This is a genomic window from Corynebacterium sp. HMSC055A01, assembly GCF_001809405.1.
Classification (GTDB): domain Bacteria; phylum Actinomycetota; class Actinomycetes; order Mycobacteriales; family Mycobacteriaceae; genus Corynebacterium; species Corynebacterium hesseae.
This window is the reverse complement of the sequence record NZ_KV797588.1, coordinates 101,269-156,488: the sequence shown is the minus strand read 5'-3', so window position 1 is coordinate 156,488 and position 55,220 is coordinate 101,269. Positions and strand designations below refer to the sequence as shown.

At 63.2% G+C, this 55,220-nt stretch carries 56 protein-coding genes and 1 pseudogene (1 of these 57 running past the window's edge); 47 read left to right on the top strand and 10 right to left on the bottom strand.

Going from position 1 to position 55,220, the window contains the following annotated elements:
* The 4 genes from rpsE to HMPREF2604_RS09095 all read left to right on the top strand — a co-directional run.
* Window positions 1-283: the 3' portion of a 30S ribosomal protein S5 gene (gene rpsE / locus HMPREF2604_RS09110; protein WP_070521694.1), read on the top strand. It extends 344 nt beyond the left edge of the window; only the last 283 of its 627 coding nucleotides appear in the window; its start codon lies off the left edge, out of view; it ends in the stop codon at window positions 281-283.
* Window positions 284-286: 3 nt separating this feature from the next.
* The gene (rpmD, locus tag HMPREF2604_RS09105; protein WP_039673747.1) at window positions 287-472 is read left to right on the top strand and encodes a 50S ribosomal protein L30; all 186 of its coding nucleotides are present in this window, start codon (window positions 287-289) and stop codon (window positions 470-472) included.
* Between the two features lie 3 nt (window positions 473-475).
* Complete coding sequence (gene rplO / locus HMPREF2604_RS09100) at window positions 476-922, top strand: 50S ribosomal protein L15 (RefSeq protein WP_070521691.1); 447 nt, start codon at window positions 476-478, stop codon at window positions 920-922.
* A 140-nt stretch (window positions 923-1,062) separates the two neighbouring features.
* A complete protein-coding gene (locus HMPREF2604_RS09095; RefSeq protein WP_070521688.1) occupies window positions 1,063-1,401 on the top strand; it encodes a hypothetical protein in 339 nt (112 codons plus the stop codon).
* Between the two features lie 12 nt (window positions 1,402-1,413).
* Here the strand turns inward: HMPREF2604_RS09095 and HMPREF2604_RS09090 are convergent, their stop codons facing one another.
* The gene (locus tag HMPREF2604_RS09090; RefSeq protein ID WP_070565055.1) at window positions 1,414-2,895 is read right to left on the bottom strand and encodes an FAD-binding oxidoreductase; all 1,482 of its coding nucleotides are present in this window, start codon (window positions 2,893-2,895) and stop codon (window positions 1,414-1,416) included.
* Window positions 2,896-2,912: 17 nt separating this feature from the next.
* Entirely contained in the window at window positions 2,913-4,220 is a 1,308-nt protein-coding gene (locus HMPREF2604_RS09085; protein WP_070565052.1) for a class I SAM-dependent methyltransferase, read from the bottom strand.
* Between the two features lie 380 nt (window positions 4,221-4,600).
* Here HMPREF2604_RS09085 and secY point away from each other — a divergent pair, with 380 nt between their 5' ends.
* The 13 genes from secY to eccB all read left to right on the top strand — a co-directional run bounded on the left by secY (window position 4,601) and on the right by eccB (window position 14,954).
* On the top strand, window positions 4,601-5,926 hold the full coding sequence (secY, locus tag HMPREF2604_RS09080) for a preprotein translocase subunit SecY (RefSeq protein WP_070521679.1): 1,326 nt from the start codon (window positions 4,601-4,603) through the stop codon (window positions 5,924-5,926).
* Window positions 5,926-6,471: an adenylate kinase gene (locus HMPREF2604_RS09075; RefSeq protein WP_070530790.1), complete on the top strand. Its 546-nt coding sequence runs from the start codon at window positions 5,926-5,928 to the stop codon at window positions 6,469-6,471. Before secY ends, HMPREF2604_RS09075 begins: the two co-directional genes overlap by 1 nt.
* 13 nt (window positions 6,472-6,484) lie before the next feature.
* The gene (gene map, locus HMPREF2604_RS09070; protein ID WP_070530789.1) at window positions 6,485-7,279 is read left to right on the top strand and encodes a type I methionyl aminopeptidase; all 795 of its coding nucleotides are present in this window, start codon (window positions 6,485-6,487) and stop codon (window positions 7,277-7,279) included.
* 51 nt (window positions 7,280-7,330) lie between these two features.
* The gene (locus HMPREF2604_RS09065) at window positions 7,331-8,122 is read left to right on the top strand and encodes a L,D-transpeptidase (RefSeq protein ID WP_070565049.1); all 792 of its coding nucleotides are present in this window, start codon (window positions 7,331-7,333) and stop codon (window positions 8,120-8,122) included.
* A gap of 221 nt (window positions 8,123-8,343) precedes the next feature.
* Window positions 8,344-8,562, top strand: a complete 219-nt coding sequence (gene infA, locus HMPREF2604_RS09060; protein WP_003854422.1) for a translation initiation factor IF-1 — start codon at window positions 8,344-8,346, stop codon at window positions 8,560-8,562.
* Between the two features lie 185 nt (window positions 8,563-8,747).
* Window positions 8,748-9,116 carry a 30S ribosomal protein S13 gene (rpsM, locus tag HMPREF2604_RS09055; protein WP_010189542.1) on the top strand — a complete coding sequence of 123 codons (369 nt, stop codon included), beginning with the start codon at window positions 8,748-8,750 and terminating at the stop codon, window positions 9,114-9,116.
* A 3-nt stretch (window positions 9,117-9,119) separates the two neighbouring features.
* Complete coding sequence (rpsK, locus tag HMPREF2604_RS09050; RefSeq protein WP_010189540.1) at window positions 9,120-9,524, top strand: 30S ribosomal protein S11; 405 nt, start codon at window positions 9,120-9,122, stop codon at window positions 9,522-9,524.
* Window positions 9,525-9,545: 21 nt separating this feature from the next.
* A complete protein-coding gene (gene rpsD, locus HMPREF2604_RS09045) occupies window positions 9,546-10,151 on the top strand; it encodes a 30S ribosomal protein S4 (protein WP_010189536.1) in 606 nt (201 codons plus the stop codon).
* 69 nt (window positions 10,152-10,220) lie between these two features.
* Window positions 10,221-11,231 carry a DNA-directed RNA polymerase subunit alpha gene (locus HMPREF2604_RS09040; protein ID WP_070521667.1) on the top strand — a complete coding sequence of 337 codons (1,011 nt, stop codon included), beginning with the start codon at window positions 10,221-10,223 and terminating at the stop codon, window positions 11,229-11,231.
* 78 nt (window positions 11,232-11,309) lie between these two features.
* Window positions 11,310-11,831, top strand: coding sequence for a 50S ribosomal protein L17 (gene rplQ, locus HMPREF2604_RS09035; protein ID WP_070565046.1), 522 nt, complete (start codon window positions 11,310-11,312; stop codon window positions 11,829-11,831).
* 101 nt (window positions 11,832-11,932) lie between these two features.
* Entirely contained in the window at window positions 11,933-12,766 is an 834-nt protein-coding gene (locus HMPREF2604_RS09030; RefSeq protein WP_070565043.1) for a trimeric intracellular cation channel family protein, read from the top strand.
* A 15-nt stretch (window positions 12,767-12,781) separates the two neighbouring features.
* Window positions 12,782-13,639: a tRNA pseudouridine(38-40) synthase TruA gene (gene truA / locus HMPREF2604_RS09025; RefSeq protein ID WP_070565039.1), complete on the top strand. Its 858-nt coding sequence runs from the start codon at window positions 12,782-12,784 to the stop codon at window positions 13,637-13,639.
* A gap of 55 nt (window positions 13,640-13,694) precedes the next feature.
* The gene (gene eccB / locus HMPREF2604_RS09020; RefSeq protein ID WP_070565036.1) at window positions 13,695-14,954 is read left to right on the top strand and encodes a type VII secretion protein EccB; all 1,260 of its coding nucleotides are present in this window, start codon (window positions 13,695-13,697) and stop codon (window positions 14,952-14,954) included.
* Here the strand turns inward: eccB and HMPREF2604_RS09015 are convergent.
* Window positions 14,845-16,089 (bottom strand): S8 family serine peptidase, encoded by a 1,245-nt coding sequence (locus HMPREF2604_RS09015; RefSeq protein ID WP_083299227.1) that lies wholly within the window; start codon window positions 16,087-16,089, stop codon window positions 14,845-14,847. The two genes, eccB and HMPREF2604_RS09015, sit on opposite strands and share 110 nt — an antisense overlap.
* A complete protein-coding gene (gene eccD, locus HMPREF2604_RS09010; protein ID WP_070565030.1) occupies window positions 16,086-17,417 on the bottom strand; it encodes a type VII secretion integral membrane protein EccD in 1,332 nt (443 codons plus the stop codon). The genes HMPREF2604_RS09015 and eccD overlap by 4 nt, the downstream gene beginning before the upstream one ends.
* A 129-nt stretch (window positions 17,418-17,546) precedes the next feature.
* Between eccD and eccCa the strand changes: the two genes are divergently transcribed.
* The 10 genes from eccCa (at window position 17,547) to HMPREF2604_RS08955 (ending at window position 28,890) form a co-directional block, all read left to right on the top strand.
* Window positions 17,547-21,275 (top strand): type VII secretion protein EccCa, encoded by a 3,729-nt coding sequence (eccCa, locus tag HMPREF2604_RS09005; RefSeq protein ID WP_246818404.1) that lies wholly within the window; start codon window positions 17,547-17,549, stop codon window positions 21,273-21,275.
* Window positions 21,272-22,402 carry a type VII secretion-associated protein gene (locus tag HMPREF2604_RS09000; RefSeq protein WP_070565024.1) on the top strand — a complete coding sequence of 377 codons (1,131 nt, stop codon included), beginning with the start codon at window positions 21,272-21,274 and terminating at the stop codon, window positions 22,400-22,402. The genes eccCa and HMPREF2604_RS09000 overlap by 4 nt, the downstream gene beginning before the upstream one ends.
* Window positions 22,403-22,581: 179 nt before the next feature.
* Window positions 22,582-22,899, top strand: a complete 318-nt coding sequence (locus tag HMPREF2604_RS08995; RefSeq protein WP_070521640.1) for a WXG100 family type VII secretion target — start codon at window positions 22,582-22,584, stop codon at window positions 22,897-22,899.
* Between the two features lie 71 nt (window positions 22,900-22,970).
* Window positions 22,971-23,258 (top strand): WXG100 family type VII secretion target, encoded by a 288-nt coding sequence (locus tag HMPREF2604_RS08990; RefSeq protein WP_070521638.1) that lies wholly within the window; start codon window positions 22,971-22,973, stop codon window positions 23,256-23,258.
* 433 nt (window positions 23,259-23,691) lie between these two features.
* Window positions 23,692-24,135: a 50S ribosomal protein L13 gene (gene rplM / locus HMPREF2604_RS08985; RefSeq protein ID WP_010189505.1), complete on the top strand. Its 444-nt coding sequence runs from the start codon at window positions 23,692-23,694 to the stop codon at window positions 24,133-24,135.
* Window positions 24,135-24,671: a 30S ribosomal protein S9 gene (gene rpsI / locus HMPREF2604_RS08980; protein ID WP_070521636.1), complete on the top strand. Its 537-nt coding sequence runs from the start codon at window positions 24,135-24,137 to the stop codon at window positions 24,669-24,671. The genes rplM and rpsI overlap by 1 nt, the downstream gene beginning before the upstream one ends.
* A gap of 162 nt (window positions 24,672-24,833) precedes the next feature.
* Complete coding sequence (gene glmM, locus HMPREF2604_RS08975; RefSeq protein ID WP_070530775.1) at window positions 24,834-26,177, top strand: phosphoglucosamine mutase; 1,344 nt, start codon at window positions 24,834-24,836, stop codon at window positions 26,175-26,177.
* A 140-nt stretch (window positions 26,178-26,317) separates the two neighbouring features.
* Window positions 26,318-26,629, top strand: a complete 312-nt coding sequence (locus HMPREF2604_RS08970; protein ID WP_070521594.1) for a hypothetical protein — start codon at window positions 26,318-26,320, stop codon at window positions 26,627-26,629.
* Window positions 26,629-28,314 carry a zinc metalloprotease gene (locus tag HMPREF2604_RS08965; protein ID WP_070565021.1) on the top strand — a complete coding sequence of 562 codons (1,686 nt, stop codon included), beginning with the start codon at window positions 26,629-26,631 and terminating at the stop codon, window positions 28,312-28,314. The genes HMPREF2604_RS08970 and HMPREF2604_RS08965 overlap by 1 nt, the downstream gene beginning before the upstream one ends.
* Before the next feature lie 357 nt (window positions 28,315-28,671).
* Window positions 28,672-28,890, top strand: coding sequence for a hypothetical protein (locus tag HMPREF2604_RS08955; RefSeq protein WP_070521584.1), 219 nt, complete (start codon window positions 28,672-28,674; stop codon window positions 28,888-28,890).
* Between the two features lie 72 nt (window positions 28,891-28,962).
* On the opposite strand, the gene HMPREF2604_RS08950 is transcribed toward HMPREF2604_RS08955, so the two are convergent.
* Window positions 28,963-29,784 carry a dienelactone hydrolase family protein gene (locus tag HMPREF2604_RS08950; RefSeq protein ID WP_070565018.1) on the bottom strand — a complete coding sequence of 274 codons (822 nt, stop codon included), beginning with the start codon at window positions 29,782-29,784 and terminating at the stop codon, window positions 28,963-28,965.
* 106 nt (window positions 29,785-29,890) lie between these two features.
* Between HMPREF2604_RS08950 and glmS the strand changes: the two genes are divergently transcribed.
* From glmS to HMPREF2604_RS08905, 9 genes are all read left to right on the top strand, one after another.
* Entirely contained in the window at window positions 29,891-31,762 is a 1,872-nt protein-coding gene (glmS, locus tag HMPREF2604_RS08945) for a glutamine--fructose-6-phosphate transaminase (isomerizing) (protein ID WP_070563751.1), read from the top strand.
* A gap of 25 nt (window positions 31,763-31,787) precedes the next feature.
* Complete coding sequence (alr, locus tag HMPREF2604_RS08940; RefSeq protein ID WP_070563967.1) at window positions 31,788-32,894, top strand: alanine racemase; 1,107 nt, start codon at window positions 31,788-31,790, stop codon at window positions 32,892-32,894.
* Window positions 32,884-33,348: a tRNA (adenosine(37)-N6)-threonylcarbamoyltransferase complex ATPase subunit type 1 TsaE gene (gene tsaE, locus HMPREF2604_RS08935; protein WP_070563754.1), complete on the top strand. Its 465-nt coding sequence runs from the start codon at window positions 32,884-32,886 to the stop codon at window positions 33,346-33,348. Before alr ends, tsaE begins: the two co-directional genes overlap by 11 nt.
* Window position 33,349: 1 nt before the next feature.
* The gene (locus HMPREF2604_RS08930) at window positions 33,350-34,942 is read left to right on the top strand and encodes an aspartate:alanine exchanger family transporter (RefSeq protein ID WP_070563757.1); all 1,593 of its coding nucleotides are present in this window, start codon (window positions 33,350-33,352) and stop codon (window positions 34,940-34,942) included.
* 70 nt (window positions 34,943-35,012) lie between these two features.
* The gene (locus tag HMPREF2604_RS08925; protein WP_070521567.1) at window positions 35,013-35,582 is read left to right on the top strand and encodes a hypothetical protein; all 570 of its coding nucleotides are present in this window, start codon (window positions 35,013-35,015) and stop codon (window positions 35,580-35,582) included.
* Window positions 35,582-36,274 (top strand): tRNA (adenosine(37)-N6)-threonylcarbamoyltransferase complex dimerization subunit type 1 TsaB, encoded by a 693-nt coding sequence (gene tsaB / locus HMPREF2604_RS08920; protein WP_070565014.1) that lies wholly within the window; start codon window positions 35,582-35,584, stop codon window positions 36,272-36,274. The genes HMPREF2604_RS08925 and tsaB overlap by 1 nt, the downstream gene beginning before the upstream one ends.
* Window positions 36,271-36,807, top strand: coding sequence for a GNAT family N-acetyltransferase (locus HMPREF2604_RS08915; RefSeq protein ID WP_070565011.1), 537 nt, complete (start codon window positions 36,271-36,273; stop codon window positions 36,805-36,807). Before tsaB ends, HMPREF2604_RS08915 begins: the two co-directional genes overlap by 4 nt.
* Window positions 36,801-37,853 (top strand): tRNA (adenosine(37)-N6)-threonylcarbamoyltransferase complex transferase subunit TsaD, encoded by a 1,053-nt coding sequence (tsaD, locus tag HMPREF2604_RS08910; protein WP_070521556.1) that lies wholly within the window; start codon window positions 36,801-36,803, stop codon window positions 37,851-37,853. Before HMPREF2604_RS08915 ends, tsaD begins: the two co-directional genes overlap by 7 nt.
* Window positions 37,854-37,931: 78 nt before the next feature.
* Window positions 37,932-38,360 (top strand): hypothetical protein, encoded by a 429-nt coding sequence (locus HMPREF2604_RS08905; protein ID WP_070563768.1) that lies wholly within the window; start codon window positions 37,932-37,934, stop codon window positions 38,358-38,360.
* 34 nt (window positions 38,361-38,394) lie between these two features.
* Here the strand turns inward: HMPREF2604_RS08905 and HMPREF2604_RS08900 are convergent, their stop codons facing one another.
* Complete coding sequence (locus HMPREF2604_RS08900; RefSeq protein WP_070521553.1) at window positions 38,395-39,030, bottom strand: response regulator; 636 nt, start codon at window positions 39,028-39,030, stop codon at window positions 38,395-38,397.
* Window positions 39,027-40,157: a sensor histidine kinase gene (locus HMPREF2604_RS08895; protein ID WP_070565007.1), complete on the bottom strand. Its 1,131-nt coding sequence runs from the start codon at window positions 40,155-40,157 to the stop codon at window positions 39,027-39,029. The genes HMPREF2604_RS08900 and HMPREF2604_RS08895 overlap by 4 nt, the downstream gene beginning before the upstream one ends.
* A 112-nt stretch (window positions 40,158-40,269) precedes the next feature.
* Here HMPREF2604_RS08895 and HMPREF2604_RS08890 point away from each other — a divergent pair, with 112 nt between their 5' ends.
* From HMPREF2604_RS08890 to HMPREF2604_RS08870, 5 genes and pseudogenes are all read left to right on the top strand, one after another.
* Window positions 40,270-40,875, top strand: a complete 606-nt coding sequence (locus HMPREF2604_RS08890) for an ABC transporter ATP-binding protein (RefSeq protein ID WP_070565004.1) — start codon at window positions 40,270-40,272, stop codon at window positions 40,873-40,875.
* A complete protein-coding gene (locus tag HMPREF2604_RS08885; RefSeq protein WP_070564996.1) occupies window positions 40,859-42,133 on the top strand; it encodes an FtsX-like permease family protein in 1,275 nt (424 codons plus the stop codon). The genes HMPREF2604_RS08890 and HMPREF2604_RS08885 overlap by 17 nt, the downstream gene beginning before the upstream one ends.
* Before the next feature lie 140 nt (window positions 42,134-42,273).
* Complete coding sequence (gene groES / locus HMPREF2604_RS08880; protein WP_167595557.1) at window positions 42,274-42,573, top strand: co-chaperone GroES; 300 nt, start codon at window positions 42,274-42,276, stop codon at window positions 42,571-42,573.
* 18 nt (window positions 42,574-42,591) lie between these two features.
* The gene (groL, locus tag HMPREF2604_RS08875) at window positions 42,592-44,202 is read left to right on the top strand and encodes a chaperonin GroEL (RefSeq protein ID WP_070564993.1); all 1,611 of its coding nucleotides are present in this window, start codon (window positions 42,592-42,594) and stop codon (window positions 44,200-44,202) included.
* Window positions 44,203-44,372: 170 nt separating this feature from the next.
* A pseudogene (locus HMPREF2604_RS08870) lies at window positions 44,373-46,646 on the top strand (excinuclease ABC subunit UvrA).
* Between the two features lie 222 nt (window positions 46,647-46,868).
* Here the strand turns inward: HMPREF2604_RS08870 and HMPREF2604_RS08865 are convergent.
* A complete protein-coding gene (locus HMPREF2604_RS08865; RefSeq protein WP_070564990.1) occupies window positions 46,869-47,168 on the bottom strand; it encodes a WhiB family transcriptional regulator in 300 nt (99 codons plus the stop codon).
* A gap of 348 nt (window positions 47,169-47,516) precedes the next feature.
* Between HMPREF2604_RS08865 and HMPREF2604_RS08860 the strand changes: the two genes are divergently transcribed.
* The gene (locus HMPREF2604_RS08860) at window positions 47,517-48,134 is read left to right on the top strand and encodes a sigma-70 family RNA polymerase sigma factor (RefSeq protein ID WP_070564987.1); all 618 of its coding nucleotides are present in this window, start codon (window positions 47,517-47,519) and stop codon (window positions 48,132-48,134) included.
* A gap of 118 nt (window positions 48,135-48,252) precedes the next feature.
* On the top strand, window positions 48,253-49,092 hold the full coding sequence (locus HMPREF2604_RS08855; protein WP_070521536.1) for a hypothetical protein: 840 nt from the start codon (window positions 48,253-48,255) through the stop codon (window positions 49,090-49,092).
* Window positions 49,093-49,177: 85 nt separating this feature from the next.
* On the opposite strand, the gene HMPREF2604_RS08850 is transcribed toward HMPREF2604_RS08855, so the two are convergent.
* Window positions 49,178-49,552, bottom strand: coding sequence for a DUF5319 domain-containing protein (locus HMPREF2604_RS08850; protein WP_070521533.1), 375 nt, complete (start codon window positions 49,550-49,552; stop codon window positions 49,178-49,180).
* A 149-nt stretch (window positions 49,553-49,701) separates the two neighbouring features.
* On the opposite strand from HMPREF2604_RS08850, the gene guaB reads away from it, so the two are divergent.
* On the top strand, window positions 49,702-51,216 hold the full coding sequence (gene guaB / locus HMPREF2604_RS08845) for an IMP dehydrogenase (protein ID WP_070564984.1): 1,515 nt from the start codon (window positions 49,702-49,704) through the stop codon (window positions 51,214-51,216).
* Window positions 51,217-51,225: 9 nt separating this feature from the next.
* Window positions 51,226-52,386: a GuaB3 family IMP dehydrogenase-related protein gene (locus HMPREF2604_RS08840; protein WP_070564981.1), complete on the top strand. Its 1,161-nt coding sequence runs from the start codon at window positions 51,226-51,228 to the stop codon at window positions 52,384-52,386.
* 47 nt (window positions 52,387-52,433) lie between these two features.
* Here HMPREF2604_RS08840 and HMPREF2604_RS08835 read toward each other — a convergent pair whose 3' ends face one another.
* Window positions 52,434-53,186 carry an EamA family transporter gene (locus HMPREF2604_RS08835; RefSeq protein ID WP_227486141.1) on the bottom strand — a complete coding sequence of 251 codons (753 nt, stop codon included), beginning with the start codon at window positions 53,184-53,186 and terminating at the stop codon, window positions 52,434-52,436.
* Window positions 53,187-53,489: 303 nt separating this feature from the next.
* Between HMPREF2604_RS08835 and HMPREF2604_RS08830 the strand changes: the two genes are divergently transcribed.
* Together HMPREF2604_RS08830 and guaA are read left to right on the top strand one after the other, a co-directional pair.
* Window positions 53,490-54,416 (top strand): LysR family transcriptional regulator, encoded by a 927-nt coding sequence (locus HMPREF2604_RS08830; protein ID WP_070564978.1) that lies wholly within the window; start codon window positions 53,490-53,492, stop codon window positions 54,414-54,416.
* A 24-nt stretch (window positions 54,417-54,440) separates the two neighbouring features.
* A partial coding sequence (guaA, locus tag HMPREF2604_RS08825; protein ID WP_141746456.1) for a glutamine-hydrolyzing GMP synthase occupies window positions 54,441-55,220 on the top strand: 780 nt, incomplete at its 3' end.

The window sequence follows — 55,220 nt, the reverse complement described above, 5'->3', positions numbered from 1 at the left end:
TGAGGGTCGCGACGCAGCTGGCATCGTCATGATGAAGCCGGCCGCTCCGGGTACCGGTGTCATCGCCGGTGGTGCTGCTCGTCCGGTGCTTGAGTGCGCCGGTGTGCAGGACATCTTGTCGAAGTCCCTGGGCTCCGACAACGCTCTCAACGTCGTCCGCGCTACCGTGGACGGCCTCAAGCAGCTGGTTCGCCCGGAGGAAGTTGCTGCACGCCGCGGCAAGTCCCTCGAGGAGGTCGCACCGGCCCAGATGCTGCGCAAGCGCGCAGGTCAGGAGGCATAAGCAATGGCTCTGAAGATTACTCAGGTAAAGGGCCTTGTGGGCACCAAGCCGAACCACCGCGCCAACATTGAGGCCCTTGGTCTCAAGCGCATCGGACACTCTGTTGTAAAGCAGGACACCCCGATTATTCGCGGCATGGTTCACAAGGTGCGTCACCTGGTCACCGTCGAAGAAGTGGCAGGGGAGTAAACCATGGCTGATATCATCAAGCTCCACGACCTGCGCCCGTCCGCAGGCTCCAATAAGCCCAAAACCCGCGTCGGCCGCGGTGAGGCATCCAAGGGTAAGACCGCTGGTCGCGGTACCAAGGGCACCGGTGCTCGCAAGCAGGTTTCCGCTGCTTTCGAGGGTGGCCAGATGCCGATCCACATGCGTCTGCCGAAGCTCAAGGGCTTCAAGAACCCGAACCACGTTGAGTACCAGGTAGTCAACGTTGCTGACCTCGCAGAGGCTTTCGCTCAGGGTGGCGACGTCACCGTAGCGGACATCGTCGCTGCTGGCCTGGTTCGCAAGAACCAGCCGGTCAAGGTTCTGGGCAACGGCGACATCAACGTTAAGTTGAACGTCACGGCTGACAAGTTCTCCAAGTCTGCTGTTGAGAAGATCGAGGCTGCTGGCGGCACCGCCACCACCAAGTAAATCTTTACTCAGTAGATTTCTTCCCCCTGTCCACCGCATTCGTGCGGGGCAGGGGGATTTTTCATGCCTATTGTGCGCGCGGAGCTAAGAAGAGTAGTATCACCCTTGGTTAAATCTTAGTAAGCGTTAAGGAGATTGTTATGTCGTCCGTATCTTCCATCGTGGCAACCGCCATCGCCGCACTTCTGCCCCTGGCTGGCGTTACTGGCCCCGTCGATGCACAGGAGATGCTCTCCCAGCCAGAGTCCGCCACCAGCACGGAAAACCTGCCCAGCGGCGAGCTGGCGGTGCAGCGCGAGCTGGCCCTTGCCACCCAGGAGCTGGGGCACGACTTCATGACCATCCGCTTTGAAGGCAATGACACCGCGCACATCGTCTTCCTGGAAACCTACAACCCCGACACCGACCAGGCCGCCGTGGACCGCGTGATGAAGGCCCTGGCCACCAACGGTTATGATCGCGTCGATGCAGTTGCCTAGGAAGGCAGCGCGCTACGCGTCGTTGACCGTCTTTTCATAGAGGCCGGGGAAGCGGCTGTCCGGGTCAGTGAGCGCTTTAATGCGCTCCGGCAGGTCACCGCCGTAGAGCTCGGCAAATTCTTCGGGGGAGTAGAAGGCTTCTGAATACAGCGACTTATGCCCGCCGAGCTCGCTGACTTTAGCTTCGATGACGCGGTTGAAGGCGCCGTTGCCCGGGGCGGAGGGGTCGACGTGATTGCCCTCCACGCCTGACCAGAACCCCACGTTGACCCAGGTTTGGTCCGGGCGCAGCGGGTACAGCGGCCACGGGGCGGGGGAATCAGCCGCGAGAGAGCCGGTGCCGACGAGGTCTTCGACGCCCTCGCGAAGTCGAATCGGGCACAGCCACACCGGTTGAATATCGGAGGCCGCAAAGAACCAGTCCAAGAACTCCGGCAAGTTCTCCGGGGTGACCTCGATGTCCTGCACCACGCGCTCACCCCGCGGCAGGCCCTTTGGCTTCTTGATGAAGTTGTACTCCAGCTCGTATTTCCGGTCCAGGCGCACGAGCTTCCAGTAGAAGGAACTGCGCCGCAGCTGCCGCGGCCACACCTTGCGCACCCGCGGGTTCTGCGCGCCAAAGGCTCGCGAGCACCAGAACCAGTCAGTATCCCAGCGCCAGATGTAATCGCGCACCGTGAGGCGGTCGCGGCGAATACCCCGGGCGTGCTGGAGGCTGCGGTAGAAAATCTCCTCCCTCGTGTAGTCGGAGGTTGGGCCCTCCTCCTCCGTGAAACGGGCCATGACCAGGTAGGATTCCTCCGGAGAGAAGACCACGCCATCGAGGCCGTGGACATCGAGGCCGTCGTAGGAGTGGGTGCGGGAGACGTCGTCAAGCGTGCGTGCCAAGGACTCAAAGTCGTGGAAGCGCACCTCCCTCAGTTCCACGTAAGGCTTCACCGCGCGCAGCTCAATCTTGAGGCGCACCGCATAGCCCAAGGAGCCATAGGAGTTGGGGAAGAGACGGAAGAGATCGACATTCTCCTCGCGCGAGCACGTGAGAATCTCGCCAGTACCGGTGAGGATGTCCATCTCCAGCACGGATTCGTGCGGCAATCCATCGCGGAAGCTCGTGGACTCCACGCCCATGCCCGTTACCGCGCCGCCGAGCGTAATGGTCTTGAGCTGCGGCACCACGAAGGGCATAAGGCCGTGCGGCAAGGTGGCGTCGACAAGGTCCTCGTAGGTGCACATGCCTTGAACCTCGGCGGTCTGCGCAATTGGATCGACCTCAATGACCCCACCCAGACCGGACACGTCGAGCCCCACCTGCTCGCCGCTGCGCCCGCGGAAAAGGTTCGAGGTTTTCTTTGCCAGACGTACGCGCTTATCCTTCGGCACCGCGCGGAAGCTACGCAGGAGCTTATCGACGCCTTGCCTGTGCGCCCGCCAGCCCACCGGCGGGATTTCCACGGCGTCGACGCTGCGGTGATTGCGAATGAGATCAGTCAACATAGAATTCCTTTAAGTCTTTAGAAGCGCGAATCTTCCCACCAGCGGCGCTCGGGCACGCCGGAACGAGAACCGGCCTCACCCAGCTTGACGCCCAAGAAGTGGTACAAGTTGATGATGTTGTGCTCGAAGCCCCACTCGGAGCCGGCCATATAGATGGCCCACAGGCGCGCGGTGGGAAGGCCCACCAGAGAGCAGGCCTCCACCCACGTCTCCTTGAGGTTCTCGCACCAATCGTGCAGAGTGCGCATGTAGTCGAAGCGCAGGGATTCCGTGTGGACAACCTCGAAGCCGGCATCCTGCATGCACTTCGTAATGGTGCCGGAGCCGGAGAGCTCACCGTCGGGGAAGATATAGCGGTCAATGAAGCCGCCCTTCGGAGTCTTGTGATTATCCGGGTAGGTAATGCAGTGGTTGAGCATCAATCCACCCGGCTTGAGCTTGCCGTTGAGGAAGCTAAAGAAGTCCGGGTAGTTCTTGACGCCAATGTGCTCGAGTAGCCCGATGGCGGAGATAGCGTCGAAGCCTTCCTCGGTGACATCGCGATAGTCCATGAAGCGGATTTCCGCGAGGTCCTCGAGACCCTCCTCCTTGATCTTGGCCTGGCCCCACTCAGCCTGCTCCTTGGAGAGGGTTACTCCGAGGGACTTCACACCGCGCTTGGCGGCGTAGCGCACCATGCCGCCCCAGCCGCAGCCGACGTCCAGGTGGCGGTCACCCTCCTTGAGCCGCAACTTGTCGAAGATGAGGCGATACTTGTTTTCCTGGGCCTCATCCAGCGTGGCGTCGGGGGAGGGGTAGTAGGCGCAGGTATACGTCATCGAGTCACCGAGGAAAAGCTCGTAGAAGTCATTACCCACGTCGTAGTGATCGGAGATGACGTCCGCGTCGCGTTCCTTGGAGTGCTTGGACAATCCTTCGTGCAGCTTGCGGCGCAGCCACGAGGCTCGCTCGACTTCCGGGACCGGCTGGATCTGGAAAGCTCCCATCGAGGCCAGGGAGCGTGCCACCCTGGCCAAGGTCTTCGCGTCCGGGCGGGTGAACTTGTCATACATGGCGTGCAGCGCATCGAAGATGCCGTAGGGGTGCGCCGGGTGTTCGCCCTCGACAGTGATGCCGTCGGTGACATAAGCGCGGGCAAATCCTACATCCCCTGGGTGAGTCGCGATATAGGCCAAGCCCTGGAGGTTGTTGATCTTGACGGTAAACTGCGCATCGGCTGGGCCGGTGGCGGAACCATCGAAAGCCTCCCAGCGGAAGGGGTTGGGGCTGGGGACGAAGGTATCGATAATCTCGGCCACGGTCATTGGAGAGAATCGCTTACTCATAAAACTACATACTTCTTTCGGTTCATTGGCTGGCAGAAAAAGAACGGCCATACTCCGAGACGCCCCGGGCGTCTCGGGGGAGGTCGAAAAGACGTAGAAATCTTGTAAGGACATTGCCTTCAGACAACACAGGCAATGGTAGGCCCAATCCGGGGATAGCGCTAAGGGAGAAACTAAAAAGGGGACCTCCGGGCGGCCATGTGCGGGGTTAATGTGGCGAAAGTGGCCAAGGCTGGTAGGGTAATGGGGTCAAAAGTGTTCAACCGTTCCTATGAGATGCCTTAAGAGGGCTCTTAGCTTTTGGGAACAGATGAGATCCACCCCCGTGCGCGGCGAATTCGAACCGCACAACAAGCGCGGTAGGCCAGGAGGATTAAGTAGTGTCCGCCATTTTGCAGGCTTTTAAAGATGCCGACCTGCGTAAGAAGATCATCTTCACGCTCGTGTTGATTATCCTCTACCGCGTTGGCGCGCAGATCCCGTCGCCGGGCGTTGATTACGCCACCATCGCCGGCCGCCTTCGTGACCTCACGGAGGAATCCGGCAACCTCTACTCGGTGATCAACCTGTTCTCCGGTGGCGCGCTGCTGCAGCTGTCGATCTTCGCCATCGGCATCATGCCGTACATTACGGCGTCGATTATCGTGCAGCTGCTCACCGTGGTGATTCCTCACTTCGAGCAGTTGAAGAAGGAGGGGCAGTCCGGTCAGGCCAAGATGACGCAGTACACGCGCTACCTCACCCTGGCGCTGGCGCTTCTGCAGTCTTCGGGCATTGTGGCCCTGGCGGACCGCGAGCAACTCTTGGGGCAAGGCGTACGCGTCCTGGCGGAGGACCGTAACTTCTTCACCCTCGTCGTGCTCGTTATCACCATGACCTCCGGCGCCATCCTCGTGATGTGGATGGGTGAGCTGATTACGGAGAAGGGCATTGGTAACGGTATGTCGCTGATGATTTTCGCCGGTATTGCTACCCGCCTTCCCACCGATGGTGTCAGCATCATGCAGAACAACGGTGGCCTCGTCTTCGCCATGGTGGTTGCCGGCCTCATCGTCCTCGTCGTGGGCATCACCTTCATCGAGCAGGGCCAGCGCCGCATTCCGGTGCAGTACGCAAAGCGTATGGTTGGCCGTCGCCAGTACGGTGGTTCGTCGACCTACCTGCCGCTCAAGGTCAACCAGGCCGGCGTTATCCCGGTTATCTTCGCTTCCTCGCTGATCTACATGCCAGTGCTTATCACCCAGATCGTCAACTCCGGCTCTCCGGGCGTGTCCGATAACTGGTGGCAGCGCAACGTGATTGCGCACCTGCAGGCACCGAGCTCCTGGCAGTACATCGTCCTCTACTTCGTCCTCACCATCTTCTTCTCCTACTTCTATGTCTCGGTTCAGTATGACCCTGCTGAACAGGCGGAGAACATGAAGAAGTATGGTGGATTTATCCCGGGTATCCGCCCGGGTCGGCCGACCGCCGAATACCTGGGATTCGTCATGAACCGCCTTCTGTTCGTCGGTTCGATCTACCTGGCGCTCATCGCTGTTCTGCCGAATATACTTCTGGACCTCGGCGTGGGCCGCGCAGGTGCCAGCGGCACTTCCGCCTTCGGCGGTACTGCCATCCTCATTATGGTCTCGGTGGCCCTGACCACGGTCAAGCAAATCGAGTCCCAGCTCCTACAATCCAACTACGAAGGACTGCTTAAGTAATGCGTTACGTACTCCTTGGCCCTCCCGGTGCCGGCAAGGGCACCCAAGCCGCCCTCCTCAGCGAAAAGCTCGGCGTTCCGCACATCTCCACCGGTGACCTCTTCCGCGCCAACATTGGTGAGGGCACCCCGCTCGGCGTCGAGGCTAAGTCCTACATCGACGCCGGCAAGCTGGTGCCGACTGATGTCACCGCCCGCATGGTGGAGGACCGCCTCAACCAGGATGACGCCAAGGATGGCTTCCTTCTCGACGGCTTCCCCCGCACTGTGGAGCAGGCCGACATTCTTGAGAAGCTCCTCTCCGACAAGGGCCTGAAGCTCGACGGCGTGCTGAACTTTGAGGTATCCGAGGACGTCGTGGTCGAGCGCATGCTCGCCCGCGGCCGCGCGGACGACACCGAGGAGACCATCCGTACACGCCTGGGCGTCTACCGCGAGGAGACCTTCCCGCTCATCGAGCACTATGGCGATGCCATCATCTCCATTAAGGCTGAAGGAACCGTTGAGGAAATCAACGAGCGTACCCTGAAGGCAATGGGCAAGTAGCCCGTCTTTTGTCATGGCTTTTCGTCGACGCACTAAAACGATTCCGGCCCGCACCCCGGGCGAGCTTGATGCCATGCAGGCGGCTGGCGAAATCGTCGGCCGCGCCCTGCAGGCGGTGCGTGCCGCCGCTGCAGTTGGCGTGAGTACGCTCGAGCTCGACCACGTAGCCGAGCAGACCATTCGAGATGCCGGTGCCGTGCCCACCTTCAAGGGCTACGGCGGTTTTCCGGGGTCCATCTGTGCGTCAGTCAACGACGTCATTGTCCATGGCATACCCAGCAAGGAGATTGTCCTCGCTGAAGGGGACCTTGTCTCTATCGACTGTGGCGCCACGCTCGACGGCTGGGTGGGGGATAGCGCGTGGACGTTTGGCGTCGGCAAGCTCAGCTCTGAGGCGCAGGCGCTGTCTGATGCCACCGAATGGGTCCTGCACGAAGGGCTTAAGGCCATGGTCCCCGGCAACCGGCTTACCGACGTCTCCGCAGCCCTCGAACAGGCCACCTACCGCGCCGAGGATAAGTTCGGCGTGGACCTGTTTATTGTTGACGGCTACGGCGGCCACGGTATCGGCCACGAAATGCACGAAGACCCATACCTGGCCAATGAAGGCAAGGCAGGGCGCGGTCCCATCATCCAGGAGGGCTCCGTCCTGGCCATTGAACCGATGCTGGCGCTGGGCACTGAGGACAACGCCGTGCTTGACGACGACTGGACCGTTGTCACCCTCGACGGATCGCTGGCTGCCCACTGGGAACACACCGTGGCGGCAACGGAGAATGGTCCTCGAATTCTGACACAGCGTTACTAAAACGCAACATTCAGGTAGGAAAACCGTGGAGGAAGGTTTATACTTCTCCACATGTCTAAGATTCGCTCCTTTGTTGGCGCTCGTTCCCTACGCCGTGCCACCGCAATTGGCCTGGTAGCCGCCACTCTCTCGGTTGCCCCCGCCGCAAACGCACAGACGGTCCCTTCGATTGATTCCCTGTCCTCCGACGTCCAATCTCAGATTGATGAGTTCGCCGGCCAGACCCGTGAGAACGCGTGGAACAGCCGCAACCAGATGCTGGAGACGCTGCACAACGTTAACCCGCAGGCTGCTGATGCCCTGCGCCCCGTCATCGACGGTGCCATTGAACTGGTCTTCCCGGGCCTCATTGAGCAGAAGAACGCCGAGATTCGTGCGGCTCGCGAAGCTGCAGAGCGCGCTCACGCTGAGCAGGTCGCACGCGAGAAAGCCGCCGCTGAGGAGGCTGCCCGCAAGGCCGAGGCTGAGCGCCAGGCTCAGCGCTTTGATGTCGGCCCGTGCCCCGCGGATGCGCGCATCTGCGTAGACCGCGACGGCCGCCGCTCGTGGCTGCAGGACGGCAACGGCAACGTGACCTATGTTGCTCAGGGCATGTCCACCGGTATGCCGGGCCAGGAGACCCCGGCCGGTACGTTCTACATCAACCGCAAGATCAAAGACGAGATTTCTTGGGAGTTTGGCAACGCTCCGATGCCCTACGCCATGTACTTCACCAATAACGGCCATGCTTTCCATGAGGGCTCCCCGGCATACCAGTCCAATGGCTGCGTACGCCTGACCCACCAGGATGCTGTGCGCTACTGGAATGATGTGCCGATGGGTTCCAAGGTCTTCATCTACTAGAACCGCAGCGGCTAGTAGCCGACTCTCTCGCATACCTCCCGCGCCTTTGGGCGATGGGAGGTTTTATATTTGGAAAACGCGTATCCGCAGCGTATGCTTTAGAGCTGGTGTCTGTACGCAGCCAAAGTGGTTGTGGAGGACACCAGGCAGTAGACACCAAACATGCAGGTGGGGGCGTCGTCAAGCGCGGCGCGAAGAACCCCACCAGAAAAGTAGAGGTTATGGCTAAGGAAGGCGCAATCGAGGTTGAGGGTCGCATCGTCGAACCCCTGCCCAACGCAATGTTCCGCGTCGAGCTCGACAACGGGCATAAGGTACTTGCCCACATTTCGGGCAAGATGCGTCAGCACTACATCCGCATCCTCCCGGAGGATCGCGTTGTCGTGGAGCTGTCTCCTTATGACCTAACCCGCGGACGCATCGTCTACCGCTACAAGTAAAGACAGTAAGCCTCCTCACCCACGGGACGCACTTGGTGCGTCCCTTTCTACCTCAGGCTGCGATGGCCTGAGCCCACGCTGCTAAGCATGCCCACAGTTCCCCGGCACGGCCCGGGGCGAAGCGTATGCGTGGCGGGGGACGGATGAGGAGAAAACCATCGTAACAACCCGAAAGGACTAGCCATATGGCACGTCTAGCTGGTGTTGACCTCCCGCGCAACAAGCGCATGGAGGTTGCTCTCACCTACATCTACGGCATCGGGCCTGCCCGTGCCAAGGAGCTGCTGGAAAAGACCGGCATTTCTCCTGACCTGCGCACCGACAACCTCGACGATGATCAGCTGTCGGCGCTGCGTGACGTCATCGAAGCTACCTGGAAGGTCGAGGGTGACCTCCGCCGCCAGGTTCAGGCTGACATCCGTCGCAAGATTGAAATCGGTTGCTACCAGGGCATCCGCCACCGTCGTGGCCTGCCCGTTCGTGGTCAGCGCACCAAGACCAACGCTCGTACGCGCAAGGGTCCGAAGAAGACGATCGCAGGAAAGAAGAAGTAACACATGCCACCTAAGACTCGTTCCGGCGCGCGCCGTGGTGGTCGTCGCGTCGTAAAGAAGAACGTGGCCGCTGGCCACGCATACATCAAGTCCACCTTCAACAACACCATCGTGTCCATCACGGACCCGCACGGTGCTGTCATCTCCTGGGCATCCTCCGGCCACGTTGGCTTCAAGGGTTCCCGTAAGTCCACCCCGTTCGCAGCGCAGATGGCTGCTGAGAACGCGGCCCGCAAGGCCATGGACCACGGTATGAAGAAGGTTGACGTTTTCGTCAAGGGTCCGGGCTCCGGCCGCGAGACCGCCATCCGTTCCCTGCAGGCTGCAGGCCTCGAGGTTTCCTCGATCACGGATGCCACCCCACAGCCGCACAACGGCTGCCGTCCGACCAAGCGCCGCAAGGTTTAAGGGAAAGGAAGAGGTAAGAAAATGGCTCGTTATACTGGCCCCGCTACCCGCGTATCCCGCCGTCTGCGCGTCGACCTGGTCGGCGGCGACATGGCATTTGAGCGCCGCCCGTACCCACCGGGACAGGCTGGCCGCAACCGCATCAAGGAATCTGAGTACCTGCTGCAGCTCCAGGAGAAGCAGAAGGCAAAGTACACCTACGGCGTGCTGGAGCGTCAGTTCCGCCGCTACTACGCCGAGGCTAACCGTCTCCCGGGCAAGACCGGTGACAACCTCGTCGTTCTGCTCGAGTCCCGTCTCGACAACGTGATCTACCGCGCTGGTCTGGCCAACACCCGCCGCCAGGCTCGCCAGCTTGTCTCCCACGGTCACTTCACCGTGAACGGCAAGAAGATCAACGTTCCGTCCTTCCGCGTTACGCAGTATGACATCATCGATGTTCGTGAGCGTTCCCAGAAGATGGAATGGTTCGAAGAGGCTCAGGACCGCCTGGTAGACGCCAACGTTCCGGCGTGGCTGCAGGTCGTTCCGGACACCCTGCGCATCCTCGTGCACCAGCTGCCCGAGCGCGCTCAGATCGACGTTCCGCTGCAGGAGCAGCTCATCGTCGAGCTTTACTCGAAGTAATCCTTCGACACTTTCATCTTTACCCCTTCTACCGGCGTCATATAGCGGGCGCCGACAAGGAGAAACTCCATGCTTATTTCCCAGCGTCCTCAGCTCACCGAGGAATTCATCGACTCGTCTCGCTCCAAGTTCGTCATCGAACCGCTCGAGCCGGGTTTTGGTTACACCCTCGGTAACTCGCTTCGTCGCACGCTGCTCTCGTCCATCCCGGGCGCGGCAGTAACCTCCATCAAGATTGATGGTGTGCTCCACGAGTTCACCACCATCAACGGCGTGAAGGAAGACGTTTCCGAAATCATCCTGAACATCAAGGGTCTGGTTCTGTCCTCCGACTCTGACGAGCCGGTGGTTATGTACCTGAGCAAGGAAGGCCCGGGTGAGGTAACTGCAGGCGATATCCAGCCGCCGGCTGGCGTGGAGATCCACAACTCGGATCTGCACATCGCATCGCTGAATGATTCCGCCAAGCTGGAGATGGAACTCGTCGTCGAGCGCGGCCGTGGCTACGTCCCGGCTGCCTCCACTTCCGGGGAAATCGGCCGCATTCCGGTCGACCAGATCTACTCCCCGGTGCTGAAGGTCTCCTACAAGGTCGAAGCTACTCGTGTTGAGCAGCGCACCGACTTTGACAAGCTGATCATCGACGTCGAGACCAAGAACTCGATTTCCGCACGCGACGCCCTGGCTTCCGCCGGTGGCACCCTGGTCGAGCTCTTCGGCCTGGCCCGCGAGCTGAACACCGCTGCTGAGGGCATTGAGATTGGCCCGTCCCCGCAGGAGACGGAGTACATCGCCGCCTACAGCATGCCGATCGAGGATCTGAACTTCTCCGTCCGCTCCTACAACTGCCTGAAGCGCCAGGAAATCCACACCGTTGGTGAGCTCGCAGAGTGCACCGAATCGGACCTGCTGGATATCCGCAACTTCGGTCAGAAGTCGATCAATGAGGTAAAGATCAAGCTGGCTAACCTGGGCCTGGCTCTCAAGGACACCCCTGAGGACTTCGACCCGACCCAGCTCGAAGGCTACGACGCAGAAACCGGCGACTTCAAAGACCCGGCTTCCGACGATTCCGAGTAAAGAATTCCACTGAATCGTGACGGCGCGACTTGTGCGCCCCGTCGCGCGCTCACTTAATCCGCACACGAGGAGTACACAATGCCTACCCCCAAGAAGGGTCCGCGTCTCGGCGGCTCCGCCAGCCAGCAGAAGCACCTGCTGAGCAACCTGGCAGCGAGCCTGTTCGAGCACGGCGCAATCAAGACCACCGACGCTAAGGCGAAGCTGCTTCGTCCTTACGCCGAGAAGATCATCACCAAGGCGAAGGCCGGCACCGTTGCTGACCGTCGCGCAGTTCTCAAGCTCATCCCGCAGAAGGATGTCGTTGCCTACCTCTTCGACGAGCTGGCACCGAAGTTCGAGAACCGTGAGGGTGGCTACACCCGCATCATCAAGCTGGACAACCGCTCCGGCGACAACGCCCCGATGTCCCAGATCTCCCTCGTTCTCGAGGAGACCGTGACCTCCGAGGCTAACCGCGCTACCCGCGCTGCTGCCTCCAAGCAGGCTGAGGAAGCTAAGGCTGAAGAGGCTGAGGCTGAATCCGCTGAGGAAGCAAAGGCAGAGGCAACCGAGGCAGAGGTCGAGGAGACCGCTGCTGAGGAGTCCGAGGAGAAGTAAACTTCTCTCGCCTTAACTAGGCCGCAGTACCACCTTAGGTGGGGCTGCGGCCTTTTGTTATGCTTTCTGGGCTATATAACCCCGACCAGAACGTATACTCTATGACCCCGCTGTTTACTGTGCTGTACGTAATCGGCATCGTCTCCGAGGCGATGACCGCTGCGCTGTCCGCTGGCCGGCAAAAGATGGATCTGTTTGGCGTCATCATGTTGGGCGCAGTCACCGCATTGGGCGGCGGCACGATCCGCGACATGGTGCTGGGCGCCTACCCGTTGACGTGGGTGGCGGAACCGCGCTTCCTCTTGGCCGTGGTGGCCGCCGCCGTCGCCACGGTTTATATGTCCTTCCTAATGCACTATTTCCGGCATGTATTCTTGCTTCTCGACGCCCTGGGCCTTGCGGTATTCAGTGTCCTTGGTGCTCAGAAGGCCTTGGAACATGGCCATGGGTTGATTATCGCTGCCGTGGCTGCGGTGCTGACCGGTGTCTTTGGCGGTATTTTGCGTGACTTGTTGTCCGACCGTATCCCGCTGGTCTTGTCCGCCGAGCTGTACGCCTCCATTTCTGTTCTTGCAGCCTTTTCTTATGCGGGATTGATGGAGCTGGGGCTCAGCGATGAGGTCGCTGGCGTCGTGACGGTATGCCTAGCGCTGGCGCTGCGCGTGGCTGCGATCTACTTTGGATGGTCGCTGCCGGTGTTTGAATACCGGGGAGCCGAACAACCCATGGACCCGCGCCTGCGCTTGTCTGCCCGCATTGTTCGGGATGGCGCCCGCAAGGCCAAGCGCAAAGCCGGCCAGGCCAAGAAGAATCTAAAGCACCCCAAGCGGGCTGGCTATGCCGCTTTGAGCAAGCTGGGCGTGAGCAAGAGCGCGAAGCGCCAGCACGCGGCCCAGGATTGGGAACTCAATCGCGAGTGGAATGCCAACGACTAGGTAGAATCAGCATCCATGACTAACGTTCGCCTTCGCCTAGACTTGGCCTACGACGGCACCGACTTCCACGGGTGGGCCAAGCAGAAGGGCGGCCTGCGCACTGTTCAGCAGACCGTTGAGGAGAAGCTGAGCATGGTGCTGCGCCACCCAGTGGAGCTCACCGTGGCTGGGCGCACCGATGCCGGAGTGCATGCCAGCGGTCAGGTGGCGCACTTAGATACCACACGGGCGGCGCTGGGACAGCGCAGCATTGACGGCGATCCCACCAAGCTGGTGAAGCGCTTGGCCAAGTTGCTGCCTGCCGACGTCCGCGTCCACGCCTGCACCGAAGTTCCCGCAGATTTCGACGCGCGCTTTTCTGCCTTACGCCGCCGCTACGTCTACCGCATCACCACCCATCCGCGCGGTGCACTTCCGACTCGCGCACGCGATACCGCGACGTGGTTCAAGCCAGTGGACCTGGAGCTAATGCAGGCCGCGGCCGATCAGCTGGTGGGGCTCAATGACTTCGTGGCTTTCTGCAAGGCGAAGCCGCACGCCACGACCATTCGCGAGCTCCTTGCCTTTGAGTGGAAGGACGTGTCGACGCCCGCGGAGCCGCAGCTCTACGAGGCGCACGTAACCGCGGATGCCTTTTGCTGGTCCATGGTGCGCTCGTTGGTGGGCTGCTGCTTGCGGGTGGGGGAGGGCTCGCGCGGAGTTGACTTCGCCGCCCGGATGCTGCGGGAAGAAAGCCGGTCCTCCGAGATCCCGCTTGCCGACGCCCAAGGTTTGAGCCTTGTGGGCGTCGACTACCCCGATGCGGACCAGCTGGCCGCGCGGGCGGAGATGACCCGTGGTCGTCGCGCTGCGGAGGACACCGAGTTGGGTTAATCTAGAACCCACTGCGCCGTGGGAGGGTGGCGCTGCGATTCGGGGGAGGATTCTCATGGCACGCGCGTTGCCAACTACCAAGGCCCAGGTGTCGGGCCACAAGTTCCTATTGCGCCGCCTCGAGCACGGACTCGTGTTCGGGGATATCCGCATGATTCATGATCCATTGAAAAGGCGCCAACGCGCCCTGCTGGGCGGGGCAGCCGCAGTAGCCTTCTTGAGTCTTGGCTCGGGGCTCATCGCCTGGATGCAGCCGGACCCGCAACCCGGCGATGCGCCCGTCGTGCGTTCCTCCGAAGGGCAGCTCTTAGCGCTGGTCAACGGCACTTATCATCCAGTGGCTAACTTGGCTTCGGCCAGACTCATTGCCAACGAGCCGGTCGAACCGCATGTGGCAGGGGACAGCTTCTTAGAAGAGATGAGCCTGGGCACCCCGCTGGGGATTGCAGACGCCCCCAACCTTCTTGCAAGCGCAACTGGGCAGGAACCTGGTTGGTCGGCCTGCTTGGAAGAATCAACACAGGGCGCGAACTGGCAATCCAGCAGCCGCGTTGGCACCGTGACCGTGGTGGCGCACCGCGCTGTTCCCGGATTCGATGAAGAGCACGCCGCCGTAGTGGAAACCGAGGGCACGCAGTGGCTGCTCACCGGCCAGGGGCGCGTCGTGCTGCCCGAGGCTACGAGCACACAAGGCCGGGTTCTGCGGCGCGCGCTGGGGATGACCGCGGAGACCGCCGTGTGGGCCATGCCCGCGGAGCTGCTCAACGCATTTGCCGAACTGGAGCCGCTGAGCTTTCCGGCCGCCCCGCCGGAGATTCTGGATACTGGTGAGCAGCTCTGGGCGCGCACGGAGCAGGGTGTTTTCTCCATCACCCCCACACAGGCGGAAATGCTGGTCGGCCTGGGCGCACAGCGTTTGCCTGCGCAGGCGCAGGAGGTGGCCGCGCTGGGGGACGTCCCACCGTCCTTCAACCTCCCCACCACCCGTGTGGACTTCCTGTCCCCTGAGCAAGGCTGGTTGTGCGCAACTCACGAACAAGGCGCCGGAACCATGCGGCCGGTGGCGGCCACGGTGGACTTGCCGGGGGACTCGGCCGCGCAGCGTTTCGCCGGCCTCCAGGCCGGCGTGGGCGTGGACAGCGGGCACGGCTACCACGTGGTTTCCGCCACCGGCAGGCGCCACGAGCTGGCTAGCGCGGCAGAGCTTAAAGCACTGGGTGTGGGGGAACCGGAGCGGGTGCCGTGGGAGATCCTGCGGCTGCTGCCGGAAGGCTCTGCTTTGAGCCGCGCGGAGGCCTTAGAGTCTGAGCACTGAGGGTGGCTACGAGGGCGAGGATGGCCACGGCGCCGAGGAGAAGGCGAACAATCGGCCAGCCCTTGGCTGGTGGCGCCGCCTGCGGCCTCACCGCGACGGCACGCTCCTCACGGGATTCGCTCGCGGGCCGATAGGTCACTGCTGTGAGAGGATCAACCACCCCATGCCCGGGCTCTGCTGAGTCAATGATGCGCTGGCGCAGCTGTGCTGGGGAGTCCCCGGGGTAGCGCTGCGCCAACAATGCGATCGTGCCACTGACCAGGGGAGCTGCAAAGGACGTTCCCTGAAAGACGGTGTCCTCCTTTCCCGTGGCCCATCCGCCGCCGGGCTCCAGCGCGAGGGGAACGCTGCCTTCCGCGCTGAGCGGTGCCGCGATGGAATACTCTGCGAGGTCGTGCGGCGTGGCCAGAGCGCCAACCGCGAGGACGGTGTCGGCTCCCGCGGGAAAGACCACGTCATCCTTTTCACAGCCGCCGGCCGTCGCGTTTCCCGACGCCGCCACAACCACCGCCCCGGCCTCCTCCGCGCGCTGCAGTGCCGCGTCCAAGGCGGATCGATCGACCCGCGTGGCGGCCTCCGGTGGAACGCACGACACCACGGAGACATTGATGACCTGAGCCCCCGCTCTGACGGCGTCTTCGATGGCGGCAGCCAGGCTGGCCAGCGTGCCGGCCCCGGCGCGGTCCGCCTCACCGTTGTCCGGCGTTGGGGTCCGGTAGTGCGAGCTGGTCTGCCGGATGGAGTAGATTTCCGCATCCGGGGCCACTCCAAGTTCCTTGCCAGCGATGACGCCAGCCACCACCGTCCCGTGCAGGTCGCAGTCCCGCAGCGGGTCAGGCTCCTCCGGGGTCACGAAGTCTGCTCCTGGCGTCACCCGTAGTTGTGGGTGGGCGGCCACCCCGGTATCGATGACCGCGACCTTCACCCCAGCACCCGTGGCAAAAGAATGCAGCCGTGCCCGGTACTCCGCGTACTGCGCGGAAGGCTGTGGCCCTGCCGTGGCGAGCGTGGCCTTCGCGCAGGCGGTATCCGGTTCGCGGGCGACGGCTACGGGCGCACACAGAGCACTGGTACCCCAAGCCAGGCAAACACCAAGCGCAGCGCCGACAGCGCCTATTTGGGTCAGCGTATTCATGATCCCAACCCCCGAATGAGCTCGAAGAGCCCCGCCACGTGCGCGGCCAGCGGCAGGCACGCGGCCAGGGCGAGAGCCTCGGCGCGCTCGAACCACACGATAGTGGTCGGCTCAATCTGCCGTAGCTTGCCTGCCCACACCGGCACGGACAGCATGGCCGCGATGACCAGACCCGCAACGATGCTAAGAACCCACGTTCCCGTCGTTGGGGCGGAAAGCAGCTGCCACTCGCGTAGAGGTACGGCCACCGCGGCACACGCAGCAGCAAGGCCATAGATTCCCAGCGCCCACGCAGCGACGGGCCGGGCGTGGCGTGCCGCATGCACGATGACACCGCCCGCGACACTCAGGCACAGGGCTTGGGAAACAATGACGGTTGCGCCCTCGTGAGCGTTGAGCGCGACGAGGAGAAGGGAAGGAACGCCCGCCAGCGCGCAGCCCACTGCGATTCCCTCGTAGGCCTGCCCGGCGCGCCGGGCTTTGAGCGAGTTATCCGTAGGGTCCTCATCGGAGATGCTCAGGTCTTGTCCGGCGGTGGGAAGTTGTGGCACCCGGAGGCCAGCGAGCCGCGTGGTGAACAGGGGAGCGCCTGCGAGTAGGGCCACGGTGGCGGCAAGCAGCGGGGCGGGGCCAAGCAGGCCGATGAGCACGAGCAGGCACCACGTCGCGGCACTTGCCCGAGCACGTATTCCGCCGATGCGCACCAGATAGGAGAGCACCGCCACGGTACCCACGGCCGCCGCCGCAGCCACGAGTGGCGCGGCCGGAATCGCGGTTCCGGATGGGCCAGCAAAGAAGGGCACCCCAGTGGCCAGCGCCCCCGCCAGCCCGGCAGCCACGTGGGAGGCCGCGAGCAGGGAGCCGCGCCGGGTCCACGCCGCGAGCACGAGGCCGATTATCGCAGCGGCGGTGCAGCCAACCGCGGGAGACAGCGCAGCGGCGAGCAACGCGCCGACGGCGATGAGCCCCGCTGCGCCCCAGAACCCGGCCAGGCCGGAAAACTGCGCTGCAGAGACGTCGGCAGCGAGCGCCTCCGCGGCATCGCGCACAATCGGCGCCGGCGATGGCTCATCGGGGCTGAGCACGAGGACGGAACCGTCTTCCACGCTGGTGCGATCCAGCGGCGTGGTCATCGATATGGTCTTGCCCGCCGCGGTAGTAGCGCGCCACAGGATGGGGGCCGGTGGGACGTCGACAAGCACGAGCAGTTCCCCCAGCACCTCCCCGAGGCTGGAAGAAAGCGGCAAGGATATGTCCGCCTCTTTGCGGGTATGACCTGCGTGGATACGGACGGTGACGTGGACAGAATGCGCGAGTGCGCGAGTCATGGAATGTACCTCCCCCGAGAAAAATTTCTGGGCAACCCCTTGCCCATTGCCTCACATTGTGGCTTACTGGTGGCACGCTGTCCACCGCTTCAGGAGGCGGTGGAGTACTTCGGGGGGAAGGACTTTGACATGCGCGTACCCACACGCGTCGTGGACACTGGGCAGCCGGCCTATCGGGAGCCGGCACCGCCGTTGCCGCAGGGCAGCATTAACGCCGAGGCCGTGCCGGAGGCGGCTCGCGCTCAACCCGTGCCACTGGTTCGCCTACTTATGCCGCTGGTCATGATCGCGGCCATGCTGGGCATGGTGGCGCTCATGGTTCTCGGGGCGGGGGACGCCCGCCGGATGAGCCCCATGAGCCTCATGTTTCCGCTCATGATGCTGGCCAGTATGGCAATGATGTTTAACCCGCAGGGAGGCGGGCAGGATCCGGATGAGACCCGCCGGACCTACCTGCGCCACCTCAAGGCGCTGCGGGAGGAAGCGCTGGAGCGCGGGGCGGCGCAACGCGCGCATGAAGAACACCGCAACCCTGACCCTGAGCAGCTTGGCGCATTGATTCCGACAACGCGCCTGTGGGAACGGGACGCGGATGCCCCGGACGCCTTGGAGGTGCGGGTGGGGACGGGGCCGATGGCCCTGTGCACGCCCATTAACGTGCCGGATTCGGGCGCGGCGGAGGACCTCGATCCGGTGTGCGCGGTGAGCTTGCGCCAGACCGTGCGCGCGGTGGGAACGCTGGCGGACATGCCGGTGGTTATCCAGTTGCAAGCCTTTCCCATCGTTGGCCTGGCCGGCGAGGATGCGGCCGGGGTTGCCCGCGCGCTGCTGCTACACCTGGCCGTGCTGCACGGTCCGGAAACCGTGGGCATTGAGTACCACGGTGAGGAGTGGGAGTGGCTGAAGTGGCTGCCACACGTCAAGGATCCGGCCCAAGCCCAGTTCCGCATCCGCGTAGTTGAGGAGGACCAGGCAAGCGGCGTTGCCATGCCGCGCGGTGACGAGCTGGAGGATACCCCCACAACCACCATCGCCGTGGGCGTTACATCCCATTCGCCGCTCGGGCGCCGCGCTGAGGAAGAAGGCATCTACCTGCGGGCGGAGGGCGCGCTCTCCGTGGTTACTGCCGCGGGGGAGGAGGAGCTGGGACGCTGTGCGCTTGTCGACGATTCCACGGCCCTCCTGCGCGCCCGTACGCTTGCGCCCTATCACCGCCCCTTTGGCAGTGATGCTGCGGCAGCGCCCCGGCACGGTCGCGATGCAGACCTGCCGACTTTGTTGGGCTTCCGGGACGTGGATGCGCTCGAGGCCTCCGGCATGTGGACAGGGCGCAGCCCAGCTGAGCGGCTGCGCGTGCCCATCGGCGTGGACGAGTCCGGGCACGCGCTGATGCTTGATGTGAAGGAGTCCGCGCAGGGCGGGATGGGGCCGCATGGTTTGTGCATTGGTGCTACTGGCAGCGGAAAGTCGGAATTACTTCGAACGCTTGTCGTAGCGCTGGCCGCCACCCATAGCCCGGAGGAGCTCAACCTCGTGCTCGTTGATTTCAAGGGTGGCGCAACCTTCCTAGGGTGTGAGGAGCTGCCGCATACCTCCGCCGTGATTACCAACCTGGAGGAAGAATCGACCCTGGTGGAGCGCATGTATGATGCCATCTCCGGCGAGATGAACCGCCGCCAGGAGCTGCTGCGTAAGGCGGGCAATTTTGCGAACGTGGGCGAATTCAACGCCTCGGCTGCTGCGGTGGCCCAGCACGGACCGCTGCCGGCGTTGGTCATCGTGGTGGATGAGTTCTCGGAGCTTTTAGGCCAGCACCCGGACTTCGCCGAGCTCTTCGTCGCGGTGGGAAGGCTTGGCCGCTCGCTCCATGTGCACCTGCTGCTGGCCTCCCAGCGCTTGGAGGAAGGGCGCTTGCGGGGATTGGATTCGCACCTGTCCTACCGCATCGGGTTGAAGACCTTCTCCGCGGGGGAGTCCCGCCAAGTTCTCGGCGTGGTCGATGCCTATCACCTCCCCGCCCAGCCGGGAGCCGGCTACCTCAAGACGGATGCCGATGCCCCTACTCGTTTCCACGCCTCCTATGTGTCTGGCCCGGTCACGCGCCGGGTAGCGCCTGATGATTCTGAAATGAATGCGCGGCACGCCGCGCGCGTGGAGCTTTTCACAGGGCAGCGCGCGGTGGAAGAAGAGCTCGGCTTTGCAGAGCTCGTAGATTCCTCGAGCACGCTCCTGGACACCGTGGTGGCCGCCGCCCGGGATGAGGCTGCTCGGCGTGGCCAGTCGGCGCGAAGAATCTGGCTGCCTCCCCTGCCGCCCGTGGTGGAGCTGTCCAGCGTTGCCTCCTTGCGGGAAGATTCTCCCGGCGCGGGCGGAGAGTTGCGCGCCGAGGTGGGGCTTATTGACCGCCCCTACCACCAGCGCCAAGACCCGCTCACCGTGGATTTTAAAGCGGGAGGCGGGCACTTGGCGCTGTGCGGTGGACCGCAGTCGGGTAAGTCGATGGCGCTGCGCAGTATCGCCTCCGGTCTGGCACTGCGGCATTTGCCGGACCAGGTGCGTTTCTATGTCATTGACCTGGGCGGCGGGCAGCTGCGGGTGCTGGACCGGCTGCCCCACGTGGCCGGGGTGGCCGGCCGTGAGGAGCCGGAGAAAATCCGTCGCATCGTTGATGAAGTCGCCGGTCTCGTGCGCCGCCCGGAGCCCCGCCACACCTTCCTCATCGTGGACGGCTGGCACCACATCGGCACCTCCGGCGCGGATTTTGAGGACCTTGCTGAGCCGATCACCCAGCTGGTGGCCGACGGCGCCTCCGCCCGCGTCCACGTCGTGATCGCTGCAGCGCGGTGGACGAGCCTGCGGCCGTCTATTCGGGATCTCATCGCGGCCCGTATCGAGCTGCGGCTGGGCGAAGCAATGGACTCACTCATCGACCGCAAGGCGCAGCAGAAGCTCCCGGCAACGCCCGGACGGGGAATCACACTGGCAGGGGAAAACCTGCTTTTTGCCGCAACGTCCCCGCAAGACATCGCCCACATCTGCGGTGTGCATGCTGGTGCCGAGCCGGTTCCACCGCTGAAGATGCTGCCCGCCCTTCTCACCGAGTTGCCCGAGCCAGAAGACGGCTCGCCACCGGACGGGGTGGCCTGGGGAATCGGCGGGCCGGACCTCGAAGTCCTTAGTTGGGATCCAGTCACACAGCCGCACCTGGTGTGCATTGGCTCCCAAGGCTCCGGCAAATCGAACTTCCTCAGCGTAATCCTGGCCGGAATTAGCCACCTGGGCAGGGAAGCCGCCCGCTTGGTGGTCATCGATGAGCGCCGTGCACATTTGGGGACGTTGGATGAGGAGATGGTGGCGGCGTATGGGGCGTCGGCAAGCGCGGCCACCCAAGCCATCCTCGATACCGTGCGCACCTTGGAACAGCGCCTTCCCGGCCCCGAGGTCACCCCCGCCCAGCTCGCAGCGCGCAGCTGGTGGGAGGGGCCGGAAATCTACCTGGTTATCGACGACCTCGACCTGGTCAGCGACATTGCCCTGGCGCCCCTGCTCGAGCTCCTCCCGCACGCCCGCGATGTGGGGCTGCACCTGGTGCTCGCGCGCAAAGCCGGCGGCATCGGGCGCGCGATGTTTGGGCAGTTCCTCTCTGTGGTGCGGGACCTGCAGCCGGCGCTGCTGCTTCTCGACGCCGACCGCGACGAAGGCACCATCTTCGGCATCAAGCCAACAGCGCTGCCGCCAGGCCGCGGCCAATGGGTCCTGCGCGGCATATCTCAGGGCTTGGCGCAGGTGTACGTGCCCAGCGCCGATAGTTCACACAACCCACCACAGACCACAGGCAACAAAGGAGACAACCAATGACCGCGACGCACGCACTGCGAACCCCGACAACCGCGCCAGAGACCACGCTGATCGTCACGGTGCTCGATGCCGCCACGATTTATGAAGGCCCGGAAACGATCTATCGCTATGACCTGCCCGGCACGGGAATCGCCGAGGGGTGGGCGCTGGAGGCCGTCCTTGACCAGGCAGAAAAAGTCTGTGGGGCGGAATGGCCGGACGTCACCGTTGAGGTGGTAGCGGATCCATCCGGAACGGATGTCAGTGTCGAAGCTGTGAGTATCCTGCGCCGGCAACTCGCTGGTGCCGGTGCGACGGTCCTAGAGCCAGAACCATCGCCGCCGCCGGCACCGGTTGTAACCGGCACATCACAGGCTGCTTCCCGCTCGGCGGTGGGGGAGCAACAGTACGACTATGACGGTGCGAAGGAGATAACTGCTGAGCGGCCTCGGGCAGCTCGCCGTTTGCGCTCCCATCGCGCGGCGCAATCCCGTTGGACGGCGCTTTTGGGAGGCGTCGATCCCTTCTACATCGCGATAGCGGTCATGGTGGTTGTCGTCGCCGGGGTGTCCTGGTGGGCGGTGGGGCGCAAGGATGCGGCCGTGGCGGCGTCGACTTCCGAACAGGTGGATGAGAGCGCGTCTGTGGCTGCCGGCGCGCCGGGTACGGCCGCAGCACCCGATGGGGATGAGCGCCCTGGGGGTGCTGCAGCGGAGGTGGAGTCCGGGGGAGCCGGTAGCACGCAGCTGCGCCCTGGCCAGCAGGCCATCGAGGTGGAAGGGATGTCCCTGGTACTCCCGCAGGGATTCCGCACCAGCGTGGAGGATGGACTTGTCACTGCGGCCGGCGAAGACCCCAATTTGCGCATCCTTTTGGCAGCTGATCCGCTCTTCAATGTCCCCGTCGACGTCCTCTTCGCCGAGATTAAAGGACAGATCGACTCCGATCCCGCCCTCCGTGATCCGGTCGAGGAATCTGGGCGGCTGACGTATACCGAGGACCCTGGAGACGGTTCGCAGGTGACGTGGATGATGTGGGAAGACAAGGGCCATCAGATGTCCGTGGGGTGCCACACCAAGTTTGAACCCAACGTGGTGCAGAAAGCCGCCTGCCGGATGGCTGCGGAATCTCTGGTCAAAAAGGAGTAGGAGGGAGCACGCCTCGAAGCTAAAAGATTTTTGAACGCGGCGGGAACCGATGAGCCACTAGCTCAGTCCAATAAGGGTGAGAAGGACACAGGGTGCTTCTCGGGGGGGAAAGAAACACACACCAAGCCCTTGGAAAAGGGATATACCCCAGGTAGGGAACAAGACAGAAAGAGAAGAACATGACTCAAACGTTCCGCACAGAAGCCGACGTAATGGTGGCCACCGCCGGCCGCGTCGACTCCACCAATGACGAGGTACAGGGTGAGCTCACCCGTCTGCAGGGTGTTGTGGATTCCGTTCGCGGCAGCTGGGCAGGCCGCGCGCAGGTTTCCTTTGACAACCTGATGCAGCGCTACAACTCCTCCGCGCAGCAGCTGCGTGAAGCGCTGACCGCCATCAGCGAAAACATCAGGGATAATGCCCGCAACTTCGACACGGTTGAGGCGGATAACGCCCAGTCCTTCGAGAACGTCGGCGGTGCGGGACTGGCCTTGTAGCGCTAGCTGCGTTCACTGACTACAGCACACGTTGAATTACACACGAGCACACAGAAGATAAGGAACACGCAATGTCTGGAATCAAGTATCAGTTCGGTGCCATCGCCGGCGCCGCAGCCGACATCAACTCCACCTCCGGTCGCATCAATGGACTCCTCGGTGACCTGAAGGCCACCCTGCAGCCGATGGTATCGACCTGGGAGGGAGATTCCGCTGCGGCATATAACGCGGCGCAAGCTAAGTGGGATAAGGCGGCCGCCGAGCTCAACACGGTGCTGGCGACCATCTCCACCACGGTCTCCCAGGGCAACGACAACATGAGTGACGTCAACCGTCGCGCTGCCGCCAGCTGGGGATAAACCGACCCGGCTGTGAGTCTTGAACTGGGTGGGTGAGCTTTTTCTTTAACACCATTCACCACCATGAGTGATGAGCGGTAGGTAGGAAGGCGCGGAGGCTAGGAAAGGAAGGCGCAGGGAATGGAAGGGCTGGACGCGCCGCCTTGACTCAGCTTCCACCGCCCGCCCAGTGAAGGCGCCGGTATCGCTTCTCATCAACGTTTCTGTCTCTACCCCCACCCCGAATGAATTGAGGTGGAGGCGTTGGTGAGGGGCGATATCGGCGTTTTGGGTTTTCAAACTGCTGCGTACTAAAGTGAAACACCTATGTGTCCGCACCCCGTCGTTAGTGGGTGCGCGCGGGCTGCAGGTCTCCACCGGCCGCTGTATGTACCGCGTCAAGGCTTACATAGCGATGGCCGGCAGTTCCGAGACAGACTTTCAAGGAGTCATTTTGTCTACTTTCCACCCGAAGAGCGGTGACATCACCCGCAAGTGGTACGTCATCGACGCTACCGACGTGGTTCTGGGCAAGCTCGCTTCCACCGTGGCTGACATGCTGCGCGGCAAGCACAAGCCCCAGTACGCACCGAACGTTGATTGCGGCGACCACATCATCATCCTGAATGCGGACAAGATCCACATTTCTTCCAACAAGCGCGAGCGCGAGATGCGCTACCGCCACTCCGGTTACCCGGGCGGCCTGAAGTCCATGACCCTTGGTCAGTCCCTGGACGCCAACCCGGTCCGCGTTATCGAGGAAGCTGTGAAGGGCATGATGCCGCACAACAAGCTTTCCAACGCCTCCATCAAGAAGCTGCACGTTTTCGTGGGCGAGGAGCACCCGTACGCCGGCCAGAAGCCGGAAACCTTTGAGTTTAAGCAGGTGGCACAGTAATGACCGAGCAGAACATCGACAACAATGTAGCCGACGCTGCCGACATCGCTGCAGCAACCGCCGCTACCGAGGAGTTCACCAACACCATCGGTGATTCCCTGGCAACCGATACCGAGGCTGAGGTTGAGACCGCTGCCCCGGCTATCCACGAGGGCCCGATCCAGACCGTTGGTCGCCGTAAGCGCGCCATCGCTCGTGTTCGCCTCGTTGCTGGTTCCGGAAACATCTCCGTCAACGGCCGTGCCTTTGACGAGTACTTCCCGAACAAGCTGCACCAGCAGGACATCCTGCAGCCGCTGACCATCCTTGAGCGCGATGGCCAGTTCGACATTAAGGTCACCGTCAACGGTGGTGGCCCGACCGGCCAGGCCGGCGCTCTGCGTCTGGCTATCGCCCGCGCACTGAACGTCTACAACCCGGCTGACCGCCCGGCCCTCAAGAAGGCCGGCCTGCTCACCCGTGACGCTCGTGCCGTGGAGCGCAAGAAGGCTGGTCTGCACAAGGCACGTCGTGCCCCGCAGTACTCCAAGCGTTAATCTTCGCGCATTGCATTTTCGAAAGCCGCTGCTTCCCTTGTATGGAGGCGGCGGCTTTCGCTATGCGTAGGGCCTGCACAACGTGAAGCCGCGAGTCATAGACAGACATCGTTGGTGGCCCGATCTGCGGAAGCTATGGGGTAGCAGGCATAATGAACAACTATGACTCGACTTTTTGGAACCGATGGAGTTCGCGGCTTAGCGAACAAGAAGCTCACTCCGATCCTGGCCTTGCGCTTGGGACAGGCGGCGGCGGAGGTATTGACCTCGGACCGCGAGTCCTATGAGCGTCGACCGCTCGCGATTATCGGGCGCGATCCGCGCGTGTCGGGTGAGATGCTGGATGCGGCGATCGCATCGGGCTTAGCATCGCGTGGCGTCGACGTCGTACGCGTCGGCGTGCTGCCTACCCCGGCTATCGCGTTCCTCACCGATGACTTTGGGGCAGATCTCGGCGTGATGATCTCCGCCTCCCATAACCCGATGCCGGACAATGGCATCAAGTTCTTCTCCGCGGGCGGTAAGAAGCTGCCTGATGAGGTGGAGGATCGCATCCAGGCTGCCATGGGAAGCCTCACCGAAGACGGACCTACTGCGACCAAGATTGGTCGCATCATTTCGGAGGCCCCCGATGGCCGCGAGCGCTACCTCAAGCACTTGGCCGAGGTTGTCACCACGGATCTGAGCGGCATCAAGGTTGTCGTCGATACCGCTAATGGTGCTGCCTCCAAGGTGGCACCGCAGGCCTACGAGGCTGCGGGTGCTGAGGTCATTGCCATTCACAACAAGCCCAATGCTTTCAACATCAACGAGGACTGCGGTTCGACGCACATCGAGAAGACCCAGGAGGCCGTCGTCGAGCACGGCGCCGATCTGGGCTTGGCTCACGACGGCGACGCTGACCGTTGCTTGGCCGTGGATGCCGAGGGCAACGTTGTTGACGGCGACCAGATCATGGCGATCCTCGCCGTGGGCATGAAGGAAGACAACGATCTCCGCTTCAACACCTTGGTGGCTACCGTCATGTCGAACCTGGGCCTGAAGCTGGCCATGCAGGAGCAGGGCATCGAGGTCAAGGAAACCGCCGTGGGTGACCGCTACGTGCTGGAGGAGCTCAACCGTGGCGATTACTCCCTGGGCGGCGAGCAGTCCGGCCACGTGGTGTTGCCGGATGACTGCACCACTGGTGATGGCACTCTGACTGGCCTGTCCATCATGGCGCGCATGGCGAAGTCCGGGAAGTCCATCAAGGAGCTGGCCTCCGTGATGACGGTATTGCCGCAGGTGCTCATTAACGTTCCGGTGTCCGATAAAGCCGTCATTCTTAAGGCTCCTGAGGTCAAGGAAGCTATCGCTGCCGCCGAGTCGGAGCTTGGAAACACAGGCCGCGTTCTGTTGCGCCCGTCCGGCACGGAGGAGCTCTTCCGCGTCATGGTGGAGGCTGCTGAAGAGGAGCAGGCGCGCAAGGTGGCGGGCAAGCTCGCTGCGGTTGTTGCTGCAGTCTAGTTCTACGCACCCACGCTAAACCCCGGGCCATGTGGCCTGGGGTTTCGTGTTTTGTGGGTGATGGGGGAACCGGAGGGGAGGTTTCTCAGTCCAATAAGGGCAGGAATCACTGTTTGTTGTGGACGAGAAGGAGGGCGCTCATGCCCGACGTATTTTTTGATGAGGACGAAGCCACGCGGCTTCTCGACGCCGTCGTGGACCAAACCCGCGCCCAAAGTGACGCGCATCGTGGGGACAGACCGAACTTTCCCGCGTCATCCGCGGGCAGGGACTTCGGCGGGCATGGGGCGCAGATTCAGGCGTTGCTGAGCCAGCTGCATGAGCGCGGAGCGTGGCGGTTGGACAACATATCGGCCACAGCGGATGCTGCACGCGCACAGCTGCGTGCCTTCGGGGAGATCGACCGTGGTCTTTCTAGCCAGCTTGGTGAGCAGGAAGTGGGGATGAACTGATGTCCACGATGGTCAAGTCACTTTTGGGTGATTATTCACAGGCGGTGTCCCAGTTCCAGGCCGCTAGCTTAGGCGGCTACTCCGGACCCAGCACACCTATTGGTTTGTTGGGAGACATGGTGGGCTCGGTCGATGGGATAAAACCGGATGACCTGGTGAGCAGTACCGCATCGGCGATGGGCGCTCGGCGCCCGCGGCGTGGCGGCAATGGTTTGCGAGATTTCCTTTTAGGAACGGTCCTATCGCTGGCCGGGGGAGCGCTCATGGATCACCTGCGCGGCGTGCAGGATGACTTTGAGAAGGAGAGAGACGAAGCCGATGACCTGGTGGAATCCGCGCAGCAGTGCTCCGAGGCCATCGAGGATGTGGTCGATGTTTCCGATTCTGCGGTGGCAGAGCTCATTTCCGCGGTAATTCCACTGCTCAACATCCTGACGATGCTATTGCAGCGGCATCCTCTGGGAAAGGTCATCGTCCCTGAGATAGCGCGCATTGGTGGGGGCCTGATCGATCAGACGAATGACACTATTACGCAGACCTGCCGGGACCGCGATACTGCCATCGAGAATTGCTATGGCGAGTTTGAGAGGCGTTGTTCTGAGGTGTGTGAGCGCGAGCTTCCGGAGACCCCGCCGGAACCCGAATGTGGCTGCGAGGACAAACCGAAGCAGTGTGCGCAACCTGCGCCTGAGCCTTGTGCGCCGACGAAGCCAGCCCAGTCCACTGAACCTGTTGCGCCAGCGCAGCCTTCTCCCGCACCGGCTTCTTCCACACCTGCCCCGCCACAGCAACCGGTTGAGCAGGGGGTTGAAAAACCGGTAGCGCCACCGGAGGAACCGGCGCCGACTCGTCCCGCTGCGGCGCAGGAAAAAGAGTGCCCACCGGATGAAGAGAAGCCACAGCCGGCGAAACCGAGCCAGCCTCCAAGCACACCAACTGAACCCGTAGCGCAGCCCAAGCCGGAATCCACTGCGCCAGAAGCGCAGCACACACCGTGCGGCTGCCATGCGGAGAAAGAAGCGCAGTCCTGCAGTTGCAGTGAGCAGCAACGTGAAATAGAAACCACGAAGCCAGCCGATGCAGGGGTGGAGAGTCCCACCGAACCCGTGCAACAGAAGGTGATTGACTGCCCGGAGGATGTGGAGCCGGTGGCTGAGGAGAAGGAGTGCCCTGAGGAACCGGTAGAAGGTGAAGACTGTGAGGCGCCAGAGCAGCCACCAGTTGCGGAGCCGGGTGAGTGCAAGCCTGAAGAATCCTGCTGCGGAAGCTTGGGAATCCTCGGCGTAGGGGTTGCCATCCTGGGGCTGGGCCTCTTGGCCGAGGCGGCTGTGGACTTCATCGAAAACCTGCCGGAGCCAGAACCTGTACCGGAGCCGGTGCCTGAGCCAGAGCCCGAACCCCAGCCAGAACCAGAGCCCTGTCCGCCGCCTGCGCCGGAACCTGCTCCTGACAATGGTGTTACGCCGCCACCGCCGGAGCTGAACAATGTCCCGGAGCCAGAAGCACCGCCGGAGAAGCTTGCACACATGCAAGCAGCGGAAGCACCGGTGCCAGCACCGGATCCTGCGCCAGCACCCGCATCCGAGCCAGCGCCAGCTCCCGCAACTGAGGCCGCACCAGACATAGCGCCGCAAGAAAGCTCCGAGACATCGTCTGTACACGCACGAAAGGCAGGGCAGTGGTAATGCCGCACAATGATTTTGATGAGTTCGCCCGCGGATTCCGCGAGCGCACAGCCGCACGGCTACTGGAATTTGAGAAAGCCATGGCTAAGGCACAGGATGAGCTGGAAAAATCTGCGCAGCGTGCTGCCCAAACCCAAACGCACCCGGACCCACAGAGGCGAAGCCCAGCCGCCAGGGGCGTAGCGCACAGCCAAAGCCAGGGGCAGGGGCGAGGCCGCCCGCGCGGTCAAGTGCAATCGGTGCTCAGGCGCGGGTGACACGGAAACCGGGAAACTCCTCTGTGCGCCAGCAGCCCCAGGTGCTACCGTGGCGTGAGTAGTCGCTGTACGTATCAACCAGGGTTTGGGGGAAGACCGCATGACAGTTCCTTGGCTTTATGACGTCTTGTGGGGCGTTCTTCCCATGCTGTACCTCTTGGTGGCTTTTGTTGTGCTTGGCATTGAGATTAAATACGACAGAGAAATGGCCCACATAAAACTGTGGACGGCCGCTCAGTTGCTTCTGCCGGGCATTGCACTTATCGCCTGGCTTTTCATTGAGGTTCCTCGGTTAAAACGACTAAAGCAGGACGAATAAACGATCGTCCTGCTTTAGTCGGAGCACATGTGCGCCTTGCGGTGCTAGCTCGTCGAAACCTCTCCTGTCGTGCTAGAAACCGGCGCGCTTGGTGAGGTCTTCGCCGACGAAGCTCTCGACGCCTTTGGCGGAGGCGTCGGCAGCCGCAAAGTCGTCGTACTTGGATTCGCCAGCAAGGGTGGACAGGAAGAAGCCAGTGACAAGGCCGCGGGCAGTTTCGACTGCGGAACCTTGGAAGAAGCCGGAGCCAAGCGCCAACTTGAAGAGCTTGTCCTCGCTGAAGCCGGACTGCGTGCCCTTAGCAATTTCGCGGTAAGCCACCGGACCGCCCCAGGCGTTGGCCAGCTTCGCGGGGTTTCCCGCGCGGAAGATATCATCTTGGCCCGCGCCAATAACGAGGCCGCGTGCCTTCACTGCGTGTGCGGCCTGAACCGCGGACGGGGAAGTATCGGCAGGGTAGAGGGCCGCGACGGCGCGGACCTTCGGGTTATCCACGGCAGCCAGGGTGGCCACGCCACCGCCCATACCGTGGCCAAAGACACCCAGCTTGGAAGCGGAGACCGAAATCTTGCCGGCGCCCAGCCTAACGCCGGCGGCAATCTGCAGGGCCGATTCGAGGTCGGCAGCCAAGTCGCGGTGCTTGGCAAAGACGCCCGTCTCCGTATCCGGAGCAACCACCACGATGCCCCAGCTGGCCAAGTGGCGCAGGGTGGCGTGGTAGTCCTTGATGCTCTTCGTCCAGTCGTGGGCAAACGCCACGGCGGGCAGGCCCTTGCCCTCAACCGGGGTGTACACCTTGCCCTCAAGCCCTGCATAAGACAGGTCTCCGACGAGGACGCGGTGCGGGCCGCGTTTAGACAACGTACCGAGATGCTTCTTCAAATTCGCAGACACGCTTTACAGAATAGAGGAAAGAATAAGCAAAGCGGTGAACAGTGCGGGAGATTAAGTAGGATCCTTGCGATTCGGCATGTTAAATCATGCTGTAAAATTTCGACCTATGTGTGGAATCGTTGGATACATTGGCCATAACACCGATGGCCGTGAGTACTTTGCCTTAGACGTTGTGCTGGAGGGCCTGCGTCGACTGGAGTATCGCGGCTATGACTCAGCAGGCGTCGCAATGTACGCCGATGGCAAGATCGGCTGGCGCAAGAAGGCCGGAAAGGTCGCTGCGCTGGAAGCCGAAATCGCTGCGCGTCCGCTGAAGGATTCCGTCCTAGGCATCGGGCACACCCGCTGGGCTACCCACGGTGGCCCGACCGATCTAAACGCCCACCCGCACGTGGTGGATGGCGGCAAGCTCGCCGTCGTTCACAACGGCATCATCGAGAACTTCGCCGAGCTCAAGACCGAGCTAGAGGCCAAGGGCCACAACTTCGTGTCCGAGACCGACACCGAAGTCGCCGCCACCCTCCTGGCGGATGTGTTCCACAACGAGGCCGGCGGTGACCTCACCAAGGCCATGCAGCTGACCGGCAAGCGCCTGGAAGGCGCGTTTACCCTTTTGGCTATCCACGCCGAGCAGGCAGACCGCATCGTGGCTGCGCGCCGCGATTCGCCGCTAGTTATCGGCCTGGGTGACGGGGAGAACTTCCTGGGTTCGGATGTCTCTGGCTTCATCGACTACACCAAGTCCGCCGTCGAGATGGACAACGATCAGGTCGTCACCATCACCGCGGATGATGTCGAGATCACCGACTATGAGGGCAACCCCGCCCAGGGCAAGCCCTTCGAGATTAAGTGGGATGCCGCCGCGGCCGAAAAGGGCGGCTTCAACTCCTTCATGGAGAAGGAAATCCACGACCAGCCGGCAGCCGTGCGCGATACGCTGCTGGGCCGCCTCGATGAGACCGGCAACCTGATCCTCGATGAGATTCGCATCGAGGAGTCGGTGCTCAAGTCCATCGACAAGATCATCGTCATCGCCTGCGGCACCGCCGCCTACGCAGGACATGTCGCGCGCTACGCCATCGAGCACTGGTGCCGCATCCCGTGCGAGGTGGAGCTGGCACACGAGTTCCGCTACCGCGATCCGATCGTCAACGAAAAGACCTTGGTTGTGGCCCTGTCCCAGTCGGGCGAGACCATGGATACCCTCATGGCCGTGCGCCACGCCCGCCAGCAGGGTGCCAAGGTAATCGCCATCTGCAACACCCAGGGTTCCTCCATCCCGCGCGAGTCCGACGCTGCCCTCTACACCCACGCCGGCCCGGAGATCGCTGTGGCCTCCACCAAGGCCTTCCTGGCGCAGATCACCGCGACCTACCTGCTGGGCCTCTACCTGGCTCGCCTGCGCGGCAACATGTTCTCCGATGAGGTCAACTCCGTCCTCGAGGATCTGCGTGATATGCCGGATAAGGTTCAGGCAATCATCGACAACGAGCAGCAGGTCTACGACCTGTCCAACGCCATGGAGAACGCCAAGTCGGTGCTCTTCCTGGGCCGTCACGTCGGCTTCCCCGTCGCGCTGGAGGGCGCGCTCAAGCTCAAGGAGATCGCCTACCTGCACGCTGAGGGCTTCGCCGCCGGCGAGCTCAAGCACGGCCCCATCGCGCTCATCGAAGAGGGCCAGCCGGTCTTCGTCATCGTGCCTTCCCCGCGCGGCCGGGATTCCCTGCATTCCAAGGTCGTCTCCAACATCCAGGAGATCCGCGCCCGCGGCGCCATCACCATCGTCATCGCGGAAGAGGGCGACGAGGCCGTCGAGGCCTACGCCAACCACATCATCCGCATCCCGAAGGCGCCGACGCTTATGCAGCCTCTGCTTGCCACCGTGCCGCTGCAGATTTTCGCCTGCGGTGTAGCCACCGCCAAGGGCTACGACGTGGACCAGCCGCGCAACCTGGCGAAGTCGGTGACCGTCGAATAGCGCCGCACCCTTAAGTGGCACAATGGTGGGCATGTTGAAAACCACCGTTGACCTCAACGCTATTGCCCACAATGTCGCTCGCGTGAAGGAGGCGGTGGCCCCGGCCCGCCTCATGTGCGTGGTCAAGGCGGATGCCTATGGCCACGGCATCGAGCGTTGCGCCCCGGTCATGGCGAAGGCGGGAGCGGACGCCTTCGGGGTGGCCACGCTGGCCGAGGCCGTGGCGCTGCGGAAGGTCATTGACACCCTTCCCATTGCCGCCTGGCTGTGGGAGCCGACGGAGGACCTCGCCCCGGCCCTAGCCGCCGGAATCCAGATCGGCATCCCTTCTTTGGCGCACGCGCAGGCGCTCATCGCCGCCACTGATGCGCCCACCGAGGTCTTCGTGATGGTGGAGACGGGGATGCACCGCTCGGGCGTCGACAAGCACGCGTGGGAGGAGACCTTCCGCCTGCTTGCCGACGCCCCCCACATCACCGTCCTGGGCCTCATGTCCCACTTTGCTTGTGCGGACGAGCCGGAGCACCCGCACAATGATCATCAGGAATCGGAGTTCCGCCAGGCCCTAGCGCTTGCCCGTGAGGTCGGGCTTGAGTGCCCGCTGAACCACCTAGCCAACTCGCCCGCGGCCTTGACCCGCCCCTCGGCGCGCTTCGAGCAGGTGCGCGTCGGGCTGGTCCTGTATGGGCTCGAACCGGTGGCCGGGCGCGACCATGAGCTGAAGCCCGCCATGACGTGGGAAGCGTCCGTCGTCGCGGTGAAGCCGATTTCGGCGGGGGAGTCCACCTGCTACGGCCTGACCTGGACCGCAGATAGCGACCGTCAACTCGCCACCGTCAGCGTGGGCTATGCCGATGGCCTGCCGCGAGCCTTTCAAGGGGCGCTGCAGGTAGGGATCGGCGGCGAGCTCTACCCGCAGGTGGGCAGGGTCTGTATGGACCAAATTGTCGTCGACCTTGGGGCCAATCCCCACGGTGTGCGCGCCGGGGAGACAGCCGTTATCTTTGGCCGTGGCGGCATGAGCGCTACCGAACTGGCCGAGGCAGCCGGGACCATCAACTACGAAATACTGTGCCGCCCCACCGGGCGCACCCAGCGCACATACCGCGAAGGAGCTAGCGATGCGCAGTGATTTTCCACACGAAGGACGCCGCGAGGCCGAAACGCCGGAGGATGCTCAGGCCTTCGGCGAGGAGCTGGGCGCGGCTTTAGAGGCCGGGGACCTGGTTATTCTTGATGGTCCCCTGGGCGCCGGGAAAACCACCTTCACGCAGGGTATTGCCCGCGGAATGCAGGTGAAGGGGCGGGTGACGTCGCCGACCTTCGTCATTGCACGCGAGCACCCCTCGCGCGTGGGCGGGCCGACGTTGGTGCACGTGGATGCCTACCGCCTCTTGGATCATTCAGAGGATCCGTTGGGGGAGCTGGACAGTCTAGACTTAGACACCGAAATAGAGGACGCCGTCGTCGTCGCCGAATGGGGCGGGGGCTTCATGGAGCGGCTATCTGACTCGTACCTCGCCGTTACAATCAACCGGGATTCGGACGATGACGTCCGCGTATTCACATGGAAATGGGTGAATTAACGTGCTGGCTTTCCTTGCTGAACAGCCCCTGCTCACGCTTTTTCTCATCATGGCGGTGGGATTAGCCGTCGGCAAGATCAATGTCTTCGGCATCTCGCTCGGCGCCGCCGCTGCGATGTTCGTGGCCTTAGGCTTGTCCGCGGCCAACCCGGACATCGTGGTCCCGGCGTTCGTGTATCAATTTGGTTTGGCCATCTTCGTGTATGTCATCGGCCTGAACTTCGGCCGTAGCTTCTTCCAAGATTTCCGCCGGCGTGGATGGAAGATGTCCATGGTGGTCATCGTCTTCTTCTTCGTGTTGGCGGGGCTGACCACCCTGGCGATGCGCATGTTTGATCTCGACCCGGCGATCAGCGTGGGCACGCTGGCGGGGTCGGTGAGCTCGACGCCTGGTATGGCCGCGGTCGTCGAAGCCTTGGGTGGCGATAGCACCCCGGTGGTGGGCTATTCCCTGGCCTACCCGGGCTGCATCATCGGAACCATTCTGGTTGCCGCGATTGGCGCCAAGGTGCTGCGCGTGAACCACATTGAGGACGCACGCGCCGAGGGCATGATCGCAGAACCGCTCGAGTGGCGGGCAGTGCGCCTGAACCGTGACTTCGACGCAACGGTGGGGGACCTCCAAGAGGTGACCGGCGAGCGCGTCATCGCCACCCGCCATGTCAACAACCCGCACGAGCACGACCTGGCCTACCCGGAGCTCCCGCTGCGCGCCGGCATGGAATTCCTACTCAACGGCACCGCGCCCGCGTTGGATAGCGCGATTTCCCAGTTGGGTGAGGAGATCCATATCAACCTCCACGAGGAGGATGGCCTGGTCTACCGGCGCCTGACCGTGTCCAGCCCACGTGTTGCGGGCTATCAGCTCAAGGATTTGGACACCGTGAAGGAAGGCTTCCTCATCGCGCGCGTGCGCCGCGGCGACTCCGACGTCGTGCCGAACGAAGAGACCGTCCTGAACTACTCGGATCGCGTGCGCGTCATCACCGCGCCGGGCAGGCTTGACGACGTCCGCCGTTTCCTCGGCGACTCCGAAGCCAAACTCGGCAACGTCGATTTGTTGCCCTTTGCCCTAGGCCTCTTCATCGGTCTGCTCTTCGGCGCTATCCCGATTCCGCTTCCGGGCGGCACCACGTTGTCCTTCGGTTTTGGTGGCGGCCCCATCGTCGTCGGCCTCATCTTGGGCGCGCTGGGCCGCTCGGGCCCAATTAACTGGCAGCTTCCATTCCACGCGAAGCAGACGATTTCCACGCTGGGTTTGACCTTGTTCTTGGCGGGCGTGGGTACGTCGGCAGGCGGCCAATTCCGGGATGCCTTGTCGGATCCGACCTCCCTGAAGTACATGGGCGTGGGCATTGTGCTGACGCTGGTGTCTGCCATCGGCATCGTTGCGGTGTCCATGCTGGCGCTGCGCCTCAAGTTTGATGAGTCGGTGGGCATCGCCGCCGGCATGACCACGAACCCGGCGATCATGGCCTACCTCAACCCGCAAACCGGTACTCAGCTGGCAGAGCGCGGCTATGCCACCGTGTACCCCACGGCGATGATCGGAAAGATTCTCATGTGCCAGGTCTTGGCCTTGATTATTGTTTGATGGTTGTCGCGTAGGATATCCCCGTACTGTTTATTCCCGCTACCCCCGCGTGAGGAGCTAAAACAACTTTATGAACAAGCTTGGTCAATTCATCACCACTGTCGTTATCGGCGGCTTCGCCGTATTCCTTGCCGCGCTCATCGTGCTGCCGATGGTCCGGCCAGCGCAGGCGGAGACGAAGGAGCCGTCGACCGTTGCCCAGTCCCTGAGCGCGTACCCGAAGAACCTGGACTTCGCCATGTTCATTCCGCAGGATGTGTACGGCCAGGAGTGGGGTGCGGTCGCCGCCGTCTGCCCGGGTGCCACCGAGGACCAGCTCAAGAAGGGCGGCGTGGAGACGAAGAACCTGAACATTGACTTCGCCGACGGGGCCGTGCCTGATGACGTGAACTACATCCTGCTGGCTTCGCAGACCGGTGAATTCAAGGCGGAGAAGCTCCCGCGCGCACAGGTGGACCTGTGTGATGGTCTGCTGCAGCAGCTGAAGTCGCCGGAAGCAGCCAAGCAGGACATCCCGCCGCTGCTGCCGTTCCAGCAGGGCCAGCCGCTGCAGTTTATTCGCGATACCCAGGATTACGTGGAGCAGATGGGTAAGAACAATCCCGACTACGTCGATACCGACTGGCACCTCGCAGGCTAATGAAGGTTCTTGCACTCGATACCGCCACCACGGACCTGGTGACGGGCATCGTTGATACCGACACCGGGGAGAGCATCGACTGCGTCATTAGCGGCACGCGCGCTCACAACGAGCAGCTCATCCCCGCTATCGAGGAGCTGCTTGCCGACGCCTCCCTGACCTACTCCGACTTCTCCGCCATCGTCGTCGGCACGGGGCCCGGACCGTTTACCGGCCTGCGCGTGGGCATGGCTACCGCTTCCGCTCTGGGGGTGGCTCTTCACCTGCCGGTGCATGGCGTGTGCACATTGGATGCCATTGCGCACGGGCGCACGGGGGAGTGGCTGGTGGCTATCGACGCCCGCCGCAAAGAGGTCTACTGGGCCACCTACGCCGACGGTAAGCGTCTCAGCGGCCCGAACGTGTCGAAGCCGGAGGCCCTGGAACTGGGCGCCGCTGGGGTGTCGGGCGCGGATACCACGCGCCTGGTTTTCCCCGAGTCTATTGCCCCGCGCCTTCCGGAAGGTATCGCCGGCCTTCCCCGCGAGTGGGCTACCCCGCGCGCGGCGGGACTGGTTGCGTGCGCTGATCTTTCTGCCGAGCCCGCGCCGCTCGTCCCGCTGTACCTGCGGCGTCCCGATGCCGTGGAGCCGAAGGCGAAGCCGCGCTCGGCCGCTTTGGTCGGCGGCATCGGGGAAACACCGGCATCATGAGGCTGCGTCCGCTCGTGCTTGAGGACGCACCCCGCTGCGCCGAACTAGAAAAAGTACTCTTCCCCGGTGAAACTCCCTGGCCGGCGCGTGCCTTCGAGCAGGAAATCGCGGCGGGGCACACAACCTACTGGGCGGTTGACGCAAGCGTCAACCGCGATGACCACAACGACAACCGCGTGGGCCATAACGTCAACCGCGTGGGCCATAACGTCAACCGCGGCGAAGCTCTCGGCTACGCCGGCGTGGGGCGGATGGGGCCCGCGGCGTGGCCGGAATACGAAATCCGCACCATCGGCGTCGACCCTGCGGCCCAACGGCAGGGCATCGCGCGGCTGATGATGGACGCCATCGTCGAGCTTGCAGATTCCCACGATGCACCCATCTTCCTTGAGGTTCGCGTGGGCAACGATCCGGCCATTCGCCTCTATGAGGCTTATGATTTTGTCATCAACGGCCTGCGCCGCAACTACTACCAGCCCTCCGGCGCGGACGCCCACACCATGTACCGACCACGAAAGAGTGAGAGATGTTAATCCTCGGCATCGAGTCCTCCTGCGACGAAACCGGCGTGGGAATCATCGAGCTGTCTGACAACGGCCACATGGAGATCCGCGCCGACGTCGTCGCCTCCTCCATGGAGCAGCACGCGCGCTTCGGCGGCGTGGTGCCGGAGATTGCCTCCCGCGCCCACCTTGAAGCGATGCCGCAGGTGATGAAGGCGGCGCTGGAGGAGGCGGGCGTCGAGAAGCCAGATGCAGTGGCCGCCACCGTGGGGCCGGGACTGGCCGGCGCGCTCCTCGTCGGGGCGTCGGCAGCCAAGGCCTTCGCCTCCGCGTGGGGCGTGCCCTTCTACGGCGTCAACCACCTCGGCGGGCACGTCGCGGTGGCCAACCTGGAGGGCGATGAGCTTCCGCACTCGGTGGCGCTGCTCGTCTCCGGCGGCCACACCCAGCTGCTCGAGGTCGAAGCCGTGGGCAAACCCATGAAGGAACTGGGCACCACGCTTGACGACGCCGCCGGCGAAGCCTACGACAAAGTCTCCCGCCTGTTGGGGTTGGGGTATCCGGGAGGGCCGGTCATCGATAAGCTGGCCGCCCAAGGCGAGCCCACCATCGATTTGCCGCGTGGTTTGTCCAAGGCCGAGGACCTGCGCGGGCCCAACCGCCACAACTTCTCCTTTTCCGGCCTCAAAACGGCAGTAGCGCGCCACGTGGAAAAAGCCGAGCGCGAGGGCGCGACGGTCCAGGTTGAGGACCTGTGTGCCTCCTTCCAGGAGGCGGTGGCAGATGTGCTGACCGCCAAGGCCGTGCGCGCCTGCCAGGACACTGGCGCCAAGGTACTGCTGCTCGGCGGTGGCGTGGCGGCGAATTCGCGGCTGCGCGCACTGGCGGCGAAGCGCTGCGAATCCGCGGACATCGAGCTGCGTGTGCCGCGCTTCAAGCTGTGCACCGATAATGGCGTGATGATCGCGGCGGTGGCCGCCCAGCTCATCCACGAAGGCGCAGAACCCTCCGGCCTGGCATGCGGGACCGATACACAGCTTGAGGTGGAAGTGCCGCTCGTGGCTGCTGCGCGCTAGCGGATGCGCAACCCCCAGGGTGCAGGTAGTGTGATGACCGATAATTGCCTCGCTCGCACATAAGGAGCTCACACCGCTATGACCACTGGATTCCTCGTTAACCCCGATCTGTCCCGCCGCACCATCGAGTTTGAGATCGAGCACGCAAATCAATTCCTCGGCGGCACCACCGAGGATCGCGTCTCTGTGGCCTTCCAGGATGATGGCCAGACCTACGCGGCGCTGTTTAACCCGAACGCCAAGGCTGAAGGCGCCGACCCGAACCCGGTAGCTTCCCTGGCGCGCAATGCAGCTGCGACCGGCAATTCCGCCTTCTTGCAGGACCCAATCCGTTCCATCTGCGGTCCGGTTATCTTCGTTGCTGCCGACGGTGACGACAAGAACATCGACGAGGTCGCCGAGGCCGTGGAGCACGGTATCCGCGCGGTGAAGAACTACCGCGAGGACAACCCGGAGGAGTACCAGCTGTGGCGCGCGGCTGTGCTGAACTCCCACCGGCAGGTCTAATTCCAGCCCTTGTTTGTAGGGCCTCAGCGCTTTTCTAGCGCTCGGTGTGGCGCAGCCATGCCAATACGGCCTTCACCCGCCGGTTGGAGTCCTCGGGTCGAAACCCGAGCTTTATAAATACATTGGAGACATGCTTGCTTACTGCTCCGGAGGTAAGGACGAGCGTGTCTTCAATGTCTTTATTGCTCAATCCTTGGGCCATAAGCCCCAGTACTTCCCGCTCGCGAGCGGTGAGCCGGGCTAGACCAGTGTGCCTTGCAGAAAGCAGCGCCGTGACCACCTCTGGGTCCACCACGGTGCCGCCGCGGGCGACATCGTCAAGCGTGCGCACGAATTCTTCAACATCAGAAACGCGCTCCTTGAGTAGGTACCCGAATCCGCCGTGCTCCAGGAGGCGGTCGAGATAGCTTGCCGCTACGTATTGGCTCAGCACCACCACGGGTTGGGTGGGGTCGGCTGCCCGCAGATCGTGCACGGCTTGAAGCCCGTCATCGGTCATCGTGGGCGGCATGCGCACATCGCTGATAATGAGGTCGAAGTCTTCCTGCACTGCGATGGCGCGCAGTGCTTCGGCATCTGTGACCGCCGTGACGCTATGACCGAGAGCACCGAGTAGTTGCTCCAGACCCGCGCGCAGGAGCGCGGAATCTTCTGCGAGTAGTAACTTCATTCCGCCTCCTTCAGCGGTAGTTTGACCAGCAGCTGGCCGCCGCCTTTACCCGTAGCATTGGTGCTATCAGCACCAAAGGTTACTGTGCCGCCGAGTGCAGCAGCACGCTCACGCAGCCCGGCGAGGCCCGTGCCCGAACCCACAGCTGCACTCTCACCGTCCGGCTCTTTGGCCGTGGGGCCCATGCCATTATCTACGATTTCTAGGCGCAGCATATCCCTAAAAGCGACCGTTACCACGGCTTCGGTGGCTGCGCCGTGTTTAGAGGCGTTTGTGAGCGCCTCGGCGACTGCATGATAGGCCAGCAGTGCTGTGGTCTCGTCTATCGAGCTCTCGGCGCCCTCTACGCGAAGTGTGGTCTCAAGCCCGGAATGGGCGAGTAACTCGTCGAGGGCGGGGATAAGCCCGTCATCGAAAAGCACCTGCGGCGCAATGCCACGCACTGTCGCCCGCAATGAAGCCAGAGCCAAAGAGGCATTATGTTCTGCGTCAGTCAAGGCCTGTTGTGCCTGGGGCGGGGCTTGTAGTTTTGCCGCGGCCAAGTTGAGCTTGAGCGCGGTGAGGTACTGCTGCGGGCCATCGTGCAGTTCGCGTTCGATGCGGCGGCGCTCGCCGGAGAAGGCATCGATAAGCGTGGCACGCGAGGCCGCCATTTCCTCGGCCGAAGGACTCAATGCCAGTCGGGTCAGCGAGACCGACACTAAGACCAAGAGGCGGTTGAGACCTACCAGTAACACCACAAGCAACAGGGCAGCCAGCCAGCAGGTTAAGAAAATGAGCGGTCGGTTGGAGGTGGACCACTCGCCAACGGAGAACTCGGCCTTAGGTACGAATGGCGTTATCGCTAGCACACCCGCTGTGAAACCCAGGGCCGTCCACGCGGTAAAGCATGCAGCCGAAATCAATAACTGCAACACAAGGTGATAGAACTGCTGCCAATCAAACCATCGATCTGCGCGCCGGGGTGGAATTTCCACGCCCATCCACTGCGCGCCCAACCGGCCGACAAGTTCCGCGGCGCGACCCACCAACGGGATCCACGGCAGCATCAGCACCGAAATCACCAAGGTTGGGATACACAGCATGCCGAGGAGGAGGCTCCACACACAAGCTTTGAAGGTTCGCATAGTTTTCGACCCTATCCGCCATGCCGGTGGAAGGGCAGTGGAGCTAGCTCCACCATTTTCCGGGCAGCCCGCCCCATGTCATTGTCGTGCGTGGCCGAGTGGAATCAAAGGCATGTTAAAAGCAGAAAATCTTAGTAAGCGCTACGGCCGCCGCACCGTGCTTAATCGCGTCAATGTGTCTATCGCCCCAGGCGAATTCGTTGCCATCATGGGGCCATCGGGAAGCGGCAAAACCACGTTCCTGAACCTGTTATCCGGGCTCGATAAGCCCACTTCCGGCCGAGTCAACGCGCCGGGGCGCAAGCAGCGTGCATTTGTATTCCAAGACTACAACCTGCTGGAATCCCTCAACGCGCAACGCAATGCCACCTTGACGGCGCGCTTTTCCGGCCGGCGCCCTGCACGCGGCCGGGTGGAAGAGGTCTTCGACTCGCTCGGTCTCGCTGGATTGGAGAGCCGCCTGCCCGCACAGCTTTCTGGTGGGCAGCAGCAACGCGTGGCTGTCGCCCGGGCATTGCTGGCCCAAGCGCCCTATATCTTCGCTGACGAGCCCACGGGCGCGCTTGACGACGCCACCGCTTCCACCGTCCTTTCCCACCTTCGCGCCGTTGCCCGCGATGGAGCCAGCGTGATCATGGTGACTCACTCGCACCTTGCCGCCGAGGCGGCCGACCGGGTCATTTCCTTGGAGGAGGTGGCCCATGCTGGTGTGGCTTAAGGACTTACAGTCCAATTGGCTATCGTGGCTGGCCGTAGCGCTGACCCTGGTGGTGTCTTCCAGCTCGTGCACCCTAGCGCTAGCCATGCTGGTCGCTTCCCCCGGAGCCGAAGAAAACCCCGCCGGCCAACTGGGCGGCACGGTGCTGGGTATGTCACTGTGCGTGGTGGTGCTAGTGACGCTGTCACAGATGCGCCTTATTATCGCCGAGCGCGAACCGGTCTACCGTTCCTGGCGCATGGTGGGCATGCCTGGGTGGGTGATCCTGTTTTTCATTCTGGGCCAAGTCGCGGTGGTCAGCGCGGGCGCCGGGCTGCTCGGCGTGCTGCCGGCCCTCCCTCTGCTTGCCCCGTGCGTGCGCGCCCTGCGCAGCGACGGCATCCCCTTGCCAGACATTGCTATTACTGGCCAGGTCGTAGTCATTGCAGTAGTTGTTTGTATGTCCGCGGCCCTGGTTGGCGCGCTTCCTCCACTGCGCCGCGTGTTCCGGCCGCGGGCCGCCACGCACCCAGCATGGCTCATAGTGAAATTCCTGCTTGCGGTCGCGGCCATCGGCGGTACGGTCTATGGATGCCTACACATCGATGATCCCGGCGACCTCCTCTCGGCCGAGATGGGTTTGGTCATCCTTGTCGCACTCTTTTTGCCCTGGCTTATGCCCGTCCTGGATCAATGGACCCGCGCGGCCGGCATCGCTGGGGCTAATGTGCGCGTGCGCCGAAGCTTTTCCACCCCGCACATCGTGCCGTGGGTGCTCGTCGGCGGCTTTATCGTCGCCGTCGGCTCGGGCCTGCGCTTTGGGAACGACGCAGGCGCCGGAGGCACCCTGTCCTCGTGGCAGGCCTTCCTCGCCCTTTTGGGTCCAGTCTTCGCACCTAGCATCGTGGGCGCCGTGCTTACCTCGCTGCTTATGCACGGGCGCATCGCGGCCGATATTCGTGGCCTCACCTTGGCGGGCGCCGCCCCCTCGGCCTGGGCGCGCGTGCAAGTGGGGGAGGCGGCGTGCCTCACCCTGACTGCGGCCGGCGTGGTCTGGGCGCTGTGTTTGGCGACGCTCCTGCCCCTCCAGCACCTGCTCACCCCACAGGCTTCCTTCGGTCGAACGCTGGTAGAGGAGTTGTGGTGGCCGTCCTTCGCCGTAATATTCGGCGCAATGTTTATTGCCCTGGGCGTCGTCAAGCTGGCGTTGGCCGGCTTTGTACACACCCGAGCCGCGTCGTTCGCGGAGGGCGAACGGGTTAGCGGCCCACAACGTTGAGGGCTAGCAGTCGCGAGGGTAGAGTGCTAGGCAGGTTGTTTTGACCCACAGTTGTTCACCCGCGACGACGGCTGTGCTGGACACCCACAACCGGCACGCGCGCGTCCATGTGGACGCGCACTAGGAACACTTTGGAGGAAATCATCATGGCAAACATTAAGCCGCTGGAGGACAAGGTCCTCGTCCAGATCGTTGAAGCTGAGACCACCACTGCATCCGGCCTGGTTATCCCGGACTCCGCGAAGGAGAAGCCGCAGGAGGCCACCGTCGTCGCTGTCGGCCCGGGCCGCACCAACGACAAGGGCGAGGTCGTCCCGGTTGGCGTCAACGAGGGCGACACCGTCATCTTCTCCAAGTACGGCGGCACCGAGCTGAAGTACGACGGCCAGGAGTACCTCCTGCTGTCCGCCCGTGACCTGCTCGCTGTCATCGAGAAGTAAAAGTAGGCGATTAACCCTATGCCAAAGCTGATTGCATTTGACCAGGAGGCCCGCGAGGGCATCCAGCGCGGCGTAGACACGCTGGCCGACGCCGTCAAGGTCACCCTCGGCCCGCGCGGCCGCAACGTTGTGCTGTCCAAGGCTTTTGGTGGCCCGACCGTCACCAACGACGGTGTCACCATCGCCCGCGACATTGACCTCGACGATCCTTTTGAGAACCTCGGCGCCCAGCTGGTGAAGTCCGTGGCCGTCAAGACCAACGACATCGCCGGTGACGGTACGACTACCGCCACCTTGCTGGCCCAGGCTCTCGTCTTCGAAGGCCTGCGCAACGTTGCTGCCGGCGCTAACCCCATCGAGCTGAACAAGGGCATCGAAGCGGCGGCTGAGAAGGTCGTCGAGGAGCTCAAGAAGCGCGCTACCCCGGTGAACTCCTCCGCGGAGGTCTCCCAGGTTGCCACCGTTTCCTCCCGCGATGCGGAGGTCGGCGAGATGGTTGCTGGCGCGATGGACAAGGTGGGCAAGGACGGCGTCGTGACCGTCGAGGAGTCCCAGACCATCGAGTCCACCGTGGACGTTACCGAGGGCATTTCCTTCGACAAGGGCTACCTCTCCCCGTACTTCGCTACGGAAGAGGAGACCTACAACGCCGTGCTTGACGACGCCGCCATTCTCCTCGTCCGCAACAAGATCTCCTCCCTGCCGGACTTCTTGCCGCTGCTGGAGAAGATCGCGGAGTCCTCGCGCCCGACCCTCATCATCGCTGAGGACATCGAGGGCGAGCCGCTGCAGGCGCTCGTGGTGAACTCCATCCGCAAGGTCCTCAAGGTCGCCGCCGTGAAGTCCCCGTACTTCGGCGAGCGCCGCAAGGGCTTCATGGATGACCTGGCTGTTGTTACCGGCGCTACCGTCGTCGACCCTGAGGTTGGCATCAACCTCAAGGAGGTCGGCCCGGAGGTTCTCGGTTCTGCCCGCCGCGTTACCGTGTCCAAGGAGGACACCGTGATTGTGGATGGTGCCGGTACCGCCGAGGCCGTCGAGGAGCGCCGCGAGCAGCTGCGCCGCGAAATCGAGCGCACCGATTCCACCTGGGATAAGGAGAAGCTCGAGGAGCGTCTGGCCAAGCTGTCCGGTGGCGTTGCCGTCATCCGCGTTGGTGCCGCTACCGAGACCGAGGTCAACGAGCGCAAGCTCCGCGTCGAGGACGCCATCAACGCCGCGCGCGCGGCCGTTGAAGAGGGCGTTATTGCTGGCGGCGGCTCTGCGCTGGTCCAGATCTCCCAGGAGCTCGGGGCTTTCGCCGAGGGCTTCGAGGGTGAGGCCAAGATTGGTGTGCTGGCCGTGGCCCGTGCGCTGACCCGCCCGGCCTACTGGATCGCTGAGAACGCAGGCCTGGACGGATCCGTTGTGGTCGCCCACGTTGCCGAGAAGGCCAACGGCGAGGGCTTCAACGCCGCCACCCTGGAGTACGGCAACCTGCTGGAGCAGGGCATCATCGACCCGGTGAAGGTCACCCACTCCGCCGTGGTCAACGCCGCCTCCGTGGCCCGCATGGTGCTCACCACCGAGGCTTCCGTTGTAGAGAAGCCCGCCGAGGAAGAGCCGGCACAGGCTGCGCACGCGCACTAAACCGTGCGTGCGGGAAACATTCGTTTCCCGCACAACCACAAGGGTTCCCGCGTAGCCACAAGGGTTCCCACATTGCCGTAAGGAAGGCCCGCTAACCCGCATTTTTGCGGGGCGGCGGGCCTTCGCCGTGTCCGGGGCAGGACCCCGCCCCGTTAGTAGACTGCTGAGCCGTGGAACAAGAATTCATCACCGTCACCGGCGCCCGCGAAAACAACCTCAAGAACGTGGACGTGCGCATCCCTAAGCGCAAGCTCACTGTTTCACCGGTGTGTCCGGATCCGGCAAGACCTCGCTGGTCTTCGATACCGTTGCGGCTGAATCGCAGCGTCTCATCAACGAAACCTATCCCGGCTTCGTGCAGGGCTTCATGCAAGCCCCACCCCGCCCCGACGTGGACCGCTTGGAAGGGCTCACTGCAGCCATCGTCGTGGGTCAGGAGCCCATGGCGGCTTCCGCGCGCTCGACGTTCGGTACCGCCACCGACATCACCGGGCACCTCCGCGTGCTCTTCTCCCGCCTAGCCGAGCCCCGCGCCGGCGGCCCCGCGGCCTATTCCTTCAACGTGCCCTCCGCCTCCGGGCAGGGCGCCATCGAGGTCAATGGCGTCAAAGAGGTGCGTCGCTTCGAGCGCACCGGCGGCATGTGCCCGAGGTGTGAGGGAAGGGGGGGAAGTGGGGGACGTCGACAAGCGCCAGCTCGTTGATGAGACTCTGACACTGAACGATGGCGCCATCATGTACCCCGGCATGAAGGTGGGCTCGTGGATGTGGCGCGCCTACGCCGAGTCCGGGCTGTACCCAGCCGACGTGCCGGTCAAGGAGTTCACCGAGGAACAGAAGCGGGACCTCTATGAGACCGAGACTAAGGTCAAGGTCGGCGGCATCAACATGAGCTACATGGGGCTGGTCACGCGTCTGAAAACCAACGTGCTGAGCAAGCCCGTGGAGTCCCTGCAAAAGCACATGCGGGCCTTTGTCGAGCGCGCGGTGGTCTTCATCGACTGCCCGGAGTGCCACGGCACGCGCTTGGCGCAGCACGCGCGCGAGTCCTACCTCAACGGCGTCTCCATCGCGGATGTCTGCGCCATGGAGCTTGCCGACGCCTCCGCATGGCTCCGCACCATCAACTCACCGCTTGCCGTGGCCCCGCTGCGTGGGTTGGAGGCCGCCCTGGATTTGGGGCTGGGCTACCTGACGCTGGCGCGCCCGACGGGAACGCTGAGCGGTGGCGAGGCACAGCGCACGCGCATGGTGCGGCACATCGGCTCGGCGCTGACAGACGTCACCTACGTCTTTGATGAGCCGACCGCTGGCCTACACCCGCATGACGTCACGCGGATGAATGAGCTTCTCCTGCAGCTGCGCGATAAGGGCAACACGGTGCTCGTGGTGGAGCACAACCCGGCGACGATGGCGATTGCGGATTGCGTCGTCGAGCTTGGCCCCGGCGCCGGAGTGGCGGGCGGCGAAATCCTTTCCGTCGGTGCCGCACCGTCCGTCAGCGGGAAGGTGGCGTTGAAGGATGAGGTGCGCGAGCCCACCGGCGCGCTGGAGATCCGCGGGGCGCGCCATAACAATCTCAAGGACGTCGACGTGGATATTCCACTGGGCGTGCTCACGGTCATTTCGGGCGTTGCGGGATCCGGAAAGTCATCGCTGATGGAATGCCTGCCGGACGACGACCGCATCCTCGTTGTCGACCAGTCTTCGTTGTCTGGCTCGCGGCGCTCAAACCCGGCCACCTACACCGGTGCGATGGACGCGCTGCGCAAGGCCTTCGCCAAGGCCAACGATGGGGCCACGCCGGGAATGTTCTCTTTCAACTCGGAGGGCGCGTGCCCGGCCTGTTCCGGCGCTGGCGTGGTGACCGTGGAGTTCGGGGCGATGGACAGCGCGGATGTGCCCTGTGAGGTCTGTGAGGGCCGCCGCTTTGCTGCCGACGTTTTGGGCTACGAGCTGGCGGGCAAGAACATCGCGGAGGTACTCGCACTTCCCGCGGTTGAGGCCGTGGAGTTTTGCCGCGAGACCAAAGTTACTGCTGCGAAGCGCGTGTGCGAGCAGCTCGTTGCCGTGGGGCTGGGCTATCTGACGCTGGGGCAGCCGCTCTCGACGCTCTCCGGCGGCGAGCGCCAGCGGCTGAAGCTGGCGGTGCGCTTGTGTGACCGTAAGGCGACTGCGGACATCATCGTGCTCGATGAGCCGACGGTGAGCCTGCATCAGAAAGATATCGACACCTTGCTGCGCCTCTTTGACACGCTTGTCGACGACCACCTCACCCTCATCTGCGTCGAACACCATCGTGCCGTCCTGGCGCACGCCGATCACATCATTGATCTCGGTCCCGGCGCGGGCTCAGCCGGCGGCGAGGTTGTGGCGGCCTGCTCGCCGCGCGAGTTCCTCGACAAGGACACGGTGACCGCCCGCTACCTGGCGCAGGCGCTGTAAAAACTGACGTCTTTCACCCGCTGCCCCTTGCCCGTGCTGGCTGTTGGATATCAGTGCAGGTGGGGGAGGGGCGTGATGCTACTTAAAGAAACTTCGCAAAAGGCCCGCTGCGCGACGGCCCACGGTGGGCTCATCCAGTGGGGAGAGCAGCCTTGTCGCGTCCAGCCAATAGAGGTGGTGGTTTGCCGTCCGACCCCAAGGCTGGGAGCTGGCAGAAGCGGACTAGGCGCCGACGGTCGCGTGGGTGCGACGAGAACGCAGGGCGACGACGCGCTCCGACTCGCTCATGCCGCCCCACACGCCGTAGGGCTCGCCGGAGGCGAGAGCGTGTTCGCGGCACATCTCGATGACCGGGCAGGTGCTGCAAATAGCCTTGGCGCGGTTCTCGCGCTGGGCGCGGGCGCGTCCGCGCTCGCCGTCCGGGTGATAGAACACGTCAGAGTTTTCCCCACGGCATGCGCCATGAAGCTGCCAATCCCAAAAGTCCGTATTCGGCCCGGGGAGCAGGAAGGACTGAGACACGTTCGATTCTCCTTTGCCAAAGATAGAGTGCCCAGGCGCGGGGCGCGTTGCGGGCACGCCCCCGTGAACGCCGAGGCGAAGTGAGACGAGATTGAAGTGTGTCCCCCTTGGGTAAACAGCGCGTTACGCAATGCTGACATGCAGGTATAACTGGCTAAGACTCCTCAACTGGAGCCCCTGTGACCTGCGCTTAAGGCTAAGATGAACGGTGTATGAATTTTTTTGAGTGGGGTCAAAGCTGGGGATGAGACCCGTCGTTTTGGGGTTTCGTCAAAAGGTTATGCCATGATGTTCATACAGAATATGAAGTAATGCATTAAGCAGAAGAGCAAAAGCAGAACGGCAAGGATGGCAGTGGCTACTCAGGCTACAGACGCGGGCGGCTCCTCAACGGCGGCGAAGCGCGACAGCGATAAGGAATTAGCGGACCTCGTTCCGCTGGCCGTCGACGGTAGCCGCCGCGCCCTCCAGCGCATCATGCGGATCATTCACCCGCAGGTCCTGCGCTATTGCCGCGCGCGCATCGGCGGTCACCGCCAGCCCACGGCGGAGGACGTGGCGCAGGAGATCTGTTTGGCGGTGGCGACGTCTATTGGCACGTACAAAGATAAGGGCCGCCCGTTTATGGCCTACGTCTATGGCATTGCTGCTCACAAGGTGACCGATGCCCACCGCGCCCTGAGTCGCGACCACACTCACCCCACGGAAGACCTTCCGGAGGATGCTGCTCAGGACGCTACCCCCGAAGAATCCGCCCTTGCCGTGGACGGTAGTAACAGAGTGCGGGCCATGCTCGATACGTTAAGTGACAAGGCCCGGGACATTATCATCTTGCGTGTGTTCGTGGGGCTGTCGGCAGAGGAGACCGCGGAAATTGTGGAGTCCACCCCTGGCGCAGTCCGCGTGGCGCAGCATCGTGCACTCGCGCAATTGCGCAAATCCCTCGATTCGCACGAGACGCAGTGAACCAACAATGTGAACCAGCAGAGTGAACCAGTAATTGGGCTAGCCCAGAGCTAGCAGTGAGCCATCGGCACTTGGCACCGACAAACTAATAATTCTCTAGTAAGGAAGGGAGGTCATCATGGCAAAGAAGGACGAGCCTCAGCAGGGTGTCGCTGAGCAGCTGCAGCCCTTGGTTGATGATGATGCATTCCTCACCACTCTCTCCGAAGGAACAGATCCCTCCGATGGCGGTGATGAACTGGCGGGGCTTCTGCTGGAGCTGCGCGGGGACGTCGAAAAGCAGATGCCTCCGGCCCCTCTCATTGAGGGAGCGGAGGAAGAACCGGAGATCATTTCCCTCGGCGCGGCACGTCGCCGTCGAAGCAAGCCTTTCATGCACGGACTCATCGGGGCGGCCGCAGCTACGCTGCTTATCGCAGGTACCGGCGCTGTGGTCGTCAACGCCGGCCCGGGATCTCCGCTTTACGGAGTGAACCAGTCGCTCTTCGGCGCGGACGAGCACGATGTGTCCGTAGTGGAGCTTGCCGGAACGCTCGATGAGATGGAGAAGCGTTCCGCCCAAGGCGACATGGATGGCACCCGCCAGTTGCTTGAAGAAGCCCGGAAGATGGTGGACCAGGCCAAGCGGGAACGTGAGGCAGAGGCCCCTCGTACCACGAAGCAGCAGCCCAGCGCCACGGTGACGCAGACGCAGACCGTGGAGAAGCCTGCCCCGGTGGAGGAGCAGCAGCCGCCGGAGCCGGAAACCGTAACGCAGACAGAGACTGCGGTTTCCACCGTCGTGGTGACCCGCACGGTTTCGGCGGGCAACCCGCTGAGCCCGCCGGAGCAGAACCAGCCGGAGCCAGGCCAGCAGGGCGGCGATCAGGCAACGCCTCCGCAAGGCGACAACTCCGACGGAGCTTCGGATGGCGCCACGGATAACGGCCAGCTCCCGCCGGCGCAATTCCAGCAATAAAACCACAAAGAACCTCTTCCCCCGTAACAGGAGGGAAGAGGTTCTTTCCGTTTAACGCGCGGTAGTTCTACCGCGCTGACCGCAGCTAGTAGCGCGAATCCATGCCGTCGAGATAACCCACCGCATAATCCCAAGGGACGTAGCGCATCGGGTCCGGCTCCGCGCCCGGCTCGTGGACGGGGGCCAGCTGGCCTGCCAGCGTGGCCTGCATGTTGGAGGCCATGATGTCCCACTCGTAGAAGTGGTTCTCCTCGCAGTCCTCGCAGAAAAAGAAGATGCCATCGATGCCGCGCGGGCTTAAAACGCGCGCAAACTCTTGGACCATGGCCAGATCATGGATGACGGCGAGACGGTCCTCCTCGGACAGCGGCTCGACGTGATCATCCTCCTCGAGGAAGGAGGCTGGGTCGTTGGGGTCGTCCGCGAAAGGATCGCGGGGCATGTTGGCGAAAAAGTTCACGCCTGCGAGCCTATTGACTCCGTGCGCGCATGGCAATTCCCTATAGATACCTATTCCTCTACCCACGGCTACCACTACGGGGCGTCCACGCACTACAGTGAGGGCTACCGCATAAAACTATCTGGTCAGTTTAGGAGAGCCCCACCCTCATGAGCCACGTCCACACCGGCGGAGACAACCCCGACAAGATTGCACTCTACGGCCTTACCTTTGATGATGTCCTGCTGCTTCCGGCAGAATCCAACGTCGTTCCCTCCGAGGTGGATACCTCGGCGCAGTTTACCCGCAACATTCGCCTCGGCGTGCCCCTGGCTTCCGCCGCGATGGACACCGTGACCGAGGCCCGCATGGCCATCGGCATGGCGCGCCAGGGCGGCATCGGCGTCCTGCACCGCAACCTGTCAGTTGAGGATCAGGCCCAGCAGGTAGAGATTGTCAAGCGCTCCGAGTCCGGCATGGTGACCGACCCGGTCACGGCTTCCCCGGACATGACCATCGATGAAGTCGATACGCTGTGCGCGCGGTTCCGGATTTCGGGCCTGCCGGTCGTCGATAAGCAGGGCACCCTCGTGGGTATCTGCACCAACCGTGACATGCGCTTCGAGCCGGATTTCTCCCGCAAGGTCTCCGAGATTATGACGCCGATGCCGCTCGTCGTGGCCAAGGAGGGCGTCAGCAAGGAGGAGGCGCTGGAGCTGCTGTCCGCCAACAAGGTGGAGAAGCTGCCCATCGTCAACGATGAGAACAAGCTCGTCGGCCTCATCACCGTTAAGGACTTTGTCAAGACTGAGCAGTTCCCCAACGCCTCCAAGGATGCTTCCGGGCGCTTGCTTGTGGCCGCCGGTATTGGTACCGGTGAGGAGTCCTACCAGCGCGCAGGCCAGCTTGTCGACGCCGGCGTGGACGTCCTCGTCGTCGACTCCGCCCACGCCCACAACAACCGCGTGCTGGAGATGGTTTCCCGTGTGCAGAAGGACTTCGGCGACCGCGTTGACGTCGTCGGCGGCAACCTGGCCACTCGTGCTGCGGCCCGCGACATGATTGAGGCCGGTGCCGACGCCATCAAGGTTGGCATTGGCCCGGGTTCCATCTGCACCACGCGTGTGGTGGCGGGCGTGGGTGCCCCGCAGATCACCGCCATCATGGAGGCCGCCGCGGTGGCCGGCCCGGCGGGCGTTCCGGTTATTGGTGACGGCGGTATGCAGTACTCCGGTGATATTGCCAAGGCGCTGGCTGCCGGCGCCGATACCGTCATGCTCGGCTCCATGCTGGCAGGCACCACGGAATCGCCGGGCGACATCGTGGTGGTCCAGGGCAAGCAGTACAAGCGCTACCGCGGCATGGGCTCCATGGGCGCCATGCAGGGCCGCGGCCTGTCAGGGGAGAAGCGTTCCTACTCCAAGGACCGCTACTTCCAGGCCGACGTCAAGAGTGAGGACAAGCTGGTGCCGGAAGGTGTGGAGGGACGCGTGCCTTTCCGCGGTGATATCGATGCCATCGTTCACCAGATTGTGGGCGGCCTGCGCGCCTCCATGGGCTATACCGGCTCCGCCACCCTGGCCGAGCTCAAGACCAAGCAGTTTGTCCAGATCACCGCTGCGGGCCTCAAGGAGTCTCACCCGCACCACCTTCAGCAGATCGTCGAAGCTCCGAACTACCGCTAAGGACTAATCATGCGCGATTACGTAGAAATCGGCGTGGGCCGCGAGGCTCGCCGCACCTATGACCTGAACCAGATCTCCCTGGTGCCGACTCGCCGCACCCGTTCCTCCAAGGACGTGGACACCTCGTGGCACATCGATGCCTATACCTTCGAGGTCCCGTTTGTCTCGGCGCCGACCGATGCGCTGGCCACCCCCGAGTTTGTTATCGAGATGGGCAAGCAGGGCGGCCTGGGCGTTATTAACGCGGAAGGCCTGTGGGGCCGCCACGAGGATTTGGAGGGCGCAATTGCCCGCGTGACGGAGAACTTCGGTGACCTGTCGACGCTGCAGGAGCTGCATGCAGCGCCCCTGAACGAGGAGCTGCTGGCCGAGCGCATCGCGCAGGTGCGCGATTCCGGCGTGACCGTGGCCGTGCGTGTCTCCCCGCAGCGTGCCCGTGAGCTGGCACCCGTGGTTATTAAGGCCGGCGCGGAGTTGCTGTTCATCCACGGCACCCTGATTTCCGCCGAGCACGTGCAGACTGGTGGCGAGCCGCTCAACTTGAAGGAGTTCATCGGTTCGCTGGATACCCCGGTGATTGCCGGCGGCGTGGCGGATTACACCACGGCCCTGCACCTCATGCGCGCGGGCGCGGCTGGCATCATCGTCGGCTCCGGTGTGAACACCAACCCGGAGACCGTCGGCATTGATATCCCCATGGCGACGACCATCGCGGATGTTGCGGCCGCACGCCGCGATTACCTGGATGAGACTGGGGGCCGCTACGTGCACGTGCTTGCCGACGGCGACATCTTCACCTCTGCAGACATCGCCAAGGCCATTGCTTGTGGTGCCGATGGTGTCGTTCTGGGTCCGGTCCTGGCCCGCGCGGCGGAGGCCGGCGGCAAGGGCTGGTACTGGCCGTCCACGGCCGGCCACCCGCGTTTCCCGCGCGGCATCATCGAGCCGGTTGGCGTGGCTGGCGCCCTCCTCGGTACCGACGCTTCCGGCGCTGACGCTTCTGGCACCGCCGAGGACGCTTCAGTGACCTCCCTTGAAGTCGTGCTCCACGGCCCGTCCAACGAGCCGCTGGGTGAGTTGAACTTGGTCGGTGGGCTCAAGCGCGCTATGGCCAAGTGCGGCTACACGGACCTGAAGTCCTTCCAGAAGGTGGGCTTGGCCGTTCGCTAGCCCGCCCGTTGTAACGCTGCTCCGCTCAACAAAGCTCGGGGCGGAGTTTATGTCACCGCTCCAGTGGCCGTGGCGCTGGCCTCAGTGGCCGTAGCGTTAGAGTCGCTGGCGCGCGATTTCGGGCGCCACGGCAGCTGGGGCTTCTTTAGGCGGCGTGGGCGCAGCGCTACCTTGCGGAAAACCACGCGCCCGCGCGCCGGCACCATGGTTTGCAACACCGAGGCCACCACGACCAGCCCGATGGCCGCGAGCTTGAGCTGAGATACGTTCTGGGAGAGCAAGAGCCAGCCAAAGAGCGCGGCGAAGACGGGCTCCAGGGCGATCAGGATGGAAAAGACGTTGGGGGCGAGCCTGCGCAGCGCAATGAACTCCAACGAATAGGGGATGAGCGAGGCCAGCACGCCCGTGCCTAGGGCGAGCATTAGGAGGTTTGGGTCGCTGGCCAAAGCCACCGCGCCGCGCCCGCCGACGGGCAGGAGCACGAGGCCACCGATGAGGAAAGCCACGGCCAAACCGTCTTGTCCGCTAAAGAGCGCACCGGCCTTCTTGCTAGCCAGGATATAGGCGGCCCACATCGCACCCGCGCACAGCAAGAAGAACACGCCTCGCAGGTCGAGAGGGTCTCCGTTGAAGGAGTCCAACCCCAGCAGGCCCATGCCGATGAGAGCGAGGACGACGCAGGTGGCGTCGCGAAGCGAGCGGGAGAGACACGCCGCCAGCAGCAGCGGGCCGAGGAACTCGATGGTGACCGCCGGGCCCAGCGCGACGAGCTCGATGCCGGCATAGAAAAAGCCATTCATGAGGCCCAGCGTGAGGCCGAAAATGGTGGCGGAGATCCACTTCCTCGCGGCTCCACTCGCGCACGCGCGGGCGCGCGATGAGGAGCAGAATCACAGCGGCGAAGAGCAAGCGTAGCGAGGCAGTGCCCCAGGGCCCGCCGGTGGGGAAAATCTGGATGGCGAGGCTGGCTCCGAGCTGGAGGGAAATACACGAGCCGATGACACACAGAACGGCAAACGGATTGGTCATGCAGTCCATTGTGGGGTGGGAAGAACTGTTAGTCTATCTACAGTTTTTAACACGTACCTGTTAGGGATTCTGTCATGTTGGATCTGCACCGCCTCCGCATTCTCTACGAGTTGCAACGCTTCGGCACCGTCACCGCGGTGGCGGAATCGCTGCGCTATACGCACTCGGCCATCTCCCAACAACTGGCGCAGTGTGAAAAGGATGTCGGTGTTGCGCTGTACGAAAAGGTTGGTAGGCGCGTGCGGTTGACGGAGCAGGGAGAAATCCTGGCCTCCTACGCGGAGCGAATGCTCGCGTTGGCGGATGAGGCGGAGTCGCAGGTCATTGCGTCAACCAACGCGGTGCGGGGCACGATTAAGGTCACGACCTTTCAAACCATCATGTCCTCGCTGGTCCCGCGGGCGCTGACGGAGTTGGCCAGGGAGTACCCGGACCTGCGCGTGCAGATCATTCAGCGTGAAGCCGATGGCGCGATGGAGCTGCTGGCGCGCCGGGAGGTGGACCTCATCTTGGGTGAGGAGTACGAGTCGGACATGCCCGCCACGGATGAGCACACCCACCGGGAGCTGCTTCTCGACGACCCCCTCCGCCTCATCACCCCACTCACCGGGCCCTGGAGCGAGTTGCGCTTAGAGGATTTTGCAGCGCATGACGAGGAAATCCCCTTTGCCATGGACCCGGAGGAGTTTTTATTGGGGCGGTTCGTCCACCGGCTGTGCCGCAGGCATGGCTTTAACCCCAGCGTGCTCTATGAAACCCCGGACCCCTTTCTACATGCGCACCTGGTGCGCACCGGACACGCGGTGGCGGTGATCTCGGACCTTTTCCTCGACGAAATTGAGGGCGTGCGCGTGGTTTCCTTGCCTGGTAATCCCACCCGCACGCTCTACACCGCGGTGCGCGCCGGGCGCGAGGGACACCCCGCCTTGCGGGCGTTTCGGGCCGCGTTGAGCAAGGCGGCTGCCACCGCTAAAGATTTTGGGCCACTCCCTGCGGTCTAGGGTGTGGGTTCTTGCGTTAAACTGATGACCGTGACTAACCCAAATACAACCCCGCGTCCTGTCCTCGTGGTGGATTTTGGCGCCCAGTACGCGCAGCTCATCGCCCGGCGCGTGCGTGAGGCCAACATCTACTCCGAGGTTGTCCCCAATTCCGCCTCCGTGGAGGACATCAAGGCCAAGAACCCGGCCGCGCTGATCCTCTCCGGTGGCCCGTCCTCCGTATACGCGGACGGCGCCCCCGCACTGAAGCCGGAGCTGCTCGAGCTCGGCATCCCGGTCTTTGGTATCTGCTACGGCTTCCAGTCCATGACCCAAGCCCTGGGCGGCACCGTGGCCTCCACGGGTGCCCGCGAGTACGGCCGCACGGACATGACCGTGTCTGGCGGTGTGCTCCACAAGGGCCTCGAGGATACGCACAAGGTGTGGATGTCCCACGGCGATTCGGTTTCTGAAGCCCCGGAGGGCTTTGAAGTCACCGCCTCTTCCGAGGGCGCTCCCGTGGCCGCCTTCGAGTGCCTGTCCAAGAAGATGGCCGGCGTGCAGTACCACCCGGAAGTTCTTCACTCGCCGCACGGCCAAGAGGTGCTCACGCGCTTCCTGACGGAGGTAGCAGGCCTGGAGCAGAACTGGACTGCTGAGAACATTGCGGAGCGCCTCATTGAGGATGTGCGCGAGCAGATTGGTGAGGACGGCCATGCCATTTGCGCCCTGTCCGGTGGCGTGGATTCCGCCGTGGCCGCGGCCCTGGTGCAGCGCGCTATTGGTGACCGTTTGACCTGTGTCTTCGTCGACCACGGCCTGCTG

Coding starts and splice junctions, on each gene's coding strand:
- rplO (WP_070521691.1), top strand. CDS start 476: ATGGCTGATATCATCAAGCTCCACGACCTGCGCCCGTCCGCAGGCTCC.
- HMPREF2604_RS09000 (WP_070565024.1), top strand. CDS start 21,272: ATGACCGCGACGCACGCACTGCGAACCCCGACAACCGCGCCAGAGACC.
- rpsK (WP_010189540.1), top strand. CDS start 9,120: ATGCCACCTAAGACTCGTTCCGGCGCGCGCCGTGGTGGTCGTCGCGTC.
- HMPREF2604_RS09065 (WP_070565049.1), top strand. CDS start 7,331: ATGTCTAAGATTCGCTCCTTTGTTGGCGCTCGTTCCCTACGCCGTGCC.
- HMPREF2604_RS09075 (WP_070530790.1), top strand. CDS start 5,926: ATGCGTTACGTACTCCTTGGCCCTCCCGGTGCCGGCAAGGGCACCCAA.
- HMPREF2604_RS08885 (WP_070564996.1), top strand. CDS start 40,859: ATGCTGGTGTGGCTTAAGGACTTACAGTCCAATTGGCTATCGTGGCTG.
- HMPREF2604_RS08890 (WP_070565004.1), top strand. CDS start 40,270: ATGTTAAAAGCAGAAAATCTTAGTAAGCGCTACGGCCGCCGCACCGTG.
- map (WP_070530789.1), top strand. CDS start 6,485: ATGGCTTTTCGTCGACGCACTAAAACGATTCCGGCCCGCACCCCGGGC.
- truA (WP_070565039.1), top strand. CDS start 12,782: ATGACTAACGTTCGCCTTCGCCTAGACTTGGCCTACGACGGCACCGAC.
- HMPREF2604_RS09085 (WP_070565052.1), bottom strand. CDS start 4,220: ATGAGTAAGCGATTCTCTCCAATGACCGTGGCCGAGATTATCGATACC.
- HMPREF2604_RS08905 (WP_070563768.1), top strand. CDS start 37,932: ATGACCACTGGATTCCTCGTTAACCCCGATCTGTCCCGCCGCACCATC.
- HMPREF2604_RS08965 (WP_070565021.1), top strand. CDS start 26,629: ATGTCCACGATGGTCAAGTCACTTTTGGGTGATTATTCACAGGCGGTG.
- rpmD (WP_039673747.1), top strand. CDS start 287: ATGGCTCTGAAGATTACTCAGGTAAAGGGCCTTGTGGGCACCAAGCCG.
- rpsM (WP_010189542.1), top strand. CDS start 8,748: ATGGCACGTCTAGCTGGTGTTGACCTCCCGCGCAACAAGCGCATGGAG.
- infA (WP_003854422.1), top strand. CDS start 8,344: ATGGCTAAGGAAGGCGCAATCGAGGTTGAGGGTCGCATCGTCGAACCC.
- rpsD (WP_010189536.1), top strand. CDS start 9,546: ATGGCTCGTTATACTGGCCCCGCTACCCGCGTATCCCGCCGTCTGCGC.
- eccCa (WP_246818404.1), top strand. CDS start 17,547: ATGCGCGTACCCACACGCGTCGTGGACACTGGGCAGCCGGCCTATCGG.
- HMPREF2604_RS08895 (WP_070565007.1), bottom strand. CDS start 40,157: ATGCGAACCTTCAAAGCTTGTGTGTGGAGCCTCCTCCTCGGCATGCTG.
- glmM (WP_070530775.1), top strand. CDS start 24,834: ATGACTCGACTTTTTGGAACCGATGGAGTTCGCGGCTTAGCGAACAAG.
- tsaB (WP_070565014.1), top strand. CDS start 35,582: ATGAAGGTTCTTGCACTCGATACCGCCACCACGGACCTGGTGACGGGC.
- eccB (WP_070565036.1), top strand. CDS start 13,695: ATGGCACGCGCGTTGCCAACTACCAAGGCCCAGGTGTCGGGCCACAAG.
- tsaD (WP_070521556.1), top strand. CDS start 36,801: ATGTTAATCCTCGGCATCGAGTCCTCCTGCGACGAAACCGGCGTGGGA.
- tsaE (WP_070563754.1), top strand. CDS start 32,884: ATGCGCAGTGATTTTCCACACGAAGGACGCCGCGAGGCCGAAACGCCG.
- HMPREF2604_RS08900 (WP_070521553.1), bottom strand. CDS start 39,030: ATGAAGTTACTACTCGCAGAAGATTCCGCGCTCCTGCGCGCGGGTCTG.
- HMPREF2604_RS08925 (WP_070521567.1), top strand. CDS start 35,013: ATGAACAAGCTTGGTCAATTCATCACCACTGTCGTTATCGGCGGCTTC.
- HMPREF2604_RS08835 (WP_227486141.1), bottom strand. CDS start 53,186: ATGAATGGCTTTTTCTATGCCGGCATCGAGCTCGTCGCGCTGGGCCCG.
- HMPREF2604_RS08855 (WP_070521536.1), top strand. CDS start 48,253: ATGGCAAAGAAGGACGAGCCTCAGCAGGGTGTCGCTGAGCAGCTGCAG.
- HMPREF2604_RS09095 (WP_070521688.1), top strand. CDS start 1,063: ATGTCGTCCGTATCTTCCATCGTGGCAACCGCCATCGCCGCACTTCTG.
- HMPREF2604_RS09015 (WP_083299227.1), bottom strand. CDS start 16,089: ATGAATACGCTGACCCAAATAGGCGCTGTCGGCGCTGCGCTTGGTGTT.
- HMPREF2604_RS08840 (WP_070564981.1), top strand. CDS start 51,226: ATGCGCGATTACGTAGAAATCGGCGTGGGCCGCGAGGCTCGCCGCACC.
- HMPREF2604_RS09090 (WP_070565055.1), bottom strand. CDS start 2,895: ATGTTGACTGATCTCATTCGCAATCACCGCAGCGTCGACGCCGTGGAA.
- rplQ (WP_070565046.1), top strand. CDS start 11,310: ATGCCTACCCCCAAGAAGGGTCCGCGTCTCGGCGGCTCCGCCAGCCAG.
- HMPREF2604_RS08970 (WP_070521594.1), top strand. CDS start 26,318: ATGCCCGACGTATTTTTTGATGAGGACGAAGCCACGCGGCTTCTCGAC.
- HMPREF2604_RS08860 (WP_070564987.1), top strand. CDS start 47,517: ATGGCAGTGGCTACTCAGGCTACAGACGCGGGCGGCTCCTCAACGGCG.
- HMPREF2604_RS09040 (WP_070521667.1), top strand. CDS start 10,221: ATGCTTATTTCCCAGCGTCCTCAGCTCACCGAGGAATTCATCGACTCG.
- groL (WP_070564993.1), top strand. CDS start 42,592: ATGCCAAAGCTGATTGCATTTGACCAGGAGGCCCGCGAGGGCATCCAG.
- rpsI (WP_070521636.1), top strand. CDS start 24,135: ATGACCGAGCAGAACATCGACAACAATGTAGCCGACGCTGCCGACATC.
- eccD (WP_070565030.1), bottom strand. CDS start 17,417: ATGACTCGCGCACTCGCGCATTCTGTCCACGTCACCGTCCGTATCCAC.
- HMPREF2604_RS09030 (WP_070565043.1), top strand. CDS start 11,933: ATGACCCCGCTGTTTACTGTGCTGTACGTAATCGGCATCGTCTCCGAG.
- guaB (WP_070564984.1), top strand. CDS start 49,702: ATGAGCCACGTCCACACCGGCGGAGACAACCCCGACAAGATTGCACTC.
- glmS (WP_070563751.1), top strand. CDS start 29,891: ATGTGTGGAATCGTTGGATACATTGGCCATAACACCGATGGCCGTGAG.
- HMPREF2604_RS08995 (WP_070521640.1), top strand. CDS start 22,582: ATGACTCAAACGTTCCGCACAGAAGCCGACGTAATGGTGGCCACCGCC.
- HMPREF2604_RS08915 (WP_070565011.1), top strand. CDS start 36,271: ATGAGGCTGCGTCCGCTCGTGCTTGAGGACGCACCCCGCTGCGCCGAA.
- HMPREF2604_RS08990 (WP_070521638.1), top strand. CDS start 22,971: ATGTCTGGAATCAAGTATCAGTTCGGTGCCATCGCCGGCGCCGCAGCC.
- HMPREF2604_RS08830 (WP_070564978.1), top strand. CDS start 53,490: ATGTTGGATCTGCACCGCCTCCGCATTCTCTACGAGTTGCAACGCTTC.
- HMPREF2604_RS08955 (WP_070521584.1), top strand. CDS start 28,672: ATGACAGTTCCTTGGCTTTATGACGTCTTGTGGGGCGTTCTTCCCATG.